At 42.0% G+C, this 45367-nt stretch carries 35 protein-coding genes and 25 tRNA genes; 44 read left to right on the top strand and 16 right to left on the bottom strand.

The window, feature by feature from the left end; translation table 11 throughout:
- Positions 1–103: 103 nt before the first annotated feature.
- A complete protein-coding gene (locus F8S12_RS20725) occupies positions 104–484 on the bottom strand; it encodes a hypothetical protein (RefSeq protein WP_196517953.1) in 381 nt (126 codons plus the stop codon).
- A gap of 506 nt (positions 485–990) precedes the next feature.
- On the opposite strand from F8S12_RS20725, the gene F8S12_RS20720 reads away from it, so the two are divergent.
- From F8S12_RS20720 to F8S12_RS20590, 27 genes are all read left to right on the top strand, one after another.
- A complete protein-coding gene (locus F8S12_RS20720) occupies positions 991–1512 on the top strand; it encodes an HNH endonuclease (protein ID WP_196517951.1) in 522 nt (173 codons plus the stop codon).
- A gap of 201 nt (positions 1513–1713) precedes the next feature.
- A tRNA-Tyr gene (locus F8S12_RS20715) sits at positions 1714–1791 on the top strand.
- A gap of 3 nt (positions 1792–1794) precedes the next feature.
- Positions 1795–1871, top strand: a tRNA-Glu gene (locus F8S12_RS20710).
- Positions 1872–1874: 3 nt separating this feature from the next.
- Positions 1875–1948 (top strand) — tRNA-Arg (locus tag F8S12_RS20705).
- Between the two features lie 6 nt (positions 1949–1954).
- Positions 1955–2028, top strand: a tRNA-Cys gene (locus F8S12_RS20700).
- Positions 2029–2033: 5 nt separating this feature from the next.
- A tRNA-Ile gene (locus F8S12_RS20695) sits at positions 2034–2110 on the top strand.
- 3 nt (positions 2111–2113) lie between these two features.
- Positions 2114–2185 (top strand) — tRNA-Trp (locus F8S12_RS20690).
- Positions 2186–2312: 127 nt separating this feature from the next.
- Positions 2313–2389: transfer RNA gene (locus F8S12_RS20685), tRNA-Glu, on the top strand.
- A 92-nt stretch (positions 2390–2481) separates the two neighbouring features.
- Positions 2482–2566: transfer RNA gene (locus F8S12_RS20680), tRNA-Ser, on the top strand.
- A gap of 6 nt (positions 2567–2572) precedes the next feature.
- A tRNA-Arg gene (locus tag F8S12_RS20675) sits at positions 2573–2647 on the top strand.
- Between the two features lie 7 nt (positions 2648–2654).
- Positions 2655–2728 (top strand) — tRNA-Phe (locus F8S12_RS20670).
- 9 nt (positions 2729–2737) lie between these two features.
- Positions 2738–2812: transfer RNA gene (locus tag F8S12_RS20665), tRNA-Asn, on the top strand.
- A 10-nt stretch (positions 2813–2822) separates the two neighbouring features.
- Positions 2823–2891: transfer RNA gene (locus F8S12_RS20660), tRNA-Gln, on the top strand.
- A gap of 9 nt (positions 2892–2900) precedes the next feature.
- Positions 2901–2978: transfer RNA gene (locus F8S12_RS20655), tRNA-Leu, on the top strand.
- 1 nt (position 2979) lies between these two features.
- Positions 2980–3056 (top strand) — tRNA-Pro (locus tag F8S12_RS20650).
- Positions 3057–3069: 13 nt separating this feature from the next.
- Positions 3070–3147 (top strand) — tRNA-Leu (locus tag F8S12_RS20645).
- 43 nt (positions 3148–3190) lie between these two features.
- A tRNA-Lys gene (locus F8S12_RS20640) sits at positions 3191–3263 on the top strand.
- 7 nt (positions 3264–3270) lie between these two features.
- Positions 3271–3344 (top strand) — tRNA-Leu (locus F8S12_RS20635).
- Between the two features lie 10 nt (positions 3345–3354).
- A tRNA-Met gene (locus tag F8S12_RS20630) sits at positions 3355–3431 on the top strand.
- A gap of 7 nt (positions 3432–3438) precedes the next feature.
- Positions 3439–3511: transfer RNA gene (locus F8S12_RS20625), tRNA-Thr, on the top strand.
- A 5-nt stretch (positions 3512–3516) separates the two neighbouring features.
- Positions 3517–3588 (top strand) — tRNA-Gly (locus F8S12_RS20620).
- A 5-nt stretch (positions 3589–3593) separates the two neighbouring features.
- A tRNA-Val gene (locus tag F8S12_RS20615) sits at positions 3594–3669 on the top strand.
- 6 nt (positions 3670–3675) lie between these two features.
- Positions 3676–3748: transfer RNA gene (locus F8S12_RS20610), tRNA-Arg, on the top strand.
- Between the two features lie 5 nt (positions 3749–3753).
- Positions 3754–3827, top strand: a tRNA-Ala gene (locus tag F8S12_RS20605).
- A 6-nt stretch (positions 3828–3833) separates the two neighbouring features.
- Positions 3834–3907 (top strand) — tRNA-His (locus tag F8S12_RS20600).
- Between the two features lie 8 nt (positions 3908–3915).
- Positions 3916–3998: transfer RNA gene (locus F8S12_RS20595), tRNA-Ser, on the top strand.
- A gap of 293 nt (positions 3999–4291) precedes the next feature.
- On the top strand, positions 4292–5236 hold the full coding sequence (locus F8S12_RS20590) for a pentapeptide repeat-containing protein (RefSeq protein WP_196517949.1): 945 nt from the start codon (positions 4292–4294) through the stop codon (positions 5234–5236).
- A gap of 92 nt (positions 5237–5328) precedes the next feature.
- On the opposite strand, the gene F8S12_RS20585 is transcribed toward F8S12_RS20590, so the two are convergent.
- From F8S12_RS20585 to F8S12_RS20555, 7 genes are all read right to left on the bottom strand, one after another.
- Positions 5329–6396 carry a WD40 repeat domain-containing protein gene (locus tag F8S12_RS20585; RefSeq protein WP_196517947.1) on the bottom strand — a complete coding sequence of 356 codons (1068 nt, stop codon included), beginning with the start codon at positions 6394–6396 and terminating at the stop codon, positions 5329–5331.
- 120 nt (positions 6397–6516) lie between these two features.
- Positions 6517–9363 (bottom strand): DEAD/DEAH box helicase, encoded by a 2847-nt coding sequence (locus tag F8S12_RS20580; protein ID WP_196517945.1) that lies wholly within the window; start codon positions 9361–9363, stop codon positions 6517–6519.
- 302 nt (positions 9364–9665) lie between these two features.
- Positions 9666–10886, bottom strand: coding sequence for a hypothetical protein (locus F8S12_RS20575; protein ID WP_196517943.1), 1221 nt, complete (start codon positions 10884–10886; stop codon positions 9666–9668).
- Positions 10887–10889: 3 nt separating this feature from the next.
- Complete coding sequence (locus F8S12_RS20570; protein ID WP_196517941.1) at positions 10890–11669, bottom strand: DUF559 domain-containing protein; 780 nt, start codon at positions 11667–11669, stop codon at positions 10890–10892.
- Positions 11670–11879: 210 nt separating this feature from the next.
- Positions 11880–13316: a transglutaminase domain-containing protein gene (locus tag F8S12_RS20565; protein ID WP_196517939.1), complete on the bottom strand. Its 1437-nt coding sequence runs from the start codon at positions 13314–13316 to the stop codon at positions 11880–11882.
- Positions 13317–13366: 50 nt separating this feature from the next.
- The gene (locus F8S12_RS20560) at positions 13367–15682 is read right to left on the bottom strand and encodes a GmrSD restriction endonuclease domain-containing protein (RefSeq protein ID WP_196517937.1); all 2316 of its coding nucleotides are present in this window, start codon (positions 15680–15682) and stop codon (positions 13367–13369) included.
- 31 nt (positions 15683–15713) lie between these two features.
- Positions 15714–18116: a 3'-5' exonuclease gene (locus tag F8S12_RS20555; RefSeq protein ID WP_196517935.1), complete on the bottom strand. Its 2403-nt coding sequence runs from the start codon at positions 18114–18116 to the stop codon at positions 15714–15716.
- 239 nt (positions 18117–18355) lie between these two features.
- Between F8S12_RS20555 and F8S12_RS20550 the strand changes: the two genes are divergently transcribed.
- Together F8S12_RS20550 and F8S12_RS20545 are read left to right on the top strand one after the other, a co-directional pair.
- On the top strand, positions 18356–19372 hold the full coding sequence (locus F8S12_RS20550) for an endonuclease NucS domain-containing protein (protein ID WP_196517933.1): 1017 nt from the start codon (positions 18356–18358) through the stop codon (positions 19370–19372).
- Between the two features lie 162 nt (positions 19373–19534).
- On the top strand, positions 19535–20386 hold the full coding sequence (locus F8S12_RS20545) for a class I SAM-dependent methyltransferase (protein ID WP_196517931.1): 852 nt from the start codon (positions 19535–19537) through the stop codon (positions 20384–20386).
- A 40-nt stretch (positions 20387–20426) separates the two neighbouring features.
- On the opposite strand, the gene F8S12_RS20540 is transcribed toward F8S12_RS20545, so the two are convergent.
- The gene (locus F8S12_RS20540) at positions 20427–20681 is read right to left on the bottom strand and encodes a hypothetical protein (RefSeq protein WP_196517929.1); all 255 of its coding nucleotides are present in this window, start codon (positions 20679–20681) and stop codon (positions 20427–20429) included.
- Positions 20682–20881: 200 nt separating this feature from the next.
- Here F8S12_RS20540 and F8S12_RS20535 point away from each other — a divergent pair, with 200 nt between their 5' ends.
- The 5 genes from F8S12_RS20535 to F8S12_RS20515 all read left to right on the top strand — a co-directional run bounded on the left by F8S12_RS20535 (position 20882) and on the right by F8S12_RS20515 (position 35365).
- The gene (locus F8S12_RS20535) at positions 20882–23716 is read left to right on the top strand and encodes a helicase-related protein (protein WP_230968158.1); all 2835 of its coding nucleotides are present in this window, start codon (positions 20882–20884) and stop codon (positions 23714–23716) included.
- A gap of 69 nt (positions 23717–23785) precedes the next feature.
- On the top strand, positions 23786–27688 hold the full coding sequence (locus tag F8S12_RS20530) for an Eco57I restriction-modification methylase domain-containing protein (protein ID WP_196517926.1): 3903 nt from the start codon (positions 23786–23788) through the stop codon (positions 27686–27688).
- Positions 27689–27853: 165 nt separating this feature from the next.
- Positions 27854–28411: an AAA family ATPase gene (locus F8S12_RS20525; RefSeq protein ID WP_196517925.1), complete on the top strand. Its 558-nt coding sequence runs from the start codon at positions 27854–27856 to the stop codon at positions 28409–28411.
- A gap of 56 nt (positions 28412–28467) precedes the next feature.
- Positions 28468–29958 (top strand): B12-binding domain-containing radical SAM protein, encoded by a 1491-nt coding sequence (locus tag F8S12_RS20520; RefSeq protein WP_196517924.1) that lies wholly within the window; start codon positions 28468–28470, stop codon positions 29956–29958.
- 58 nt (positions 29959–30016) lie between these two features.
- A complete protein-coding gene (locus F8S12_RS20515) occupies positions 30017–35365 on the top strand; it encodes a DEAD/DEAH box helicase (RefSeq protein WP_196517923.1) in 5349 nt (1782 codons plus the stop codon).
- Between the two features lie 26 nt (positions 35366–35391).
- Here the strand turns inward: F8S12_RS20515 and ybaK are convergent, their stop codons facing one another.
- The 7 genes from ybaK to F8S12_RS20480 form a co-directional block, all read right to left on the bottom strand.
- Positions 35392–35862, bottom strand: a complete 471-nt coding sequence (ybaK, locus tag F8S12_RS20510) for a Cys-tRNA(Pro) deacylase (protein WP_196517922.1) — start codon at positions 35860–35862, stop codon at positions 35392–35394.
- 22 nt (positions 35863–35884) lie between these two features.
- Positions 35885–36292: a type II toxin-antitoxin system tRNA(fMet)-specific endonuclease VapC gene (gene vapC / locus F8S12_RS20505; protein WP_196517921.1), complete on the bottom strand. Its 408-nt coding sequence runs from the start codon at positions 36290–36292 to the stop codon at positions 35885–35887.
- Positions 36289–36543 (bottom strand): hypothetical protein, encoded by a 255-nt coding sequence (locus F8S12_RS20500; protein WP_196517920.1) that lies wholly within the window; start codon positions 36541–36543, stop codon positions 36289–36291. The genes vapC and F8S12_RS20500 overlap by 4 nt, the downstream gene beginning before the upstream one ends.
- Positions 36544–36641: 98 nt before the next feature.
- A complete protein-coding gene (locus F8S12_RS20495; RefSeq protein ID WP_196517919.1) occupies positions 36642–37394 on the bottom strand; it encodes a helix-turn-helix transcriptional regulator in 753 nt (250 codons plus the stop codon).
- Positions 37395–37510: 116 nt separating this feature from the next.
- Positions 37511–38449, bottom strand: a complete 939-nt coding sequence (locus tag F8S12_RS20490; protein WP_196517918.1) for a hypothetical protein — start codon at positions 38447–38449, stop codon at positions 37511–37513.
- A gap of 12 nt (positions 38450–38461) precedes the next feature.
- Positions 38462–38635: a hypothetical protein gene (locus tag F8S12_RS20485; RefSeq protein WP_196517917.1), complete on the bottom strand. Its 174-nt coding sequence runs from the start codon at positions 38633–38635 to the stop codon at positions 38462–38464.
- A complete protein-coding gene (locus F8S12_RS20480; protein WP_331001421.1) occupies positions 38628–38837 on the bottom strand; it encodes a helix-turn-helix transcriptional regulator in 210 nt (69 codons plus the stop codon). Before F8S12_RS20480 ends, F8S12_RS20485 begins: the two co-directional genes overlap by 8 nt.
- Positions 38838–39021: 184 nt before the next feature.
- Between F8S12_RS20480 and F8S12_RS20475 the strand changes: the two genes are divergently transcribed.
- From F8S12_RS20475 to F8S12_RS20430, 10 genes are all read left to right on the top strand, one after another.
- A complete protein-coding gene (locus F8S12_RS20475; RefSeq protein WP_196517915.1) occupies positions 39022–39828 on the top strand; it encodes a hypothetical protein in 807 nt (268 codons plus the stop codon).
- A 102-nt stretch (positions 39829–39930) separates the two neighbouring features.
- Positions 39931–40851, top strand: coding sequence for a hypothetical protein (locus F8S12_RS20470; protein WP_196517914.1), 921 nt, complete (start codon positions 39931–39933; stop codon positions 40849–40851).
- An 86-nt stretch (positions 40852–40937) separates the two neighbouring features.
- Entirely contained in the window at positions 40938–41201 is a 264-nt protein-coding gene (locus tag F8S12_RS20465; RefSeq protein ID WP_196517673.1) for a hypothetical protein, read from the top strand.
- On the top strand, positions 41198–41362 hold the full coding sequence (locus tag F8S12_RS20460) for a hypothetical protein (protein ID WP_196517672.1): 165 nt from the start codon (positions 41198–41200) through the stop codon (positions 41360–41362). Before F8S12_RS20465 ends, F8S12_RS20460 begins: the two co-directional genes overlap by 4 nt.
- Positions 41363–41397: 35 nt before the next feature.
- Positions 41398–41856: a hypothetical protein gene (locus F8S12_RS20455; protein ID WP_196517671.1), complete on the top strand. Its 459-nt coding sequence runs from the start codon at positions 41398–41400 to the stop codon at positions 41854–41856.
- Between the two features lie 48 nt (positions 41857–41904).
- Positions 41905–42090 (top strand): hypothetical protein, encoded by a 186-nt coding sequence (locus F8S12_RS20450; RefSeq protein ID WP_196517690.1) that lies wholly within the window; start codon positions 41905–41907, stop codon positions 42088–42090.
- Between the two features lie 8 nt (positions 42091–42098).
- On the top strand, positions 42099–42620 hold the full coding sequence (locus tag F8S12_RS20445; RefSeq protein WP_196517670.1) for a hypothetical protein: 522 nt from the start codon (positions 42099–42101) through the stop codon (positions 42618–42620).
- A gap of 190 nt (positions 42621–42810) precedes the next feature.
- The gene (locus F8S12_RS20440; RefSeq protein ID WP_196517669.1) at positions 42811–43500 is read left to right on the top strand and encodes a hypothetical protein; all 690 of its coding nucleotides are present in this window, start codon (positions 42811–42813) and stop codon (positions 43498–43500) included.
- Positions 43488–44087 carry an alpha-ketoglutarate-dependent dioxygenase AlkB family protein gene (locus tag F8S12_RS20435; RefSeq protein ID WP_196517668.1) on the top strand — a complete coding sequence of 200 codons (600 nt, stop codon included), beginning with the start codon at positions 43488–43490 and terminating at the stop codon, positions 44085–44087. Before F8S12_RS20440 ends, F8S12_RS20435 begins: the two co-directional genes overlap by 13 nt.
- Positions 44088–44196: 109 nt before the next feature.
- Positions 44197–45367, top strand: a 1171-nt coding sequence (locus F8S12_RS20430) for a hypothetical protein (protein WP_196517913.1), incomplete at its 3' end; no start/stop codon positions are given.

Below are 45367 nucleotides of genomic sequence, written 5' to 3'. Positions count from 1 at the left end.
TATATTCCCAAAGGTTAATTATAGAAAGTGCGTTATATTTGCTTGTCTGTGTGTTACTACCACAGTAAAGTTAGCGATTCCGGAAAATTAAAAACGATATTTATTACTCGATTCCAAACCAACCGCCAGTATCACCACCAGCCCAGCCGCCATTGCGTGCAGCAGAAAATGTTTGATTGCAAAGGGTTTTGAACTCAACAGCAGCACTAATATCTTTACCCTCATAACCCAAGGGGTGAAATATCCGCCCAATGTATCGACCTTGTAATCGGATTTGACCCATTACATAAATTCCACCACCAACAGAATAAATACTTCCTTCTTCATTGCGAGAATAACAAGCAATATAACCGCCATCTCGCAACATATACTTGTTGACGGTGGGCAGAATTTTCTCTGTATATCCAGGCGCTGCCCAGTTGACAACACTCCCTTCGTCACTAACGTATACCTTAAAGTCTTCTGGTAAAAGATAATTTGTCATTTGATATGCTACTGTTTCACAGAATACTGAAAACAACAGTGTAGCAGTAGTATCTCAAACTCTACCCACCTTTATATAAAACCCAAGGCATTCACGCAGCGTAGCTTGCCGCCGTAGGCATCGCCCGTCCCCAAAATTGTGCAGTAGACAAACGCATACTACAACTGTATTATTGATATAAGTCTCAATTACAAATACTACAAACCTTCAATGATAAGCAGATTCTCCTCAACCATTAGCAGCGTGATGCATTGCCGACCCAACAAGGGTTTAGGCAGAGTATTCGCGCTGTTTGCGTTTGAGGGAATGTATCTGTTCGACGGCGATAAATCTGTAAGTAAAGGCATTTTGGGAGTAATTGCCGGATTGCTGAATCTAGACCAACTTATCCAAAGCGGGAGGTGCAAGTGTTTTATAGCACCAACATAGGGCAAAAAGTATCAACTACCTGACCCCCGCTCCTGTTTACCAGAGGCGGGGGTTATTTTTTGAGGAGTGAATCAGTGATGCAAGCTCAACCACACATATTACAAAATTCGGTGGTGGTGTTCTCTAAGAACTACCTACCACTGGCACGTATCAACATCAAACGAGCAATTGTGCTGTTAGTTACTGGTCAGGCTGAGTCGTTGGATTTTGGCAGTACAAAGCAGTGGGAAGTTCGTTCACCCAGCGTCGTACTACAAGTTCCTGAACATATTCGCTTGACCGTTGGTAATCCCGAACGCCACTGGAAAGTACCACCTGTAAATCGGCGTGAAGTACTCAAGCGAGACAACCACACCTGCCAATACTGCGGTAGCACCAAGCATTTAACACTTGACCATGTGATTCCTCGCTCTAAGGGTGGACAGCATACCTGGGACAACGTTGTAACGGCGTGTGAGAAGTGTAATTCAACCAAAGGCGATCGCCTACCTCATGAAGCTGGAATGGTACTCAAAAGCAAGCCTAAAGCCCCAATTCACCCAGCAGTTGCATTTGCCGAACAGTTTTGGAGCGCACAACGGCTGAGTGAATCTGAGTAATTTACTTCAAACTCAATCAGAGAGGGCAATACCGCGATTACATCACAATGTCCTCTCACTTCTTTTCAAAATTTTGTAGTATGCCCTTGACACCTTGTAATACATTATGTAGTATATGTGTAGTGAAGCACTACAGCCTCTCAAAAAGGCATAGCGCAAACACTTCTGAACCATGAAAACTAAATAATTGCCATCCAACGTGGGGGTGTAGCTTAGTCCGGTTTAAAGCAGTCGCTGTATTCGTGCGAAAGACCGTGGGTTCAAATCCCATCATCCCCGTGTAGCCTTGTGGACGAATAGATAAGTCGTTCTGATTCTCAGTCAGAGAGAAGCGGGTGCAACTCCCGTCAAGGCTTCCAAATGAGGATGTAGCTCAGTCGGAAAGAGCGCTTGTTTCCGAAGCAAGTGGTCACAGGTTCGATTCCTGTCGTCCTCGTAGTATGTCCAGGTCGCCTAACGGTAGGGTATTGGTCTGCAAAACCGACTGTGCGAGTTCAATTCTCGCCCTGGACTCCAAACGTTGCAGTGTAGCGATTTACGGCAAAGCCCCAAGCTCATAACTTGGTATATGCGAGTTCGACTCTCGCCACTGCTACCAAATGCACAGATGGTGTAATGGCAACACCACAGTCTCCAAAACTGTTGTTCTGGGTTCAAGACAAGCGTCTGTGCGTTGCCGTGTCCTGACCGAAAAAGCTTACATACTCGCCTAATGGTAAGGCAACTGTCTCTAAAACAGTCTATGCAGGTTCAATTCCTGTGTGTGAATCAACAGCTTTTTCAACTTACATGGCATACATGGTGCAGAAGCGAAGTGGCCGAGCGGCACGTCTTTCAAGCGTGTAATTAGCGGGTTCAAGTCCCGTCTGCACTACCAAATTCATGGGTCGGCTCGCCTACTGGTGTGGGCAACGGTCTGTAAAACCGCCGCGTTTGCGTTGCTGGTTCAATTCCAGCCCAGCCCATTCTGGAGAGATTGCTATCGGCAGGGCAAGCTGTTTGCTAAACAGTCGTGGATGTAAGTCCACTGTGGGTTCAACTCCCTCTCTCTCCGCCTTATGAGAACGTGGTGTAACTGGATGAACACATCGGTCTACGAAACCGAAGAGTGGGGGTTCAAGTCCCTCCGTTCTCGCTTTTATCCCCTGGTAGCTCAGTTGGTAGTAGCGTCTGTTTGAAGAACAGAAGGTCATCCGTTCAATCCGGATCTGGGGGACTGGCACATTGCCCTATAGCTCAATGGCAGAGCAACGCGCTGTTAACGCGGTGGTTGTAGGTTCAAGTCCTACTGGGGCAGCCATTTATTGGGAAGTAGGCAAACAGGCAAAGCCGTCGCACTTTGAATGCGAAGTTTGAGGGTTCGATTCCTTCCTTAAGAGCCTATATATACTCCTGTAGCCCAACTGGAAGAGGCGGCTGTTTCAAAAACAGTCTATGTACGGGTTCAACTCCCGTCAGGAGTACCAACGGGATGTAATTCAGTGGTCTAGAAGCCTTGTTTTGGGGACAAGGAGCCGTAGGTTCAAATCCTACCATCCCGACCATTTGCCCAACTATACTCCCGTGGCGAAATTGGTAAACGCTTCCGTTTGAGGGACGGAATTTTTGCAGGTTCAATTCCTGTCGGGAGTACCAAATTGGGTCGTTGGCATAGCGGATATGCAGCCGCCTTGTGTATGGGGTATTGGCATAGCGGCGAGTGCATCGGACTTTTAATCCGACTCAGACAGGTTCGACTCCTGTATACCCCATGAACTTACCCCTGTAACCCAAGTGGAAGAGGTGCCAAACTTAAAATTTGGAAGTTGCTGGTTCAAATCCAGTCAGGGGTATTGGTGAATATGCGGGGATGGAGCAACGGCGGCTCGTCAGGCTCATAACCTGAACATCGGCAGGTTCAACTCCTGCCCCCGTCACCAAATTAGTGCTGGTGTAGCTCAATTGGCAGAGCAACTGATTTGTAATCAGTAGGTTGCAGGTTCAACTCCTGTCACCAGCTTCAATGCGATTGTGGTGTAATGGCAGCATTTGAGTCTTCCAAACTCGCTTGTACGAGTTCAAATCTCGTCGATCGCTTTCTTAGCCCTGTAACTCAGTTGGGAGAGTGCCTCTCTTACAAAGAGGAAGTCGTAGGTTCAATCCCTGCCAGGGCTACCAATTTATGGGAGTGTTGCCTAATGGATAAGGCATCGATCTTCTAAATCGAGCAATGTAGGTTCGACCCCTACCACTCCTGCTCATGGGTTCGTAGCTCTAATTGGGAGAGCGCCTGTTTTGCACACAGGAGGTTGTGAGTTCAAGCCTCACCGAATCCACTCTTGGTGTCTGAAGCCAAAGCGGTCGCGGCACTGGTTTGTGGAACCAGTCATAACGGGTTCAAGTCCCGCCAGACACCCCTTATATGGAAGATGCTGCTCAAGGGAGGGCAACTAGTCTTGAAAACTAGAGCAGGGTAATACCTGGGGGTTCAATTCCTCCATCTTCCACCTTCCACTTGAAGCCGAAAAGTGAGGCGCTGTGCTGATAACACAGATACAGGAGGGGCAGTACCTCCCTGGTGGATTCTCCCTGCTCCAGCTTTCGTCTAGGGCAGTTTTATATTACACGGTAGCCAGATTCTGAACTGCACCCAATGGTTAATCATCTGCCTGTTGTGAGTAATCGAAATGCTAGTACAGCCCATTACTTACTAGCTTCTGAAGAAATATTACCCTACATTCCGTAAAACCGCATATCCTAGATGTATTCTGTATAAATCATTGCTTTTACCAGCCCAGCCATGCCCCCAGACTTTTCCGGTCAAAATCTCAGAGGTCGTTCTTTTAAAGGTCAAAACTTGGCTGGGGCAAACTTTAGTGGTGCGGATATTCGAGGAGCAGATTTTACAGGTGCTAATTTAAGAGGGACTAATTTTAACAATGCAAAAGCTGGACTGCAAAAGAGTTGGGCTAGTTTTCTAGTTTGTGTTTCGTGCTTGCTCTCTGGAATTTCAGGATTTTTCTTAGCCATCACTGGAGGCTTGATAGTTTCTGTATTTAATAGCTCAACTTTAGAGACTAAGGTTTCAGGCTGGACTGCCTTAGTCGTTGCCCTCATCGGAGCCGTCACCCTCGCCTTAGCCTTCGCTTTCACCGTCGCTCTCGTTGTTGCCCTAGCCTTAGCCTTGGATTTAGCCGGGGCATTTTCCTTCGCCGTCGCCGTCGTCTTAGCCGTTACCTTAGTGGTTGCCGTCGCTCTCGTCATCGGCTTAGTCTTTGCCTTTTCCTTTTCCTTCGCCGTTGCCTTGCCCTTCGCCATTACAGTTGTTGTTGGCCTCCTCGTCACTGTCGCATTAGGACTGGACTTAGCCGAAGCCTTAATCTTCGCCATTGCCTTGGTCTTCGCCATCACTGGAGCGGTCGCTGGAGCCTTAGTCTTCGCCATTGCCTTGGTCTTCACCTTATCCAGAACTGGAGCCGAATCCATCGTCTTCCTCGGAGCCGGAGGTTTAGCCTTCGCCGTCACCTTCGCTATCGCTTTTACCGTAGTTATACTTAGTACTTACATTGCTAGGAAAGCAATGAAAGGAGATGAAAAATACGCCATTATTCGCAACATTTCTGTTGCTTTTGCAACCTTTGGTGGTACAAGCTTTCGCAGCGCTGATTTAACAGATGCTAATTTTACGGGAGTCATACTTAAAAGTACGGATTTTAGAAAAGCTATTCTGATTCGTACTTTTTAAGCGAGAATACCCATAGTTAAAGTTAAGTTCTGTATCCGTAACCAGCTTATCCTTTTAGAAGTTTCCGTGTGCCAAGAATAGGGCTAATGCAGTTATTTAATTTGCCAAATATGTATAATGCTATCCTCATTGCTACTAGCAAGGGTTTTACCATCCCGGCTCAGAGCAAGCCCTAAAACAGAACTGGAACCATCTTGAAAGGTATGCAACGGCTTTAAAGTATCTAAGTTCCACAGTTTAATAGTGCCATCATAATTGCCGCAGATGAGAATTTTTCCATTCGGGCTGATCACAAGAGATTCAACTGAATTAAAATTATCACTAAAGTCATGCAGCAGTTTTCCAGTTTGAAGATTCCATAATTTCAGAGTACTAATCGCACGATTTCGAGAAACTAGCTGACCAAAACTACCAGTAACAAGCTTTTTGCTATCTGGAGTAATGACAATAGCATCAACTCCAGTTTTGTGTCCTTTGAGAATATGGCGTGTTTTTTTGGTTTGTAAATCAATGATCCTAATTGTATTATCATCGCCACCCCCAGCACTTACAAGGGTTTGCATATCAGGGCTAAATGCAACTTTACTCACAAATCCTGACTGTGTAGTAATGGTATCAAGCAGCTTAAGCGTGTGTAAATCCCAAAGCTTTGTTGTATGATCATCACTGCCACTAGCAATAAATCTACCATCTGAACTAATCGCAACGGTTTCTACTGGTTGGGTATGCCCTCTTTCGCTATCAAGCATAAGGAAAGTGCGTAAATCCCAAACCTTCATTGTTGGGGTGCTTATCCCACCAGTTACAATCCGCTTACCATCTGGACTAATAGCAATTGAAGTAACACCATCTGAGTAAGCGTCTAAACTACGCAACAATTTCCCGGTACGTAAATTCCAGAATTTAATTGTATCATCTCTACCTCCACTAATCAGGGTATGCCCCGAAGGGCTGATCGCAACTGCTCGAACACCAAAAGTCACTTTTTTATGTCCAGTCAGTGTATGAACAAGTTGAATCTGTGGTTGGGACTGGGTAATTGTACTCTTGTCTAGGGGAAGATTTGAACTAGAAGAATGTACATCAATAACAGTGATGTTTACTGCAATTGCTAAAACTATAATGACTGGTCTGGATTTGAGAAAATTCAATAATTTCATAATGCCCAGGAACGCAATTACATAACATGGTTCCCATTGGATGGGACGCGATACCAAAGTCCGGCGGGTAGGTCATCGCACCCAATCTAATAGACCGTTATATTAATTCAAATGCTCAGTTCAAGATGGATTTTGGGAATTAAGCTTTGTTTGGCTAATTGCATCCAATAAAAACAAACCCACATCTTTATGCAATGGTTCATTATGCTGTGGACAAGCCGTTGAATGCAGGCATCTTGGACAACCAGCTTCACAATCACATTCGGCTGCTAAAGAATAAGAGGCGGCAGCAAATTTTGTTAAGTCGGAGAAAATAGCCTCTGCTGCCCCATTCCCACCTTCACAGGTGTCAAAAAAGTAACCAATGTTCCTGCTTTCTTTTTGTATAGCCAATTCATCTACATCTAAACTGGAGGATAAAACTACCAGAGGTACAGCTTTAACTATCTGGTGCTGGATACTGTGCAGTGCCGTCATTTCAGCAGTGCTACTCCACAATGATTGATAAAGTTCTGGAACCTCACCTCCATTGGCGGTCATAATTTCTTGTTTGCATTTATTAACAATTATTTGCAGAGCTTTTTGTAACGGTTCATTTAACTCTACTAGTACGCAGGGTGCTTGGTATTTTGTAACGTATGGCTCCGAAAATGCTATTTCTTTTTGAAGTTTTGTTACTTCTGCTGCATTCAGCGCCTGCTTACACAATGAACAACTTTTTCCTTCAAGTGGTTTTTTATAATTAGCGCAACGTTGGTTTTTACAAGTCATTCCGTAGGTACGCTTCATCAATCTATAACCAATAACAGAATTCGTAATTTCTCCCCAGACAAGAGTTAAACGTAACCGAGCATCTTTAATATTAGTAGGGATGATTTTAGATTCTGCCAAGGTAGAAAGTGGTTGAATATCTAATTCTGACTCCGCTTCAGTAAATAAATCTGTATCTTTTCCTAGAAAAGTTAGGATTGCTTCTCCTTTGTCTGAATTTAGGCTTTCGCTACGGTATGCTATTAATTGCCCACTTTCATCTTGCATCATATATATGGCTTCAGGAAATACTTCTCGATGGGCTAACGGCAGCGACATACTTTCTAGAATTTCGCCCGTATGTTTGTTAATTAGAGAAATTGACCTTTGAGTGCTGCTTCTAATATTAATCTCTCTGTGAGGATAGCCTCTGCCCCAGAGTTTGCCATTGCCACTTAAAAAAATTTTATTTTGTTGTAAAAGAGAATCTGCAACTGCACCGGCTGTTTTTCCAAAACGAGTATTGAGTTCTCCCAAAGCTAAACTACTTTCAATGCAACCACATTCTAAATGTTTACCTAGAATTGTTGGATAGTCAGGGTTAAATGCAGCAGATTCAACTTCTCCTGATAGTAACTGTTTGTTATGTCGAGCGTAGTATACATCAATGGGGTTTTGTCCTAATGGCAGATAAATCACTAGTCCGTGCTGTTTGCGTCCGGCTCTCCCAACTCGTTGCCAAAATGACATCAGACTACCTGGAAACCCCCGAATTAGACAGCAATCTAGTTCGGGTAAATCGATTCCTGCTTCTAGGGAAGAAGTTGAAATAATTACCTTGATTTGTCCACCTTGGAGCTTTTGAATAATCTCGCTACGGCGATCGCCCGTTAAGGAACTGTAGAAAACTGCTACCTTGGAAGTTAAATAACCTAATCCAATGCGTTGTGTTTCTCGTTGGATTAACCCAAGTAAACCTTTGACAGCTGCACGAGAGTTACAAAAGACAATCCCACTGAGATTATGCTGTAACCAGGAAATCACTATTTTAGTAGCTTCAACATTAGCTGCACTGTTTGGAGCAAGAGATAATAAGGTACGTCCTTGATGGGGAGCGCCGCTATCCTCAATCAGGTGTAATCTTTGGGGTTGATGGGTTCTGCCGCTAAACCGCAATGCCATATCTTGAGGATTTCCGATCGTGGCACTAGAACAAATAAATTGCAGTCTTTGGGAATTACCGCCAACTGCATCAACTGCTAACCTGAGCCGCCGCATAAGATTCGCAAAGTGTGCGCCAAAAGCCCCAGTATAGGTATGGCTTTCATCAATTACACAGTAGCGCAACTGCCTTAAAAACTGTCGCCATCCTTCTCCATCATCCCGACGGCGCACATTATAAAGATAGTAATGCAATAAGTCAGGGCTGACTGCCAAGATATTTGGGGGGTTGGGGATAAAAAAACGCTGCCGTTCAGTAGCTGGTGTATCTCCCGTCATCAGTGCGAGTTTGAGACGATTGTTGGGCATTGCCTTGACAAGCGACTGCAACTTTCGCATTTGATCTAGGGCTAACGCCTTGAGTGGAAAAATGTACAATGCTGTTGTTTGCGGTTGCTTAATACACGATTCTAGGATAGCCAGGTTGTAGCACAGCGTCTTTCCGCTTGCTGTAGGCGTAGTGAGACTCAAGTCAAACCCAGCACGTAACTTTGTTAGAGCTTCTAATTGGTGAGAATAAATCTGGGTGATACCGTTATTCTGTAACGCTAAACGTAAAGCAGGTGGTAAATCGCCCGGTAGGGGGTGAATTATCCCTTGGTTAGCATTTTTGATATCTATCGCCCTAATGCTTGCAATCAGTTCTTGCGCTACAGACTGAAATACTACCTGGGGGATTTGTTGAATGCGCTCCGCAGTTGTTGTGACTGCGGCGTTGTTCTCTTCAAGGAATGTTGTGGAAGAAACTAAGTTGGCGTTACTTGGTTTAATTGACCCCAAAGCGATCGCTTCTTCCCAATCGACAAACTGAGTTGGCTTAACCTCTTCTACAAACTTGACAATCAACCGTCTGCCCAATAATGCCATTACCTCCCCAACTCCATACTCCGGTGAGTAAACATATTTACCTGCACTTAGCCATTCAGGGGGTTCTGGAATCGTTTGGTTGGCGGCACGGATAATTGCGGCGTAATCAGTTGGTTTGTTATCAGTCACAAATTTATGTTTCTGCTAGCAGTAAATTATTTGTTACTGACTGTCAGTATAAACCTAATGAATTTACTCTGGCATTTTTGCTATGTTGCCATTGAGTGGCAAAAAGACGCAATGTGTAGCCAACTTTTAGTTACTATGTTTTATAGTATTAATTGAATCAATAATTTTGCGCTTACCACGGAATAATAAAATATTCGTATCTCAAGCTTAACAAAAAGTAACCGAAGAACCAAAATTGGTTAATTTATTTTATACCTAATGAATTACTTAATTTTCAAATATAGGAAGAGGAGCTATCACACCTATAGCAATGGTCGTTTAGGACATTTATTTGTTTTATGTAATTCAAGTTTTGTAGTTTTAACTTTTGCACTGCAATAAGGACAGCTTACTAATGAAGATAAAGTTGTGTTGTTTATTGGTGGCGAAATAGATAAATTTAAAGCGCGATGTCTTGCTCGTGCAGCCCCACGACTCTGAGCGCGAGTCAAGGTAATATTATTTGGTGGCAATGGTTGAGAAACCTGTTGCTTGGTTTTAATCAGCGATGTCATTAGAATAACAGGATTGCTATTAGATATGTTGTTTTGACATAGATAATTATCTCGCTTCTTGTTTGCTGCCATTTCTACAGCTTCCTGTTCTGTCCACTGTCGTTGTTGCTCTAAGTCTGAGATGTTATCAAACTGATTTAGTGTCGAAGTGTCCCCTATAATTTGAGCGATAACTTGGGCGATGGTCTTGCAGCAACTGTGGGGATAGCAGATTACTTGCTCCTCGCTGAAACGAACTACAACCCAGCCTTTATTATTAAAAAAATTATTGCGCTTGTTGTCTTTCCAAGCTCCAAGGTAGTGCGTGGGTGCGCCTGTGTGATAAACATAAGGTTCATCTAGCTCAATGTCAATATATAGCTTCAGCCCCTGGTCGATGTATGCAAAATCAGGGGTGTATGGGTGCCGGAATTCTGGAATTCTAAGAGTTAGCCTAGTGTGAATATTTCTAGGAAAGTATCGGCTGAGGTGATTTCCAAATTTAGCTTCTTCGGGATTTCTTGTTGCCGGACTGTCGTTACCATCATGAGGTACGGTTTGACTGAGAACTTCTAGTAACAGTTTGTAGCGAAACTCTGTTACTCGTTCGGGACTGCGGGCTGCTTTAATTTCCTCCTGATGCTCTTGTTCCTCTTGTTTATACCTTTTCAACTTTCTAGGATAGTCTGCCACCTCACCGTCATGTTTCTGCTTGCGTTGAGGGTAGGTTGTGATTTGATGCCATGCATGACCTGCGATCGCTCCTGCTGCTACCAATAATAATAACCATCCTGGTATAGATGTCAATTGAGAAACTACAGGGATAGTGGGAATAGCAACTGCTGTTTCCACTGCTATCAAAGTGTTGTTTACTTTCTGTGGTTTTGTCGCCAGTTGTTGTGGTGGATCTGGAGGTATGGGTGCTGGTGGCAACGCTAATTTGGCTCTCTCAATTCCCACAGGAATCAAAATTATTGGATATTGACTCATAGATTAGACCAAGAACATATTTAGAAACTCAATCACAACATTTTCAGGTTGCTCAAAACATTCTTTAGCTGCAAACCTAACTGTAGGAATCCCTTCTCGCAATAGCACCCTATCTCGCACATAATCTCTAGTTATTTGTAAAGATTCTTGATGGTGATTACCATCTACCTCTAATATCATGCACTTGCCTTTATAAAACACCAAAAAATCAACTTCAATGCGTCCTGTAAGCCAACCACTTGCATCAGATATAGGAGAACCTTGTCGCCCAATTCGACCCCGCGCATTAGCAAAGAATAAGACCCCTTTGTTATCCAGTTCTTCAGCAATTTTGATTTCTGGTTTGGAGCGAAAGTACATTCCCCCCCATTCATACAGAGGGTTTACGTCAGTCTTAACTTCTTGTCCAGAATCAGTGTCATTGGGTGGTGTATCTATTCCTGGTACAGCCAAGGCACTTCTACGAGTGAACTGCTCTACTTGTTGTTGGTAAGAACTATCAAAAAATAATCGCCACCAGTGCTGAGTACCATGTCCATCACGCTGGTTTGCATAAGCTAGGTGTAAATGTTCGTTAAACTCTAAATAGTATCCAGGTCTAGTTTTTGAATACAAATATCTGTTAATTTTTGTTCTTAAGTTTTTATCATTGTCATTTTTTATAGCGATTACAACTAGTAAATCTAATAGCTTACCTGTCTGTACTTCTAAGTAATACGGAAGTTTACCCCCGACTGGGACAATAGAATTACCCTTGACTTGATGCTCTATTCCCTGAACCATTTTAGTTATCTTTAATGTCATGTTAAGGAAGCGATCGCATATATCTCTGCTTTATCGCCAGATTGTATAATCTTGCAATTTGTAGCATTGGACTGATAAATTACAGCCTAATGCTAACCCTCTTATAATTCCCAAGTTGAAGCTATCGTTAACACAGGAATGGAGCTTACATGGTTATATTTTTTATAGGCAGAGTCATAGTTTTTATCATCACGACTTGTTAAACTCTAATTGCCCTACATAATTAAATTGACCCTGACTTTCAGTAGAGGTAAATAACCGCATTTCATAGGAACCGGAGGCAGGAAGTTTACACGTAACTCGATCGCCTTGTACCGCGTGACCACAAGATTGGGAGTTGCCTCCATCTTTTGAGTTATAGCTGGCTAATAACCAAACATTCTTAGGATTTGCCAATACTAATTTTGCTTCATCACCTACATTCGTCTGCGATCGCACAGGGCTGACAAGTTGCAAGCCATCAGCAAAAAACTTTGGTTTCATCATCGGCTGGCGCAAAAACTCACCAAGTGGTAATGGATTTGATAACAGCTGCCAAGCAGGATCTTTTGGAAAATGGCTGATCACCATAACTTCTGGTGGCGGCATTAAGTATTCAGTACGGTAGTTTTTTGTAAAACCTGAAGAGCGATCGACATAACCGCTATCCCAAGTAGCATCAATTAAGTACCATTGTCCTTTTACTCTTGCTGCATTCCACGCGTGACCTTGACCGCTAAGGTCGCTGGTTTGAGTCCGTGCATCTCCTACGACATAAATGATTTCTTCCCCAGCCGCTTTACCCAATGCTTCTAATAATTTTGCATAGCCGGCACATACAGACTTACGAGTTCTAAATACAGTTTCGGCATCTTGTGGTGGATATTGCCCTGCAAAATAAGATTCAGCATCGTATGCAATTCGATCTGCAACGTAATCGTGAAGAGCTTTAATTCGCTGTACTGAATCTGATTCCTTACTAACAATATACTGAGCAACTGATGCGATGCTTGTCTCTACACTGCTGGGCATATTGGCAACTGCGGGATGTATTCCCATACCTTGCCACGCCCAACCATTGGTATTATTAGCAGGCTGTGGTTTGGCAGTATCTTCCTGTTTTAAATTTTCAAAAGGATCTCGAGCAGTTTGGGGTTGTGGTTGGACTTTGCTACTGCCGTCATCGTAACGTTCAAAAGGATTTTTATTGAAGCTGAGATACATTCCTTCCAAACCATTTGCCAGCCTGAATAAATTCTGTCGAATTAACTGTGCAGGTTGTTCTTGTAAATCACCCAGCATCCAGTCGCCTCGCGTTGAGAGAGCTACAAAACTCAAACGCGGTTGCCATGCTAATAAAGCAGCGATCGCCACCAAGTTGATTACAAGGGTTCTGAGCGTCAGGCGATCGCCCCAAGTCAAAATACGCTTTTTGCTCCGACTGCCCTTGCTTTGTGTCCGTAGTTCCCAGAGCATAGGTAAGATGGGAAAGAGAAACACCCCTGCTAGTACGGCTAAAGAAGTAGAACGGTTATTGTAAGCAGCTAAGGAAGATGCTAACCAAACACCTAGAACGGGTGTGAGGTAGATAATAGCGATCGCAGTCCACTTGATTAATGTACCGATAAGTTGGAAGAGAATAGCCATATAGATTTACGTTCCAGAGAGTAACTAAATTAGAAAGATTTATACCTGGCTTATACCCAACCTAAATCTTCTAAAGCTTGACTAACCTGCTCCCGTAACTGCCACTGCCATTCTCGTTGAGTAGTAGTTTCAGCATCTTCCAATGTTTTCCAATACCCGGAAGCTAACATTAGTGACCAGAATGGTTTACCACTATCGTCGTGTTGACGTGGCAAATAGTTTAAGTAATTTGCAACCAGTTCTGCTATTCTGGCGTATTGAAGATTTGCACCGCCAAAATGCTCATATCCAGCCGCCTCTGCTAACTCAGTTGCAGTGATAATTTGTCCAGGTGCATGATAGTGAGCTTTGAGCATAAGTTTATGGCTATCCGTCAGTTGGCTGCTGATAGCTATAAAAGCTTGTTTATAATCCTTTACTGGCGGAAACTTGATGGCTAAAACTTCTTGAATTACATAGCTTTTGAACCTGTCTATGTCTGTAAAATAGCGATAACCAAGACGATTTGCAGCCTCTTCTATTTCTTGATCTGCATCAATTATCAGGGCAACTGGTTGACTTTTCCCGGATTGCAAACCATTGGGCCATGCTAAATCAAGTACTGCACTCACTGTTCCTGTGGAATCAGGAATTTCGTACATCCATTCACCAATCGGTAATCCCTGCTCTTGCACCCATATATTACATTCTTCCAGAACTCGTTCCTCAGCCATTGGTACAACCACAGTAGAGCTTTCGGCTTCTTCTTCTAAAATAGAATCTGTCGCTTTTGGTTCTGGAATATCTCCGGTGAGTAAGCTATTCAAAAATTTATTGGCAGCTTGAGCTAAAAGTTCACGGCGTGCGGTTAGGAAATCACGGTAGTTTTCAATTTGCCACAAACTGCGTTCCATTGGTATCCAGTGCGTTGCGATCGCACCCGGTTGGGTTTGCTCAAATACCTCGAAATACTCCGAGGGATGTCGGTTTGAGACTTTGAGGTTGGTTTCTTGGGTTAGAAATGTCAAATTAGCGATCGCGTTAACTTCAGATTTGGGATATCTAGCTTTAGAAAGTAGCGATTTAGGAAAAATATGATGGACTTGCAAATAGCAATGTTTACCGAGAAGATGTTTGGATAGTTCGATGCCACTATCCCAATCTTGTGCTTGATGCACACGAGTGAGCATATAAACTAATGGGTAAAATCTTGCTCCCATACCCCAACCTTGAAAGTCAATAGCTTTAATTTCCAAGTCTCCGCGATTTTGCCGTAGGTTGGCGATAAGCTGGTCTAGCGGATTATCTTCAGATTCCAATACGTGCAAATCTTGGGTTAGAACGCTCTCAGTTGAACCCGCGTACCGCCCCCACAATAAAGTATGTACATACCAGTACAGTAACTTGTCGCGCTCTGTGTGATCTCTAAGATGTCCGCCACGCCCAACAAGGTAACGCACCATGAGAGGAAAGGCGTAAATTCCACCGAGTACCCGATTGTGGTCGAGTCCAAGCCGAGCAGAAATGAGGTTGAGCAGCGTATCAATAGCTTTTTCTGCCTTATATAGCCCGTCTTGAAACGTCGCAGTTTTAACATCCTTGAGTGCGGAAAACACTGCTTCTCCAGTAATAACTGCGTTAATGCACCTCAGCAACCACTCCAAACGAAAGTCAAAACCTGCTTTATTCCATTTTGCCAGACGTGCTTTGAGTTCACTACGGGCATCCGGCCATTGAGCGCAAACTTTTGCTAGTGCCAAATCACCTTTGGATAGTTTGGTTCCGCCGCTATTGACAGTGTTAAATATTTCAACAACAACATCAACTGTTTTATCTTCTCCTGAAACTTCTTCAATATGCAAATTGATATTTTTGATGCCTTCTAGTTTATTTAAAGCATTAATATAAGTAGTCAAATTCCGACTAAGCTCTGGAATGTTTAGCAATCGCTGAATGAAAATTCCTACACCTTGTTGCATCAATTCAGTTACATTTACCCACAAGGGGTTGTCCTTCATTTTGACAGGAGCGTAAAATTCAAATATTTCTTCTTCTAAGTTGAAATATAAACCAGTGAAAGCTTGCACATTGCCATCAAAAAACTGAGGTGGTTTACCCCGCACAATTCCATAGAAGGAGGTGATACGCTGCTGCCCATCTAGCAGCAGTTTAACTGTGCCTGTGGAAAGCTTACCATCGCCACGCGTATGGTCAATTGCTTGTTCCGTTTTAGTTTGCCACACTAATAAGCTACCAATGGGATGTCTGCGATATAGCGAATTCATCAACCCGCGTACTTGGTCACGATTCCACACGTAACCCCGTTGGAATTCTGGTAAGGCAATACTGCCCATGTCAATTTGGTCGAGGATAGTTGTAATATTCATAAATTGTTTCCTATAGAAAAACTTACAATGTTCATGCTGCTTGTGCAAAAGATTTTGCAAAACCAAACATACTGAATAGCCAGTGATGCCACTCTTGATAAGTGATAAATACCTTTAAAGCTGACTCCAAATCAATATCTAAATCTCTATTTTGAATGTCGATAATTGTTTGGTAAGTCAAATCTAAGGAAATCCTGTCTTGCTTGCTAAATAAAATAAAACTACCATTAGAAGAATTATTCAGTTGAGCTACTCGTTCTTTACCTACCTTCCCTCTAACTTGTGTTATGCGCTCATCACGAAATAAACCAAAGCGGTCATGAGGATGCAAACTTACTAGCTCATTGAAATTGGCAATTCGGCTGGTAAAAGATGTACTGCTTGGATCGAGTTGAAGAAACCCCATCACATAATTTTTATTACCAGTCTCAACCACAATATGCTCTGGCAAAACTCGCTTTCCCAAGCGATATTGAGTTAGTCTCATTGGCTTTATATGGTTAAAAGCTTCAGCAATAGTTTTTAGTTTACCCATGTCATCATAATCAGAAATGATAGGAAGATTACTATACTGCTGCTCAAGTTCAGCCTTCTTTTGAGTTAAATACTCAATAATGTTATCTGAAGTATGTAGTTGAAGCTTAGGAGGCTCAGGGAGAAACTGCTGATATAACTTTGCTAAATCTACCAACCTTGGTTCCTGTATTGCTTGAACCAAATAAAGAAATCCTTCGGTTAATTTTTGCTGTTGCTGCTGTAGAATTCTTAGCTGTTGTTCTACTTGTTCTTTACTATCAGGTTTGTGCAGATTTTCTTTAACAGATGCTAGAGGAATTTGACGAACCCTGTAGTTGTAATAGTCTGCTGCTCGGTTCAATACCCCTCGAATTGGCTTTTGCCCAAGAATATCTTCCAAATCTTCAGAGCTAAATAATAGTTCTAGAGGAATATCAAGGGACTGAAGCTTCACCCGCAGAATCGCTTCAAGTTCTGTTTCATCTGGCTGACGTAAATAAATCTGGTACTGCGAGACTCTACCAATAATTGAGTTATCAAAGCTATCTTGAAACTGTTCCCATCGATCGGGAAACATATTGAGAATAATTAAACTGTTAGGAACGTGAGTAAAAATTTCCTTGATAGCTTCCCCAAAATTCAGTAAGATTTCTCGGTTATGTGAAAGCCCCAATCCTTCTAGCTGATCAAAGACGATGATTAAGGGTTCATCCAAGATAGATAGTTTAGCCAAAACTGAAATTGCTTCCAAAGAAAAAGCTTCTTGGCTGAGGTCTTCACCCCAATTTGGCAAACCCACCAATTCTGCCTCTTCCGCAGATAAAATATTGGCAGCTAACCAACGGGTAGCGATATCTTTCCGTCGTGGGTCGGTATAACTACAATATTTAACAATCCCCTTGAGGATTGCAAGAGCAAAACCCCCAGAAGAATAATGACCTGCCCACCATTCACCGATCCGTTTCTCAATGTGCTGCCAGTAATCTCGCTTACGTCCAGTTCCTTCGGCTCCAAGACCATCTAAATTTTTATCTTGCAGAGCTTTAATAATTTCTTGGTCTTTCTGAGATGTAACTCGGAAACTGAGAATTTTATAAAAGCTATTGATAATCAGGTAGTCCAATTGAGTAGCAGAACCAACCGACTGTACAAGGGACTCCAAAATGCGGCTGTAGACGTGATGCAGCACTGCTTTGGGATGGTTCGGTTGACGGATAAATAACAGTCGATTATTGGCTAGTCGCTCATTGGCTAGTCTCATCATCAAGTGGGTTTTCCCAGTCCCCGGCTCTCCAATAACTACGACTCCTTTACTCTGGCGATTGGAATCTAGTTTGATGTCAGCCAAAATTGATTCAAGAGTAAGATATTCTTGGCGGTAAGTAGCAAAATAATCAGGGTGAGTCTGAAACGGAGTATCAACCCGACTAGCACTAAATGGATTGGGCTTTTGTTTTAATTGCTCAATCATCATCTGACGATAAAGCTGGTAAGTAAACTGGGCATCATATCGAGCAGCATGAGCCATATCTCGAATAAAGTAGCGGTTATTTACCTGCAAATTAAAATGCTTACTCAGGTGTTCTAGGGAATGGCTTTCTAGCTCTGGCCAAACACTTTTTGCTTTTTCCCAAGTACACTCGTATTCTAGTTTGGGGTAAAAAAGACCAACTCGGCGAAAACTGGACTGAAGTATCTCAATATCATGCAAGGCATAGTGGCAGACTATTTTCTTCCCTTGGACAAGCGCCACAAACTCTGTGAGCAGAGTTTTTAGACTTTTAAGGTTAGGCAGATTCTTGTTGTGATTGGGATAATCACTAGAAAACCCTTCATAGATCAACCGTCCTTGACTATCCACAATCGCCAATTCACTTAATTCCGGTTTCCCCTCAGTATCTAAAACTACAAAGTCCATATAACCCTGACTACGAGTAAGCTATAGCAAAATTAACACAGGTATTTTTAAATGGGTATAATTTGTATCAATTAAATAAGTAAGATAAGAAAATATCAGTAGATAACCCGACAAGTATCAATGTCTTTCAATGGTCGCGGTCAGTATTGATGCGATAAAAATTTCCCACAGCAAGCGCAATCTTACTTTGCTCAAGGTAAGCTAACTGTAATTTGATTTTTTAACGTTGACTCAAAAGTATGCTGGCTGGTGCTGCTTTAAGAAAAACAGGTGAGGGTTGGGAGTTTGCGTCTGAAACTGCCTTAGAAGATTTTATTTGGGAGAATCTACAGCAATTATTAAGTTTTACACCTCTCAAACGGCAGTATGCGGCTAAGGGCGAATTCTGCGATATCTTAGCTTTGAACGAGAGCAAACAGTTAGTTATTTTAGAACTTAAAAACGCTGAAGATAGATATGTTATCCAGCAGCTAACCCGTTATTATGATAATTTGCTAGATGATCGACCTTTTGCTGAACAAATAGACTATCACCAACCAGTTAAACTGATAGCTGCCGCACCTTCATTTCACAGACATAATCTAATTGATTGCAAGTATAATTTGCTCACAATTGATTTATTGCAGATTCAAGTATTCAAAGACAATCAACAGTTCCAGTTGTGTTTGCAAGACATCAGCACTAATCAAACTTGGTCAATTCCTATTTCCTATCAAGAGCTAAATTTCAGTAGTACAAAACATGACATTTCAGAAACACCACAATTGCTTTTAGATTGGCTTGGTGCTTGTTCAGCAGAGGAACAGCAAGCAATTCTTAAACTTCGAGAGAAAATTTTGAGCTTTGATGAGCGAATCAAGGAACAAATTGAGGGTAGAAATACTATCAGGTATGGCAAGGGTAAATCGAAACCTGTGGCTGAATTTTGCTATCAAAGGGCATCTCATAAACCAGTTGTATTTTTGTGGTTGCCAACTCCTAACTCACGGCAAAAAGAAGTAATTGGTCGGTTACGGCTATGGCTAGAAGGTGAAATAGTTACTCATCTAGGTCATGTACCAGAAGGTTTTGGGCGAATGAAACTTCAATCCGAATGGGATGCCATACCACGAGAAAAACGTCCTAGAAATTTATATTGGAGTCTTTCTCATAAATCATTTATGCCCGTTCCAATTTCTCAAGGTTACAACGATGTTTCTAACTCTTTAGAATCACTAGCAGATTTAGCACTAACCAAATGGCTTACTAGAATTTAGTTAATTTACAAATCAATATGAGCATGATTTCAATACTTACTAATCAATGATTACTGTTATGTTTTTAATAATCAGTACTCTATTTTTACAACTAATACTAGATCACACATAAACAAAGATGAGACAATTGGACTGCAACGATAACTGCTAAAACCCAAAGTAATGAATGATGTGCCTAAAATTAAAGATGAAGTTTGCCGCACAGCACTGATAATGGCAACTAAACGTGCAATAGAAGCTGACAGACCAGACCACCTGTTTGATGATCCATTAGCCACACAGTTAGCTGGAGAGATAGGGCAAGCTTGGCGGGAGAAATGGGAACAGGAGGATAGCGATAATCTCCTTGGTAGTGCGCTTCGGATTCAGTTTGTTGCAGTCCGTACCCGCTTCTTTGATGACTTCATCTTGTCTGTGTTGCCCCGAGCTAAACAGTTAGTCTTTCTAGGAGTCGGGTTAGACACAAGAGCATTTCGTCTGTCCTTCCCACCACAAACTCGTTTGTACGAATTAGATTTACCAGAATTAATCCAGTACAGAGAAGCAATCCTACAAGATAAACCTGCCAAGTGCCATCGTCAGGCGATCGCTGCTGATCTAACGCAACCTTGGTCACATCTGCTTTTGCAAAAAGGCTTTGAGGTTGAAGCCCCAACACTTTGGCTAATGGAAGGACTATTAATGTACCTGAATGAAGTGGAAGTTAATGAGTTACTCAAAATAATTAGTCAGTTGAGTGCTGACGGCAGCTACTTGGGGGCTGATTTAGTCAGTGTCAAGTCATGGCAAGTTGGGGCTAAACATCAGAATGGCTTGATTAGCAAGCACTGGCGTTTCGGTACAGACGAACCAGAACAGTTGTTTGCTGCTCACGACTGGAATGCTTCAGTAATTCAACCAGGAGAAATCAGAGCAAATTACGGACAATATGCTGTCGAATTGACCCCACGCGAAATCAAAGGTATGCGGCGTTCTTTTTTGGTTACAGCAAGGAAAGAATCGATAACCTTATAGCTTTTGGTATGCTTGCCCCCCTACTGCCCATCACCAGCCCTCACGCGACCCCAACAGTTTCGTTAAAAGACCGCACAATAGAAACAATCCCGTCAGCATCACCTGTTACGAATTTTAAGTTTTCCCGTAGCAGAGGCTTTTCTAACAACTTGCTGGTAAACCGAATCTTTGCACAAGGCTTAACACCAATACGGCTGGTATCAATCCAGTAGCCAATTTCAGGCGGATTAGTGATAATCTTGGGAGGTTCAATAATCTCTGCGATCGCCGTCGGCGGGCGGTTACGCTTGGTCAAAAGCAGAAATTTTATAAAAAATGACTGAATTAAGTAATCTTACTACTTACATTGTACTTAAGCTTACTTTAAAACAGAAAAGACTTGTGAGCATACTACTTGTTTGCTCATAAGTATTAATTCAGTAATTACTACTATTTTTACTAATTAATCTGCTGCCAAATTTTCAATACTAATATAGGCTAACAATGGCACAAACTATGAACCATTCACCTGGTTCAATAGTCACCTGTCGCAGTCGGCAATGGGTGATACTACCTTCAGAAAATCAAGATGTTATTCGTCTACGACCGCTTTCAGGCAATGAAGATGAAATTGCTGGTATCTACCAAAAGCTTTTAGAAGAAGAGCTAGAGAAGATTGAATCAGCTACATTTCCTCTACCTCAAGCTACTAGCGTACAAGACCATGCAGCCGCACTTTTGCTCATGGATGCTGCACGTCTTCTACTCCGTAGCGGGGCGGGGCCTTTTCGCTGTTTAGGACGATTGTCACTGCGTCCCCGTCCTTACCAGTTAGTTCCTTTGTTGATGGCACTGAAACTAGAAACGGTAAAACTGCTTGTAGCTGATGACGTAGGTATTGGTAAGACCATTGAAGCTGGACTAATAGCTCGTGAATTGCTAGACCGAGGTGAAGTTAAGCGAATTGCAGTACTGTGTCCACCACACTTATGCGATCAATGGCAGCAGGAATTAAGTGAAAAGTTTCATATTGATGCGGTGGTAGTACGTTCTGGCACAGCTTCCAAGTTAGAGCGGAACATTCCAAATAATGACAGTGTTTTTAGTTATTATCGACACCTGATTGTTAGCTTAGACTATGCCAAAGCAGAACGTCGTCGCGCCAGCTTTATAACTCACTGCCCTGACTTAGTAATTGTGGATGAAGCACATACTTGCGCCCGTCCAAATAAAACTACTACATCCCAGCAGCAGCGACATCAGCTAATTACAGAAATTGCTAAAAAACAAGAACAGCATTTACTGTTACTTACAGCTACTCCTCACAGTGGGATTGAAGAATCTTTTCTCTCACTTTTAGGTTTGCTGAAGCCGGAGTTTGAGCATTTCAATCTCAATAGCTTAACTGACAAACAACGTGACCACTTAGCTAATCATTTTGTTCAGCGCAGACGGGCAGATGTCAAGCTTTGGCTAGGGAATGAAACTCCTTTTCCTGAACGAGAGTCAAGCGAGGAGTCATATAAGTTATCGAAAGAGTACAAAGAACTATTTGATGAAGTCTATGATTTTGCTCGTGGTCTAGTGAAAACGACTACGGCGGACATGAGTCATGCTCAACGTCGGGGAAGATACTGGTCGGCTTTGGCTTTGATCCGTTGTGTCATGTCTTCACCTGCGGCTGCGATCGCTACATTAAATCGTCAAGTTAGTAAATCAACTGAACGCTTACTGGCTGATTTAGACGAAGATTTGATGAGTTCTTATGTCCACGATCCCACAGAGCAAGAACAAGTGGTTGATGCTTCGCCAACTTTGGTCATAGAACAGGGACAGCAAAGTTATAAAGATGCGAATAAACGCAAGTTAAAAGCTTTTGTGCAAGCAGCAGAGAAGTTACAAGGTGGCAAAGACCAAAAGCTGCAATCGTGCATTGCTACGGTAGAATCTCTGCTCAAAGAGGAGATGAACCCGATTGTCTGGTGTCGCTATATTGCTACGGCAAACTATGTAGCTGATGCTCTCAGACAGAAATTGGAGAAAAAAGGTAGTCAGATCCGCGTAATTGCGATTACTGGAGAACTTTCCGAGGATGAGCGGGAAACTCGACTAGAAGAGTTAAAATCTTATCCCCAAAGAGTCCTAGTAGCTACAGACTGTTTGAGCGAAGGAGTAAACCTGCAAACGCATTTCAGTGCAGTAATTCACTACGATTTACCCTGGAATCCTAACCGGTTAGAACAACGCGAAGGACGTATTGACCGCTATGGACAAACAGCAATTAAGGTGAAAGCCTGCTTGCTTTATGGTCGAGATAATCCTGTTGATGGTGCAGTTCTGGATGTTCTGATTCGCAAAGCTGTGCAGATTCACAAGTCTTTAGGGATTACTGTTCCCGTACCAATGGAAAGTACTACTGTAGCGGAAGCAGTCTTTAAGTCTCTGTTTGAACGTACTACTGAGGTTATTCAGTTGTCGCTGTTTGAGTTTCAAGAAGAATCTGCGGTTGATAAAGTTCATAAGAATTGGGACAAGGCAGTAGAACGGGAAAAAACCAATAGGACTCGCTTTGCTCAACGTGCCATTAAGCCTGAGCAAGTAGAACAGGAATTAATTGACTCAGACCAGATTTTAGGGAATGAACAGGATGTAGAGCGGTTTGTCTTATCGGCTTGCCTTCGCATCTCTTGTTCTTTAATTAAGAAAAAGCAGGGATGGTTACTTTCCCAACCACCGGATTTTCTCAAGTCAACGTTAGGGGATAAGTCGCGTTTACTCTCTTTTACCACCCCAATACTGGAGGGTGTGGAATACGTAGGACGAAATCACCCTTTAGTGGAAGGCTTGGCACGGTACATCTTAGAAGATGCACTCTCCCACACTACAGAACCGATCGCAGCACGATGCGGCTTTACTACAACTAATGCAGTACAAAAGCGCACAACTTTGCTGCTGGTAAGGTTACGGCATTTGTTAGATAGTTCTAAACGTACTACAGAAACGCGAAATACCACATCTCTACTAGCGGAAGAATGCGCGGTTATTGGCTTTACAGGTTCGCCCTCAAGCCCTAGTTGGTTGACGCAGTTGGAAGCAACATCGCTACTGCAACAAGCGAAGCCAGTCAGCGATGTTGGTAAAGCTATCAAGCAGGTGGAAATTACTGAGTTACTCCAAAGGTTAGAAGAACTCCAGCCAGATTTGGAAAAGTTTGCCAGAGAAAGAGCAGAAGAACTTTTACAAAGCCATAGACGCGTCAGAGCAATGACCCAAGAAGGTCGAATTCGCGTCATCCCCCAATTGCCGATGGATATTCTCGGTGTTTTTATTCTCCAACCCGGACGTAAGTAAAAGCCTGGTTGTCCTGCAACTGCGCTGCTACCAGCTAGCTATTAATTTTTTATTTTTAATTCTCCAGATATGAAAACTACATTAACTGCGCTTCAAATCGAAGGAAATTTACTAGCTCCAGATATGACTGCCCAAATGCTAGAAGGCAGCATCAAAGGACAATTACCAGAAGACTTTGGTTTTAATAAAACTGATAAATTAGCAGATGAAATTGCCACTGCCTGGGGCGATGCTAAAGCATACTGGGCAGCATTTCAACGCGCATTGGCAAGGCTCGATGAGAATAACTCGGCTACTACAATTACCCGTGAACTTTGGACAGTACCATTACTGCAAAGTCTAGGTTATGAACCTGTATACACTGCAACAGCCGAAGTCGTAGAAGGACAAACCTATGCGATTTCTCACCGTGCGGAAGCAGGAGAAAATAAGCCACCTATCCACATTATTGGTTGTCGGCTAGAAATCGATAAACGTCCTCCCAGTGGTACACCCAGGTTATCAGCACACGCACTGGTGCAGGAATATCTTAACAAGACAGAGCATCTGTGGGCGATCGCAACCAATGGTTATCACTGGCGGTTACTGCGTGACTCTTCGTTGATGACTCGGCTTACCTATATCGAATTTGACTTAGAGCAGATTCTCAGTGGTGAGAACTTTGCCGAATTTGGGCTATTTTATCGGTTGTTTCACCGTTCCCGCTTGCCTGAAGGTATGGATGATGCGGATAAGTGTTTGCTGGAATATTACCACCAAGAAGCACTGCAACAGGGGGGACGGGTACGCGACAGACTCCGAGATGGTGTAGAAAAAGCACTAATACAGCTAGGCACTGGTTTTCTCCAACATCCGCAAAACGAACACCTCCGCCAAAAATTCTCTAATAATTACGAATTAGTTTTTTATCGCCAACTGTTGCGGCTGATTTATCGCCTGCTGTTTTTGATGGTGGCAGAGTCCCGTAATTTATTAATTGGAGATGATGTAGAGAAAGCACGAATCTACCGAGAATATTACAGCATTGAGCGACTGCGAGAGTTAGCGGAGCGCCCCCATTGGCGACGGGAAGGCTTTCAAGATTTATGGCAGGGTTTGCGGGTTACATTTTTGCTGTTTGATGAAAATTGGCGGGGAAAATATTTAGGATTATCACCATTAAATGGCGATTTATTTGGTTCGTACACTCTACCAGCTTTAGATGATTGTGCTATTGATAATCACGACTTGCTAGTAGCGATTCGGGAGTTATCTTTATATCAAAATAAGGGGCAATTACGACGGGTAAATTATATTGCCTTAGATGTAGAAGAATTGGGGAGCGTATATGAAAGTCTGCTTGATTTTCACCCAGAAATCTCTCCTAAAAGTTACGAATTCAAATTAGTATTTGGTAGTGAGAGGAAAACTACTGGCTCTTACTATACGCCACCGCAGCTAGTGGGACAACTGATAAAAACAGCTTTAGAACCTGTAATTGAAGAAAAACTTCGCAGTACAAAAGAAAAGCATCGGAATGCAGAAAGCAATTACGAATTAGAAAAAGCACTTCTCGACCTCAAAATTGTAGACCCTGCCTGTGGTTCGGGTCATTTTCTCTTAGCGGCGGCACGTCGGGTAGGAAAGGAATTAGCTAAAATTCGCACTGGGGAAGCTGAACCAGGTAGTGAACCTTTAAAGTTAGCGATTCGAGATGTTATTCAAAATTGCATTTATGGGGTGGATTTAAACCCCTTAGCTGTTGATTTATGCAAAGTAGCTTTATGGATTGAAGGTTTTTCTCGCGGCTTACCTCTTAATTTTTTAGATCACAGGATTAAGTGTGGTAATTCCCTTGTGGGAGTGATGGATTTGAGTTGTTTAGATGAAGGAATTCCTGATGAAGCGTTTAAGGCGGTAACTGGGGATGATAAAAAACTATCTACACAGCTTAAGAAACGGAATAAAAACGAACGAGAGAAAACAGGACAACTATCAATTGGTGAGAAGTTAGAAACTAATAGCGTAGATTATGCAGAAATGTGGCGACAGTTGGGGGTAATTCCTGAAACCACGCCACAACAAGTTAAAGATAAGCAAAAGCAATATAAAGAAAATCTGCAAGAATCTAGTTGGTGGTTGAAACATTCTGCTTGCAATTTATGGACAGCAGCGTTTTTTATGTCGCTAACTGAGCATCATTTGCAGTTATTACCTACGACCGAAGCATTAAACCGTTTAAAGCGTGAAAAAGTAGAAAAAATTCGTAAATCAGAGGATAATTACGAATTGCGAATTACGAATTACGAATTAAGTAAGGTTGTAAATGCAGCGAATAAGTTAGCTGAAGAAAAACACTTTTTTCACTGGTGTTTAGAGTTTCCTGAAGTATTTGAGCAAGGCGGATTTAATTGTGTATTGGGTAATCCACCTTGGGAACGGATTAAGTTACAAGAGAAAGAATTTTTTGCTTTTCAAAGTACAGAAATTGCTAACGCTATAAATAAAGCGGCGCGGGAGAAGTTGATTAAGGAATTACCTAAGAAAAATCCTGAGTTAGCACAAGCTTTTGAAGATGCGAAACATGATGCTGAGGCGCAGAGTAAGTTTATTAGAGAGTCGGCTAGGTTTCCTTTAACTGCGGTGGGAGACATCAATACTTATGCTATTTTTGCAGAGACTACGAAAAAGTTGATTGCATCTAATGGGAGAATTGGGGTTATTGTACCTATTGGTATTGCTACTGATGACACAACTAAAAACTATTTCAGTAATTTAATTAAATCTCAGTCTTTAGCGAGCCTAACAGGTTTTGAAAATGAAGCTTTCATTTTCCCGTCAGTACATCACGCTTTTAAATTCTGTACTTTAGCAGTTACAGGAGGGGATGTAAAAGTTAGAAAAGCAGATTTTACCTTTTTCTGCCGTTACTTTGCCGATACGAATAAACAGCAACGTCATTTTAATTTATCCTCGGCAGAAATTGCTTTAATTAATCCTAATACTTTAACTTGTCCTATTTTCCGCACTCGTACTGATGCTGAATTAACTACAAAAATTTATCAGCGTGTCCCTGTTTTAGAAAATGAGAATACAGGTAGCAACCCTTGGGGAATTTCGTTTCTGCGAATGTTTGATATGGCAAATGATAGCGGTTTATTTAAAAATGAGGCGGGTAACGATTTAGTTCCACTTTACGAAGCCAAGATGCTTCACCAGTTTGATCACCGTTACTCAACTTATGAAGGTGCGACACAAGCTAACCTAAATGCAGGTATTTTGCCTCAATTGTCAGATGAAATCAAACAAAGTCCATATTCTGCTGTTCAACCTCGATACTGGCTCGAACAAGTTGAAGTAGATAAACGATTAGCGGATAAGTGGAACAAACAGTGGCTTATGGGATGGCGTGATATAACAAACTCAGTTAGTGAGCGTACAGTCATCTCTACTATTTTTCCAAGGATTGGCTGTAACGATAAATTTCTTTTAATGATGCCATCCATATCAAATAGCTTACTAATTCTGTGCTTAATGGCTTGTTTAAACAGTTTGTCTCTTGATTATATTGCTCGTCAAAAAATCGGTGGTAATTCACTCAAATATTTCACCATGCGACAACTTCCGGTTCTTCCCCCAGAATTATACACCGCAGAAGATATCAAATTTATTAGCGATCGCGTACTCGAATTAGTCTACACCGCCTGGGATATGCAACCTTTCGCCAAAGATATGGGATACGACGGCGAACCCTTCATTTGGAACCCTAACAGACGCGCATTATTAAGAGCAGAATTAGACGCATATTACGCCAAACTCTACGGACTCACCCGTGATGAACTACGATATGTCCTCGACCCTGCTGATGTCTACGGTGCAGACTTCCCTAGCGAAACATTCCGTGTTTTGAAGAATAACGAAATGAAGCAGTTTGGTGAATATCGCACACAAAGATTAGTTTTGGAGGCATGGGATAGAATGTTTGATACCTAAATTAAACCTGATTATCCTTGCAGTAGATTGTAGATAAACGAAGTAAAGAATCTAAAAAAACTAGATGCCTAGCCTATTTTATTCCAGATTTTTGAAGTTTGCTGTAATGGATACACGCATTAAAATTTATTCAATTTCTTCTTAATAAAATTAGATTGGTAAACAATGAAATTATTAGCAATTGTTGGTATGCCTGGCTCTGGTAAAAGTACAGTAGCTGAATATTTTAAAAATCAGAACTTACCTGTATTAAGCTTTGGAGACTTAATTAGAGAAGAAATCTTAAAACGTGGACTAGAAATTACGCCCTTGACTGAGCCAATAGTTAGAGAGGAAATCAGAAACAAGTATGGAATGGATGCTTGTGTAAAACTGTCTTTACCTTGGATTCAAGCTAAATTGATGAAAAATTCTTTTGTTATCATTGATGGGATAAGAAGCTTTAGTGAATATAAATCTCTGAAAAAAGAGTTCGGTGATAAATTAGTAGTCTTAGCTTTATTTACTTCTAAGCATATCCGTTATAAACGCCTAGCTTCCAGAATAATAAGACCATTTAAAAGAGATGAAGCCGAAGCACGAGATTATAGAGAAATTGAGAAAATCGAGCTAGGTGGAACTATAGCTATAGCAGATTTCATGATTATTAATGATGGTCTACAAGAAGAATTATTTCAAAAAGTAGAAACTTTACTTACTAATTTAGTTACAAAAGTTTCTTAATTTAACAAATCTAAACAGCTACGCAACACTCAAAAAATTAAACAATAGGTAAAATCATGGATTTACTTTTAGTTAATATCCCAATCGATTTAGGTAAAAAACCCTATGATTTAGCTTTTTCCTTTTTAAAAAGGCTGAATTTTGGCATTCTAGTAATCGCCTCTTATATGACAGAGAGAGGATTTAATGTTGGTATTTTTGACCCTCAATCCTATCCTGAAGAAGATTGTTTAATAAAACTTTTACAAGAAATTGAGCAGACTTCACCTCATGTGATTGGGTTATCTTGCGTCAGTGGTTTTAGCTATCCTCCTTGCCTAAAAATAGCTAGCACAATTCGCAATAGATTTCCATCTATTCCTATAATTGTTGGTGGGAAAGATCATGTTGGACAAATCGCAGAAACAGTATTATTGGAATGTTCAGCGATAGATATAGTAGTCAGAGGTGAAGGCGAGGAAATTTTGTGTCAACTTGTTGAGCATATTACTAACAAAAAACCTCTTGATACAATTAATAATATTGTTTATCGCGATCTTCATGGAGAGATTTGCTCAACTCATTATGATTTAGCTTTTAATCCTCAAAAAATGACTCGACTTAACTATAGCCTCTATCCAAATTTCCAGACATTTGCACCAAGTTTGGAAGTTGGTAGAGGTTGTACTTTCGGCTGTGAATTCTGTGTTTCTGCAAAAACCGGAGTGCGTAAAAAGGACATACCCTCTATTATCGAGGAAGCGGAATATATTACTGATATATATGGGGATAATGAAATTTGTATTTACCTAGAAACACCTATGTTTCTCATGCAAGATGAAGAAATATCCCAGTTAGCTATTCAACGTCAAGGGAGAGGTTTAAATTTTACCTGGAGAACTAGCACGCGTGTAGAATATTTAACTCCAAGCCGTCTAGATAAATTAGCAAAAGCGGGCTGTCGAATTTTGGATTTGGGATTAGAAAGTGCTTCTTTTGATATTCTTCTCCGAATGGGTAAAACTCGTGATCCCCAAAGGTATCTTGACAGAGCATCTGAAATACTGCGTGCTGCCTATGACCTTGGTATTATGATCAAGCTCAATATTCTTTTTTATATAGGAGATACTTTAGAAACAATAGCAACAACATTTTCTTATCTTACTAAGAATATACCCTATGTCACTAGTGTTTCAGCATATCCTCTTTTGCTGTATCCTGGTTCATCTTTAGAAGGGGGAATAAAAGAAGAAGTTAAGCGTTATGGAGGAAATATTATTACAGATGCAGTTTGGCAGTCAAGACATCTATGGCCTATTAACCCTAGTTCAGAATTAACCTATGATTCTCTCCAAGAACTAGGAGTTTTGTTTGCTAAATCTTTTCAGACTATCGACACTTTTTATACTCAAAAACGATATGGTTATTTTTCTCCAAAAATTTCCTACACCGAATTTGTCGATGCTGCTATTAATTTTGGTATTGATTCTTTACCTTTTTCCAAGGATTTGAAAGAAACTGAATCAAATAGGCAAGTACTTTGGGATTACTTAAAAGCTGGAATGTAAAACATGAGAATACTAGCTATTTGAGGCAGTTTTTATATTATCATATCAGCTTTTAATTATGAAAATCCCGGTCAAACTACAAGAATTAATCAAACAGCCAGAATCGGCTATTTTATCTATTAGTTCCCTCATCGGACAAAGATTAGCATTAGTTGATTGTACAAATATTGTTTCTGTCACTTCTGAACAACTAAACCTAATTTTCGCCCATGTTCCCCAAGAATGGGATCATGCAGAACTAATAGAGATTTTTGACACTAACACCCTAACAGACACCTTTGCCAACCAACTTTACCAACACATTGACTATCGCTTAGGACGCACAGCTACACAACAAAAAGCCACGTCGTCCCAATTATCAATTCCTGATTCTCTTGATATCTTCAACTTCCGCAACGAGGTAATAGGCGACTACCGCCGCTATATAGAAAGCTTCCTCAAAATCCGCGATCCCAAAGTCAAAGATTTTGTAGACGTAGAATTAGACAAGGGGCAACTCTGGACTGACCCCCTAGTTCAACTCAATCCCAGCTATAAAAAGGGTGCAACAGTCAAAGAATTAGTACAACAGCGAACCCTTCATCCAGACTGCGAAAAATACTTCTACAAAAAAGACAGCACACCCTTTACTTTCCACTACCACCAAAAGCAAGCATTTGAAACCGCACAACGCCAAGAACCTTACGTTGTTACCACAGGCACAGGTTCCGGTAAAAGCATGACTTACGTTGTGCCGATCTTTGATGATTTAATGCGTCATCCCGAAATCTCAGAAGTCAGGGCAATATTGGTTTATCCTATGAATGCCTTAATTAACTCCCAAAAAGAAGAACTCGACAAATTTTTACGCCAAGTTCCGAATACTCACATTCGTGTTGAAAAATACACCGGGCAAGAAAGTTTAACCAAGAAAACCGAAATTCAAAACAATCCACCCCATATTTTACTCACCAACTACGTGATGCTAGAGTTAATGCTCTCACGCACTCACGAAAATAAACTGGTAGAGTCTCCCAATTTAAAATTCCTGATACTGGATGAATTACATACCTATCGCGGACGACAAGGTGCAGACGTTGCCATATTGATCCGCAAACTCCGTCAGCGTAGCAAAAGTAATGACGAATTACTCTGCATTGGCACAAGTGCCACCATGTCAACAGTCGGTTCCCGCGAACAACGCCGTCAGGTTGTGGCAGATGTCGCTAGTAAGTTATTTGGCGTGGAAATTAAACCCAGTAATGTCATTGATGAAACCCTAGAACGTTCTATCCAACGTGTTGAACCTACTATTGAACAACTGTGCCAAGGAATCTCGGCAGGTTTACCAACCGAATTAGAACAAACACTAACACAATTCCAAAACCATTCCCTGAGCTACTGGATCGAGATGAACTTTGGTTTAGAAGAAAGAGAAGGGCATCTCGTTCGCCGTCAACCCATCAGCTTAGAAACAGGTGCAACCAAACTTGCCGAACAAACCCAGCTTTTAGAGGAAACTTGTTTAACAGTCCTCAAACAGATGTTCCTTTGGGGAAGCAAGATTAATGGACTTGCTTTTCGCCTACATCAGTTCATTTCCCAAGGGGGAAGCGTTTACGCCACTATTGAAAATCGAGACAAACGCCATTTAACCCTTGAAGGTCAATATACAACCACCGACAACCGCCTACTTTATCCCCTTGTTTTTTGTCGGGAATGCGGACAGGATTATTATGTCGTGCGCTACGATGCCGATAAGCATATTATCTTACCCCAATTGCCTACTGCATTAGATATTAGTCCTGATGATGCAGATATTACCGAAGGTTATCTTACCCTTGATGAACCAGAACTTTGGGATACAAGCGATGAAGATAGACTTCCTGACTCTTGGTTTAGTGAAACCAAAAAGAAAGGACGGGTTGCCAAAAAAGACTTTGTAAGGTTTATTCCTCGCAAACTCCAAATTCTACCCAATGGTAAAGTTACATCCTCCTTGTTGCAAGGAACCACTTGTTGGTTTATTCCTAAGCCCTTTCTGACCTGTCTGAACTGCGGCGTACTTCATGATAAGAAGCGAAACGAATTTGCTAAACTCTCTCGCCTCAGTAGTGAAGGACGCAGTACCGCTACCACTCTGCTTTGTCTTTCTACCACTAGCCGCCTCAAGAAAGTCTTCACAGGCGAGGAAGCTAAAGCTGCCAAAATCCTCAGTTTTACTGATAATCGTCAAGATGCTTCATTACAAGCAGGGCATTTCAATGATTTTGTCCAAACCAGTTTCTTACGGGCTGCACTTTTAGGCGCAATTCAAGCCAAAGGACAACTCACTCACAGCGAATTAGCTAGTGTAGTCGTCCAATACATGGGAATTACTCAAAACGACTATGCCAAGCAACCAGCAGAATTTAGTGGCGGTAAGCGGCGCAATGAAGAAGCCTTTCGCAAACTGATTGAATATCGTCTTTACGAAGACTTGCGTCGGGGATGGCGCATTGTTCAACCCAACCTCGAACAGTGTGGACTGTTGATAATTGAGTATAATGGGCTACAAGAAGACTGTGCTGACAACCACCTTTGGCAAAAACACCGCCATCCTCTTTTACTACAAGCCACTCCGCAACAACGTTTCGTAATTACGCAAGCATTCCTCAACCATTTGCGACGAGAATTGGCAATTGATGCCAAACTTTTACAACCAGACCAGAAAGATTCACTCAAAAGCGAAGTCATTCAAGCTCTTAAAGAACCTTGGGTGTTCGATGAGAACGAATATTTATACTTGGCAACTTGGGCAACTATTAGCACTGGTGGTAATGAAAGAGCAAAAGTTAAACTTACTACTAGAAGTAAAATTGGACGATTTTTGCGTTCGCCAAATACATGGTCGCTCCGCAGCCAACTTTTAACAGATGTAGAGTTCAACAGCTTAATCACTACTCTAATTGATGCTTTGTGTGATGCTGGCTACCTAGTGCAAGAAAAATCTGAGGTACAGCTACGCATAGACTCACTACTATGGAAAGCAAGCAACCTCAAGGAAATCCCTACCGATCCCTTAACATCGCGTCGCTTGCAGGGTAACGATAAACCCAATATTTCAGTTAACCAATTTTTCCAAGGTTTTTACCAAACCAACGCCTTGCAAATCCAAACAATGGAAGGGCGAGAACATACCGGACAGGTAAGCAACAAAGACCGTCAAGAACGAGAAGAAAAATTCCGTCAAGGACAATTAGCTGCATTGTTCTGCTCTCCGACAATGGAATTAGGTATCGACATTTCCGACCTTAGCGTTGTCCATCTCCGAAACGTTCCCCCGAGTCCTGCTAATTACGCTCAACGTAGCGGTCGTGCTGGTAGAAGTGGACAGCAAGCTTTAGTCATTACTTATGCTTCCATTGGTAGCGGTCACGATCAATACTTTTTCAAGCGCCAAAATCAAATGGTTGCTGGGGTAGTTGCTCCACCAAAACTAGAATTAGCCAACCAGGATTTAATTAAATCTCATGTTTACTCAATTTGGTTAGCACATACTGGGGTTTACTTGGAAGATTCCATGAATAAAATCTTGGATTTGGAATTAGAAAACTATCCCCTCAAAGACAGCATTCGCCAACAACTTACCCTGAGCCAAGCCAAATTAACCCAATGTCTGCAAGCCGCTCAGTCTATCTTCTCAGACTTTTTCTGCCAAGAGGATCTGCAAAAAGCTTCTTGGTATTCTGTAAATTGGTTACAGAATACCATCGAAAATGCTCTGAATGCTTTTGACCGTGCCTGTAAGCGTTGGCGAGATTTATATATAGAGTCAGTTAAGCAGTTAGAATCTGCCCGTCGCACTATTGACCGTTTTGCTAGAGGTGATATTGCCCAGGAAGAACGTAACAATGCGGAAGCACAGGCACGAGAAGCACAACGACAAATTGATTTACTCGTAGGACACAGCCAAGGCAAGAGTAATTCCCAGTTTGAATTTTATCCCTATCGTTACTTTGCTGCCGAAGGATTTTTACCAGGATTTAACTTCCCCCGTCTGCCAGTCCGAGCATTTATTCCGGCTGGTGAAGGTGGTGAATTTATTTCTCGCCCCCGCTCAATGGCATTACGGGAATTTGCTCCCAATAACATCCTTTACTACGAAGGTAGTAAATTCATGGTGGCCAAAACAAAAGTTCCTGTTGGTGGCATTGAAGGCGAGTATAAACGGGTGAGTGTCTGCGCTAACTGCGGGTATTACCACGATGGCGATTTTCGTGACACTTGTGAAAACTGCGGCGCAGAAATTAAACCTGATGCTCATGGCAATGTAGCTAAATTGACTCGTGTACTGCCAATGGAAACTGCGATCGCTCGTCGTCGAGAACGCATTACCTGCGACGAAGAAGAACGGCTCAAGTACGGCTACAACATCACCACTCATTTCCGCTACGCTAGTCAAAAGCGGGAATCAGCTATTGTTCAAGCTGCTGACGGTACGCCACTGTTTAAGTTAACCTATGGAGCCACAGCTACCATTTGGCGAATTAATCGGGGACTGAAGAAGAATAGAGAAGAACGAGGATTTAAGCTCAATCCAACAACGGGGGTATGGGGCGACCATAAAAATCTACAGACTCAACAGACACCCGACAGTTTGCATACCGAAGTCAATTTAATGGTTGATGATACTTGCAATATCTTGATTGTTGAGCCATTAAATGTTCCTGTAGAGGACAGAGAAGCTTTTATTGCCACCTTGCAATACACTTTGGAAACTGCAATTCAAGCCGTTTACAAATTAGAAGCTGATGAACTCGACTCTGAAAGACTAGGCGAAGGCAAATACCTGCTTTTTTGGGAAGCTGCTGAAGGTGGTGCAGGTGTACTCTCTCAGCTCTTAGAAAAACCAGAGGCATTTAAGAAAATTGCTGAGGCAGCTTTTGACATTTGTCATTTTACACAACCTAAAGACAGTTGTATTCAAGCTTGCTATGAATGCTTGCTCTCTTACCGCAATCAATTTGACCATCCATTGATAAATCGTCACTTAATCAAACCTTGGCTTGACCTCTTACTGGAGAGTAGCGTTATTACTCAAGTCAAAGGGCTTTCTCGCGATCAGCAATATCAAAAATTGCTGGAACAGACAGACCCTAACTCTGATTTTGAGCGTGTGGTTTTGCAAGAAATTTATCAACGGGGGTACAAATTACCCGATGCTGCTCAGAAATTTATTTCAGAGGCGAACTGTAAACCAGATTTTGTTTATGAGGAAGAGGCGATCGCTGTTTTTTGTGACGGTTCAGTTCATGATAGCCCCGATAAACGTAGGCAAGACAAAATTGAGCGCGATAATCTTAGGTACGAGACTGGTTATACTGTCCTTACCTTAAGCCATAGTGAAGGTTGGCAAACTGAATTGCTTGTTTTAGCAAGTTTATAACCTAGAACAAATCCATCCACTGACTCCTAATTTTGTACAATTGCCCCCAAAGTACCCTTAACTGCACCTAAATAATCAGATGGGGATAGCAGAAGCAACATACCTCGCATTCCACCAGAAACAGTGATCTGCTCAAATAGAGTTGCCGTTTCATCAAGGTAAACTGGATAGTCTTTTTTACTAGCTAAAGCTGTCACACCGCCACGGATGTATCCTGTTAGTGGCTGAACTTCCTTCAGGGCAACTGTCTCAACCTTGCGGTTTCCTGAAATTCGAGCCAAGGCTTTTAAATCTAACTGAGCATTTCCTGGCACAACAGCAAAACAGATACCTGTTGTGTCACCTCTGACTACTAAAGTCTTAAAAACTTGCTCTGGCGGAAGACCAACTTTGTGCGCTGTACTCTCAGCTGCCAAATCATCAGGATCTACTTCATAGCTGAGGATTTGGTATGCAATACCTAGTTTATCAAGTAGTCGAGCAGCATTAGTTTTCATTCAAGTCCATAAAAGATATTATTTATTGCTCAAGCTCCCAATCTTCAATCACCAATCCACTGACACGACTAAATTCTCTTGTGTTGTGCGTAACTAATGTTAAGTTATGCGTCAAAGCAATGGCAGCTATTTGGAAATCATTAGGGCCTATTGGAGTACCTTTTGCGAATAATTCTGCACGAATTCTACCGTAAGTGAGGGCAGTAACATCATCAAAAGGTAATGAAACAAACAAATTGAGAAACTGCTGTTGTCGAGCTAAAGTAATTTGCGGATTATTGCTTTTCATCGCACCATAAAACAACTCTGCCTTTACTAGTGAACAGACAGCAATCTCTTCTACATTTGTTGACTGTAAGCGTTCTCGGATCAAGAGTGACCTACCATTGAGATAACGAGCGCAAACATTAGTATCTAATAAGTACCTCACACAACTTCTTCCCTTGTCTCAAAATCACCTTCATAGTCAATAACAATTGGATCGTCTTGACAACTACCGTAAGTCTGCTCAAAAAAGCCGGGTGGCCATCCCAGTTCTTCTGGTGTTTTTGTAGGTGTTGATGGTTCTATTTGTTGATAAATCACCACGACTTCCATTTCTTTGTCTGTGATGCCAACGGGAATCTCAAGGTGCAAAATGCCGTCAGCTCCAACATGAGAACATAACTTAATACTTTGCATTACTGTTTTCTTCTAGCCCTTGGTTTATTGAGAATTACGTGGTATCTCATCTATGATGCCGTACTCTTTCTCTATCACACTCAACAGCTTAATTGCATTTACCAAAAATTCTTTTCAATAGGATCTGAACCAATCAGAAAATCAAAATTACCTTCCCCCCTACTTCTCTTCAATGTTTCCATGATTTTTTTCGGGTTATCGTGGGGGCCATTCACATAAAATGGTTTCCCGTCACGACCACATTCAATACGTATACTCCCATCCCATTCTCCAATGTGCAAACGCGATTTAGAAAAGTCTTTGTGTGGTTGAAACCCTAAGCTTTCTGCGTATTCGCAAGCACTAAATATCATCCCTTGGGCAACTTCAAGAGTCACCTCTTGCGGTTTTCCGGGAAATGGCTCGAATAGTAATTCTGTAAATTCTTTAAATTTTATCCTGTCTACTGTACGTGGTGGTATGGTATCTTTAACGCCCAAGCACCATATATCTAAAAGGTAGCTACAGACCATGATTTGATTGTATCGAGCAACTCTTGCAATCACTACCAATCCTAAACCGCGATCAATATCATCATTGTTTTTTACAGGTAGGATTTTTGTCAGCAGATTTTTGATGCTGTTTTCTGGTGGTATTTTCGGTAACAATTGGATAAGACTCTCGCTTGCTAAACACTGATATACGGGGTCTAGTTCTCCTTTTGTTAATCTATCTAATGTGGTTTGCTCTGCTTGATTTTGAATCGCTGCATTGACGGATGATACCTTGATACCTAGTTTTCGAGCTATTTGTTTGGGTGTTAAATTCAATGCCCGTAAATCCATGATTTCTTGTTGTTGTGTTCCTGTCATAACGTCATAACTTACTACTTTCTACAAACAACCGGGAGCAGAAATATTAAACCAAAGCTTACTTTTATTAATTTAATACCACAATGAATCACAGAAAGCATTGTTTCTTTGTTGCATTATTCTCTGATTTCCGACTCCAAAACCGTCAGTAGTTTCTCTTCCAAATCCGTCAAATAAGCGCGGTTCAGCTTTCCCAGCATCTCCAAAAACTTCTGCACGGACTCCTCCAACGCACCCGAATACACTCGACTAATGCGATCGCTAATCTCCTGAACCTGCTGACACTCCTGGGGCAGGTAGTTGAAGGACTTCAGGTGCTGCAACCCAACGGCGTATTCGCCATCCCACATTCTCACGCTACAACTAAAGTCATTCACTGCGCTGACAATAGCCCAACAGCCACCCTTGCCTTTGAGTTCCGGGTTGTCTTTGACTACGATTTGGCACACTTCGCCGATTTGGTAGGTGTTTGGTACTTGGGTACGCTCCATGATGCGCTGCACAACATCTTTCACGATTCTACCAGTTGGCACTTTGCCGCCAGCAAGTTCTACTGCCTTTAACCACGCTTCCTGCTGTTCCTGGGGTTCAAGCTTTGTCATGGGTCGAACTTGGCGCTCACTCGTGGGCAGAATTTGTGATCCATTGGTTGTCAAATTCTCATTTGCCACATTTTGACAACCAATGGTTGTCAAATTTTCGTAAACACCAGCTGCGGCAATCAAATAATTTGATTGTTGCCGACTATGCCCAAAGCGATCCCGGCAATAATCTTCAAATGTTTTATGCGTGGAGCGATAAAGCCGCCTGTCCCTCAATTCTGTCAGCGCTTTCCCTGCTTCAAAAAACGCTCTTTCCACACGGTGCTCTAGGTGAAGGCGATCGCGCTGTTCTTCTTCTGTCAACTCTGGAACTTCAACAGCACTAACCGTAATAGTTGCTGAAGCGGGATCTACTTGCTGGGAGATATCCTCATGTGCAGAGTTAGCTGCTGAAGTTGAATCGGTAGATACGGCAGAGGTAACTTTTTTGCGTTTAGAAGGTGGTTTAGGCATGATTCCACCCTTTTAGTTCAGTGGCATTTGCTCAAAGTCGATTGCAGATAGATTTTCAGGGTTATGGGTAGTTGCGTAGGCGCAGCGTCTTGAAGAGAAGCGATCGCCTTTTGTAATCGGCTTTGGAATCAAGTGATTTAGGAGTAGCCGATTGCCAGAACCGGAATAAATACAGAGTCTAGTCATCTGAGCCAATATTTTGAATCTTAAATAGATCGGCAGGCTGGCAACCTAACACTTCGCAGAGCTTGGCAAGCTTTACAAAAGTTTCTGTACCCCCTCTGTCTCGCTCCCAATTACGGATTGTCGAAGGGTCAACACCAACTAAATCAGCAAGCTGGCGCTGAGTTAAATCTCTCTGCTTACGCAGTTCTGCAACTCTTGACACGAAAATTTCTCCCATGCGCTAATTCATAGCATTATTCTAGCGTTAAAATCTTCGCGCTAGTGACTTGACAGTGCTAGAAATTTAGCGCTAGAATATAGACATACAAAATAACAAAGAGCAATCGCCAGTCCTGGAAAAACTTGTAGCGATCGCTCTTTGCCCTTTTATTCAAGGAATACTAATTATGACCCATCCAACCTACACACAGCAAGCCCTTTACCGTTACAACCTCCCCCGCCTCAAAAGAATCGCTGCCGAATTAGGCGTTACACCCACTCTTGACAAAAGAGCGACTGAAACCTGGGTAAACGCAATCATCACCCACCAATCTACCAAGCTTCAGAAAGTTGACAACCAAGCCCTCGCCCAAACCGAACTCGACAACTACATCGCTGACCAAGCCCAAGCCATAGCTCCCGAACCCCTCAGAATAGTCGAAATCTCGTTTTCCCATCACGAATATTACGCTGGTGATGAACTGGTAGCCAGCATCAGCCATGACGATAACCACTTAACGCAACGCTGGGTAGTCATGGTCAACGATAAAGAATTATTTCGTGCCAACATTCTAATGCGTTGTGATCGCTTCATCTGCACTCACTACAAAGACGGTTCATTACCTGTGCAGGAAAAAGAAGCAACACCCCCCACGACCGAAAACCGAATCATGGCGCATATCTTCAACGAGTGCCAGAATTACGGCTTTGAAATTCTCGATGATGGCATTTACAACAACAACGGCGTGAAACTGGGGCAAGTCGGATGCACTGACCGTAACTGGTGGGTGAAGAGGGGTTATTCAAGTCAGCAGCAGTATTCTAACTCCGTGTTTGATGCTGTGCGCTCATTGTCGATGGTGGATACATCGCTGGCTGAACCAGTTCACAAATACTTGCAAGACCGGCCCTTAGAACAACTGACTACCGAGGAATTACAGCAGCTTTTCAACCAGGAAGTGCGATCGCAACTTCAAGAATTGGTCACAGTGTAAAGCCTCATGTGGGCAGTAGTGAAAATTGCTGCTCACTTATAGGTATTTTTTGGCCTATCTCAAATGGCACTCTCGCACTTCCAAAAATTTCCAGGAGCCAACATGAGCTTACCTTTAAATCAGTCAGTACTACTAGAGTCCAGGACTCTGAGGACTTCAGCTTTAACAGATTTCTCTAGCGACAAAGCCTTATCCATCCTCTCCAAAGCGAAGGCAATAATTTTCGCTGTGTGGGGTAGTAGTGGCTGGGCCACTACTGCACAAATAGCAGAATACTTTGAAGTTTCGGAATCAGCCGTCAAAGAACTATACAGAGTTAATCATTCAGAATTCAGAGATTCCGAAACCCAAATCCTTACAGGAAAAGACTTGCGGGATGCTCGACAGAAGCTCTGTCTACCATCCAAGACATCTCAAGTGAGAGTTTTTTCTGCTCTTGGGACTTTAAGAATTGCAATGCTCTTGCAGCAATCGGAGATAGCAGCCCAAGTTAGAACCATTATTTTGGACTTGGTTGCAGCCGTAACAATTATTACTCATAATCCCACACCAGCCCTCCCCCCAGTGGAACAGCGCCTAAAAACACTGGTGGAAGCAATGAAGACTCTCGCTCAACTAACAGGTGGCAGGCTCAACCCCTACATTGAACAGCAGATGAATGATTACGCCGCCAATCTATTTGCTGACTACAATCAACAAGCCCTAAACGGCACACAAGAAAGGTGGCTTGGCGTGGTCAATTTTGCAGAAAGCGAACTTGGAAAGAAAGTCCCCCTCAAAGGCTCCCACTATCGCGGACACTTGGGGACGTGGGTGAGAACATTTTACCCTCAGTTAGGCTCACGCCAAGAAACGCGATTGGTTAACGGTGTGCAACAGCCCATTTATGTCTACGCTTGTCACGAGCCGGCTGTTGCGGCTGGGTTGACCAAAGCTATAGAAGAGTTCTTCGCTCATCCCAGTCCTGGTACAGCACTAAAGCAGGCAGGTGCTTTCGCCAGAAAATCTTTAGTAACGGCTTGATGGATATTAGTCATCAGTCAATGAAGGATTTTGAAGCTTGTTAAAATTTCAAAGCTTTAGAAGTCTCCATTAATCTACCCAAAAATATGCCCATAACCATAGAACAACTCAAAATCAGTTTGCTCCACTCGCTCATAGAAGATACACAAGTTCATCTACCGTATGCCAGGGAACACAACCAGCAATATCCGGCTGTGTTGCAGCAATGTTTAAATACAGTTCAGGCACTAATTATACTTGAGAATCTCAGCCAAACAGATATTGAAGTAGTATCAATTCCTGACGGGAGCTTAATTACAGATGTAGTGTTTTTAGTTGCCAACCAAAATTATCAACAACACAAACCATGAAAAAAATCCTTTTTCTCCACCTTGATGGAACCGTCCGCCGCACTAAAAGCGGGGCAACATTTATTAACACGCCAAAAGATCAAGAAATTATTCCTGGAGTCCAAGATGCGATCGCTTTGAAGATGAACAATGCGCCCTGGCTGCCATTTTCGGCTGATTGATCAGAGAAAATTACTTAATAAAACCATCCCTAAATATGGAAATCAGCAAAATCAAAGTCAAAGATAACGACATCGAAATCATCTACGATTTGCCGCCTCAATCTAAGTCTAACGAGCGCAAAACTGTCAAGTTTTATTGTGATGAAGAACCGAGAACATCTTTCTTTGATGCAATCAATGGGTTACTTGTTGATGCGATAGAAGCCACTGGATTAGATGACAAAATTTGGTCATCAGGAATAGTTACAGGCGTAACCCTCAAGCATTCTGATTCTGGTACAGGCATCACCATTACCGTGCAAAATACAGTTAATGATTTATGTGTAGTGATGAACACTCCTCATCTTTCGTCATCCCTTGTATCAGATGAATTACAAAAGCGGATTGACAAATTAATTATTGAGTCTGTTGCTTATATTCAAGGGAAACGGGCGCAGATGTCATTATTTGATGCTAGCGAAGAAATAAGTATTAGGCAATTCCAAATGAATTAATTACACTCCAACAAGCATTATCAGCAGGTATTGCAGAGGTAAAAAGAGATGACTAAATTCCAAGATCCAAGATCCACCGCGATCGCCCAACAAATAGACGCAATCAATATAGAACAACCCACATTTGCAATCAAGGCTTGCTGCTACTGGGGTAATCCCCTTGAAGTTCACAGCACTGCTGCATATCCAGAATCAGGATCGGTTTGGTTTCAGTGGAACAATTTTACACCTTAGAGGTAATTATGGAACTTGGATGCTTTCAAAAAGATGTACTCATTGAAAAACTAGCTAAGAAGTTCTACGCAATTCTTGGCTATGTAGTCCGCGATGATTATAAAATGCAAAATGCTACACATCCAGCAGAAAGAGCGTGTGTGGCTATGGCTTTGTTTGCTATTCAAGAATTTGAATCCATCGAAGATGAATGTTCAGATGAGGAGGTGGAAGACGAATCAGAAACAGACAGCACAAAAAAAGTAATTACTTGGTTTCGTGATTTCTGGAAATTTAGCGACAGAGAACAAATCAAAGGAAGAGTACAAGATTATATTATTAGCCTAAATTACTTAACTGAGACTGAATCAGATAAGTTAGGCAAGTGGACTTGGGAAGATTTTTCTAGTTTTAAAAAAATCACTAAAAAGTATCCTATGCCGGAAGTAGCTGAAGCCCAAGTTGATTGGAAAAAAGTAGGGACTTTTATTCATGAGTTATTTGGAGTGAGTTTTTATGAAGACGAAGAATTAGAGGAAGATGAGGATTAAACATGAATAAAGAACAGTGGCTAACTCGAGGACAAGACACGATGCAATGGATTTTTTTGTGTCCATGTTGCGGTCACTCAGAAAAAGAGATGTCTAAAGAATTGGCAACAGTCGAACTCCAAAATTTCTTAAGTGGATTGGCTGTTGAACTTCAGACTTTAAGCCACATTGAATTTAGTGAGGATGAAGTATGACTATTGCACCATTATTAGCGCCAGAAATCACTGTCATCGAAACTGTCACCCGACATCCTCTAAACTTTTATGAGTCTCCATCGTGGTTCACAACGGAATTACTACGGCGCGTTAAATTGTCTGGTGTGATTGGTGAGCCATGTGTCGGACATGGGGCGATCGCTTCTTTACTTCGAGCATGGCCAGACACCCAAAGAATTTGGACTAATGACATTGACGTTCACAAAGGCGCAGATTATCACTACGACGCAACTTTAACCGAGTCTTGGGATAAATTTTCAGAATGCGACTGGATCTGTACCAATCCACCATACGTGGAATTTGCTGCACCAATTATCAAGAATGCCTACCAAAAAGCGCGTATTGGTGTAGCCGCATTCCTTCTAACCAGCTTTCTCGAACCCTGTGATGATCGGGCTGATTTCTTACAGCAGCACCCGCCGTCACTTGTACTGATTTTGCCGCGCTTCTGCTTTCGCAAGGATAAGAGGGGCACTCGTTGGGCTACCGATAACGTTACCATCTCGTGCTTTGTGTGGGACAAACGCGCAACCACACAGCGCATTATTGTGCGTCCTAAATCAGAAATTATTGGGTTTTACAAAAATCCAGAACAGGCTATTTCACAAGAACGGGCAGAAGAAATTGTTCGGGCAATCGCCAAAGGAGAATTATGCAACAACTAACTTTATTTCCCGAATCTGCTCCTACTTTACCAGTTAACTACTACCCAGAGTTTCTGAACAAGGAAGAAGCCGATGAACTCTACCAACATTGCCAAGAACTGCAATGGCAGCAAAACACAATCAGAATGCTCGGTAAAACGATGCCTGTTCCGCGCTTAGAGTGCATTTATGGCGATGAAGGCTGTGATTACCTTTACTCCAAGAGCGTACTACTTAAACCACTGCCTTGGACTTCATCGCTAGCCCAACTGCGAGATAGAATTACCGCCGCTACTGGTTACAGCTTCCGCATTGTCATCGGCAATCAGTATAAAAGTGGACATCATTCTATCGGTTGGCACAACGACAATGAAGCTTCGATGGGTGTAAATCCTGCAATTGCATCCATCAGTCTGGGTTCGGTTCGTAAATTCCAAATCAAGCCCATCGGGGGTAAGCCGACTGACTTTTGGTTAGAGCATGGGAGCCTGCTGGTGATGCTTCCAGGCTGTCAGAGTACTTATCTGCATCAAGTTCCAAAGACCAATAAGGTCGTTAGCACACGGATTAATCTAACTTTTCGACCGCACGTTGGGGGTAAAAGGTAATTCGTTTTGTCTGTAAAACATTATCGTATCTTTCAAATATCGAATTCTATTAGTCAGATTGAAAAATTTTTGAATGTATTAAATCCCAAAACATCAGTAGGGGGTTCTCATGAAGTTAACCGATTTTTTAATAGACCTTGGTAATTCTGTTGCTTATTACCCAAAACTAGTTGAAGTCGCTGGTGGCGTTTTACCAAATTTGTTTTTATGCCAAATGTATTACTGGCTAGGTAAACAAAAAAATCCTGAAGGTTGGATTTATAAAACTCAAGCAGAGATTGAGAAAGAAACTGGACTGACTCGAAAACAACAAGAAACAGCCCGAAAATTTCTTAAAGCCAGAGGATTACTCCAAGAAAAATATACCGGATGTCCCAGACGCTTAGAGTTTTGGTTGGATAAAGATGCTTTAAATCAACGATGGTCAGCTTTTATGAACAATCTTGAGCTACCAATTGCGAAAATTACTTCATCTTGGACTCGTAGAGCGAAAAAATCTCAGGATGACGCTGATCAAAAACCCAGCATAATGCCCAATTCGGACAATATAGACAGCGCCAATAGTGCAATATGTAATGCCTTAACAGAGCAATATATATTGCCCCAACCATCCAGTACAGAATGCCCCGATAGTACAGGCTATAATGCCTTCCTTGGACATACTGTAATGCCTCCTTCGGGCAATCTATCTATATATACAAAGAATACTTCAAAGATTACTACACACAATGTACCCCCAACTCAGAACGCACTTTCCATTCAAGAATCGTGTGTGTGTGAAACTGAACAACTAAACCTTGAAAAACCAACTCCAGAAAAACCAAGCTTAGAAGAATTAACCCAACAATTACCCGCTTCCTTGTCAAAAAATCCAGAGTCTTTGCAACAAACCAATAACCCCTCAAGTGGATCAACTATTGCGGCGGGGTCGTTCGAGAAATCCGAACAATCGAATAAGCCGCAACTAACCTGTCCCTACAAGACAGCCCGGAACGTGAAAGAACTGATTGATGCCTGGCTAACAGACCCGACTGCTATGAGTGATGATTCTCTACCACTGCTTGTCAGAGAAACAATCAAGTGGAATCGCTGGGTTTTACCTTGGCGCAATGGAGAGCGAAAGCTGAATAACCTGTACCAGAACTTCAACCCGATAGTCGTGGACTTCTTAGCACAAGAATTAGCCACTAAATCGAAACGCTCGGCACAACAGGAAATAAATCATGCGATCGCAGTAATCAACACCTGGGAGAAAACCAAGGGTGGTTGGACGAACCTGA

Source organism: Nostoc sp. WHI, from assembly GCF_015714725.1.
Taxonomy (GTDB): Bacteria; Cyanobacteriota; Cyanobacteriia; order Cyanobacteriales; family Nostocaceae; genus Nostoc.
Note: the sequence above shows the minus strand (reverse complement) of the source record. Positions and strands in the feature narration are given on the sequence as shown.

Bases quoted from the DNA above. Each gene is read 5' to 3' on its own strand.
- F8S12_RS20725 (WP_196517953.1), bottom strand. From the start codon at position 484: ATGACAAATTATCTTTTACCAGAAGACTTTAAGGTATACGTTAGTGAC.
- F8S12_RS20720 (WP_196517951.1), top strand. From the start codon at position 991: ATGCAAGCTCAACCACACATATTACAAAATTCGGTGGTGGTGTTCTCT.
- F8S12_RS20590 (WP_196517949.1), top strand. From the start codon at position 4,292: ATGCCCCCAGACTTTTCCGGTCAAAATCTCAGAGGTCGTTCTTTTAAA.
- F8S12_RS20585 (WP_196517947.1), bottom strand. From the start codon at position 6,396: ATGAAATTATTGAATTTTCTCAAATCCAGACCAGTCATTATAGTTTTA.
- F8S12_RS20575 (WP_196517943.1), bottom strand. From the start codon at position 10,886: ATGAGTCAATATCCAATAATTTTGATTCCTGTGGGAATTGAGAGAGCC.
- F8S12_RS20570 (WP_196517941.1), bottom strand. From the start codon at position 11,669: ATGGTTCAGGGAATAGAGCATCAAGTCAAGGGTAATTCTATTGTCCCA.
- F8S12_RS20565 (WP_196517939.1), bottom strand. From the start codon at position 13,316: ATGGCTATTCTCTTCCAACTTATCGGTACATTAATCAAGTGGACTGCG.
- F8S12_RS20560 (WP_196517937.1), bottom strand. From the start codon at position 15,682: ATGAATATTACAACTATCCTCGACCAAATTGACATGGGCAGTATTGCC.
- F8S12_RS20555 (WP_196517935.1), bottom strand. From the start codon at position 18,116: ATGGACTTTGTAGTTTTAGATACTGAGGGGAAACCGGAATTAAGTGAA.
- F8S12_RS20550 (WP_196517933.1), top strand. From the start codon at position 18,356: ATGCTGGCTGGTGCTGCTTTAAGAAAAACAGGTGAGGGTTGGGAGTTT.
- F8S12_RS20545 (WP_196517931.1), top strand. From the start codon at position 19,535: ATGAATGATGTGCCTAAAATTAAAGATGAAGTTTGCCGCACAGCACTG.
- F8S12_RS20535 (WP_230968158.1), top strand. From the start codon at position 20,882: ATGAACCATTCACCTGGTTCAATAGTCACCTGTCGCAGTCGGCAATGG.
- F8S12_RS20530 (WP_196517926.1), top strand. From the start codon at position 23,786: ATGAAAACTACATTAACTGCGCTTCAAATCGAAGGAAATTTACTAGCT.
- F8S12_RS20525 (WP_196517925.1), top strand. From the start codon at position 27,854: ATGAAATTATTAGCAATTGTTGGTATGCCTGGCTCTGGTAAAAGTACA.
- F8S12_RS20520 (WP_196517924.1), top strand. From the start codon at position 28,468: ATGGATTTACTTTTAGTTAATATCCCAATCGATTTAGGTAAAAAACCC.
- F8S12_RS20515 (WP_196517923.1), top strand. From the start codon at position 30,017: ATGAAAATCCCGGTCAAACTACAAGAATTAATCAAACAGCCAGAATCG.
- ybaK (WP_196517922.1), bottom strand. From the start codon at position 35,862: ATGAAAACTAATGCTGCTCGACTACTTGATAAACTAGGTATTGCATAC.
- F8S12_RS20500 (WP_196517920.1), bottom strand. From the start codon at position 36,543: ATGCAAAGTATTAAGTTATGTTCTCATGTTGGAGCTGACGGCATTTTG.
- F8S12_RS20495 (WP_196517919.1), bottom strand. From the start codon at position 37,394: ATGACAGGAACACAACAACAAGAAATCATGGATTTACGGGCATTGAAT.
- F8S12_RS20490 (WP_196517918.1), bottom strand. From the start codon at position 38,449: ATGCCTAAACCACCTTCTAAACGCAAAAAAGTTACCTCTGCCGTATCT.
- F8S12_RS20485 (WP_196517917.1), bottom strand. From the start codon at position 38,635: ATGACTAGACTCTGTATTTATTCCGGTTCTGGCAATCGGCTACTCCTA.
- F8S12_RS20475 (WP_196517915.1), top strand. From the start codon at position 39,022: ATGACCCATCCAACCTACACACAGCAAGCCCTTTACCGTTACAACCTC.
- F8S12_RS20470 (WP_196517914.1), top strand. From the start codon at position 39,931: ATGAGCTTACCTTTAAATCAGTCAGTACTACTAGAGTCCAGGACTCTG.
- F8S12_RS20465 (WP_196517673.1), top strand. From the start codon at position 40,938: ATGCCCATAACCATAGAACAACTCAAAATCAGTTTGCTCCACTCGCTC.
- F8S12_RS20460 (WP_196517672.1), top strand. From the start codon at position 41,198: ATGAAAAAAATCCTTTTTCTCCACCTTGATGGAACCGTCCGCCGCACT.
- F8S12_RS20455 (WP_196517671.1), top strand. From the start codon at position 41,398: ATGGAAATCAGCAAAATCAAAGTCAAAGATAACGACATCGAAATCATC.
- F8S12_RS20450 (WP_196517690.1), top strand. From the start codon at position 41,905: ATGACTAAATTCCAAGATCCAAGATCCACCGCGATCGCCCAACAAATA.
- F8S12_RS20445 (WP_196517670.1), top strand. From the start codon at position 42,099: ATGGAACTTGGATGCTTTCAAAAAGATGTACTCATTGAAAAACTAGCT.
- F8S12_RS20440 (WP_196517669.1), top strand. From the start codon at position 42,811: ATGACTATTGCACCATTATTAGCGCCAGAAATCACTGTCATCGAAACT.
- F8S12_RS20435 (WP_196517668.1), top strand. From the start codon at position 43,488: ATGCAACAACTAACTTTATTTCCCGAATCTGCTCCTACTTTACCAGTT.